Genomic DNA, 57671 nt, shown 5'->3' with positions numbered 1-57671 from the left:
CACCCAGCAGCTGGAGTTCTCGTTCTCCTGCCCGATGCGGTCCCAGTGGAACTGCACCTTGATGCGCCCGTAGGCGTCGGTCCAGATCTGCTCGCCCTGCGGGCCCACCACCATCGCGGTCTGCGGCCCGCGCGTGCGCGGCTTGGGCGTGGTGCGCACAGGGCGCCAGGGGTAGCTGGTGGGTTGCGCGTCGAACGCGAAGCGCTGCACCGAGCCCTCGGTGCCTTGCGCGCCCTCGCTGGCCTGCAGGGTCTCCTGCAGGTGGTAGCTCACGCCCACCAGCAGGTACTGCCGGTTCTGGTCGGCCTTCGGGTGGCCGCTCAGGCGCAGCGTGTGGCCGGGCGCCAGCTCGCGCAGGTTCGCGCGGCCGGTGACGCGGCTGCGCTGGCTCAGCTGCTCTTCGTTGCGGATGCGCGCGTAGGTTTCACCGTCACCGTGCTGCGTGAAACCGCCGGGCCACTCGTACTGCTCGTAGCTGTCGTGGTCGTGCCCCGGCGGCATCTGCCGCAGGTGCGACAGCTCGGCCTTGGGCTTTTCGAAGTCGTAGTCGTCGTTGTAGTGGTGGCCGGGGCGCACTTCTTCCGCGATCTCCCACGCATAGATGCGCTCGCGCTGGCCCATGCCCGATTTTTCCAGCGGGTGGTAGCGCACCTCTTCGCCGCCGGGCAGCGGGCTGTGCGAGCCGGCCATGTCGTCGGCGAACACCAGCACGTGCTGCGCGGCCTCGTGGCGGAAGTAGTAGTAGATGCCTTCGAGCTCGCACAGGCGGGAGACGAAGTGGAAGTCGCTCTCGTGGTACTGCACGCAGTAGTCCCAGCGGCGGTAGTCGGCGCGCGTGAGCTTCTTCTCGACGGGATGGCCGTAGCTGCCGAGCACCTCGGTGAGGATGTCGGGCACGCTCTTGCCCTGGAAGATGCGAAAGTCGCTGCGCCGCGTGGCCAGCCACAGCCAGGGGCGCAGGCGCAGCCGGTAGAACGAGCTGCGCGCGTCTTCCTCCTGCAGGCCGAAGCGCGTGGCGATGCCGCCCAGGTAGCGCACACCGCCCTCGGTTTCGAGCACCACGGTGGCCGCCTTGCCCAGCAGCGCCTTGGGCTCGAGTCCGTTGCTGTTGCCCAGCAGGTCGATGTCGAACGCGTACAGCTGACTGAGCGCTTCGCGGCCCACCAACTGGCGCAGCTGCAACGCCTCGCCCAGCGGGGTCTGGATACTGACGCGGCGGCTCATTGCAACGCCGCGGGCTGTTTATAAGAAAAAATGCCTAATTGGATTTGATCCAATACGAATATTGTTTGCGAATTGAGCTTCACGCTCACCTCCCCTTGCTTGTTTTCACAAATATTTTAAATGTTGATTTACGGTAAGAAGCAATTCCAATAATTGTTAAAGGCACAAATCAGAAAAAAGTTCTACCCGGTTGAGCGACACGTCATGGCGCCTCCTGGCTTTGCCAGGGCTGTCGCCGCCGGTTTGCCACACAGCGATTAACCCCGACATTGCATTCACTTACTTTTTTAATTTTCCGCTTACGATTTAAAAGCCGAGTCGCCAACTTCAATGATTCGGTCAAATCAAAAAAGAGGGAAATTCTGTAATGAAATGGTATTCGTACGCTGCAAGCGCGGCGGTGCTGATCGGGGGATTGAGCGGCTGTGGTGGTGGTGGCGGAGGCGGTGGCGGCGGTGCCGCGTTCCCGCTGCTGCCCGTTCCGGCGGCCACGCTGAGTTTCAGCGTCACGGTGAACGGCAACAGCGCCACCGAGGACGGCAGCGGCCAGTATTCGGTGAAGCCTGGCGATACGGTCACCGTGGTCCCCAACCTGGGCGCCGACTGGACGAGCAATTCGGCGCCGTCAGGCTCGGTGAGCCTGCGCGACCCCGACATTTCGAGCAACAAATGGTCGGCGCAAATCGTCAACTCGACCACCGCCAGCAGCGTGCTCACGGTCAGCGCCAAGGCGACGTCCAACGCGGCGCTGACCAAGGATGCCGTCTTCATAGTCTCTGCAGGCGACGCTCGCAACGGCTCCTACAAGGTATTTGCGGCCAACGGCACCAGGCAGGCCCTGGCGCTCAATTTCGACACGCTGTCGTACGTCATGACGGACGACACCGGCGCCAACGTCTCGGCCGCCTTCAGCACCGACCCTACGGAGGCCGGCACCTATCTGTTCAAGAGCACGCGCAACACGGCCAAGGCCATCAACACCCGGTTCCGGATCACCACGGACACAGTGGTGGGCAGCTTCCCGTTCCAGGTTGCGAAGGTCCCCGGCACCTACGCCGTGCAACCCTTCGTGGCGTCGCGCGCGCTGGTGACGACACCGTCGGCGCTCGACGGCACCTACACGCGCCTGGGCATCAACATGCAAGCCGCCACGCGTGACTCGAACATCCGGCAAGTGCAAGTCACCGGCGCGGGCACCGTGCTCTACATGTGCGACGAAGTGGGCATCACCTCCATTGCAGCTTGTCCTGCACCCTCCTTGTTGACGTACAACGTGACGCCGGGCGCAACCCCCGATGCATGGAACATCGCCAACGTGGCCGATCCGCTGGACGCAGGGGCCTTCTACATCGCCCGTGTGGCAGGCAAGAACGTGTACCTGTCGGCCGGCACCAACCCCAAGGCGCCGAACGACGCGGTGTTTCGCATCGGCCTCGTCGAGTCCGCGTCCTGGCCAGCGAGCAAGACCAGCGGGGGCGACACCAATGGCAGCTGGGGCACACTGGACTTCGATGCAACGACCTATTCGACATTGCTCGCGCGCGGCGATGCGACGGGCTACGGCTTCATTGCAAACCTGAACTCGCCGAGTGCCACGATCGCGAACCTGCGTGGCTTCACGGATCCGAGCAACGAAACCTACTTCGGCACCCAGGACGGCACGTTGTCGGTGGTGGTGGGCGCGCGCACCGGGCCGGTCGCCGGCTACCTGCAGGTCGGCCTGAGCCGCTGACCTGATGGCAAGGCCGGGGCGTGACTGCCGGCCTTGACCCACACAAGCCGCGCTGCGCTGCCCATGGCATGCACAGCGCGGCTGTTCTTTTTTCGGCGCCGCTGCGCAGCAGGAAGCTTCGGACTCGTCAGCCCGGCTTGCGCGCCGTGAGCCACTGCGCGGGCGCCAGCGCCGCGGCCACCACCCGCACCTCGCCGATGTTGCCGAAGAAGCCGTCGGCGCGCGCACCGTTCCAAGAGCCGCCGCCCACCACCCAGGGCGAGGTGGCCGAGAGCGTGGCCAGTCCAGGAATGGCCGCCGCGTTGCGCAGCACCGGGGCGCCTTCGACGTACATCGTGGTGTCGTGCGACGTGGGGTCGTTCACGATGGCGATGTGCACCCAGCGGTCGGCGATCACCTCGCCCGACCAGTTGGTCTTGGGCGCGCGGCTGCCCGACTGGTTCGGCACCACCTCCCACTGCACCTCGCGCAGGCTCGAGATGGCGAACAGCATGGGCGGGGCTTCCGGGTCGTCTCCTGTGTAGCCCGACAGGTCGCCGCGACGGCCGTCGCGCGTCATGATGTTCATCCACGCCTGGTTGCCGCTGGTCCAGCTCTTGTCGATCTTGACGAAGGCCTCGACGGTGTAGCCGTTGTCCAGCGTCTGTGCGTTGATCGGCGCGGCCGCGTCGGTGAGGAAATAGCTCAGCCGCGGCGTGTTCTTGTTGGTGTTGAGAAAGCGCACCGAGCCCGGCGCGGCCGACAGGTGGTGGCGGTCGTCGGTCCACACCACGTCGCCGTCGGCGGCACCGGTGATGCCTCCCTGGTTGAGCGTGTCGCGGTGCAGCGGGTTGTTGCCCGTGAGGTCGGCCACCACGGTGCCCGGCAGCACCGGCTGGTTGACCGTGCCGCCGAAGAATCGCCAGTGCGCCAGCGTGTTCGCCACCTGCGGGTAGTCGTTGGCGTCGGCCGCCGGCCGCTGCTCGAGCGTGGCGGGGTCCTTGTAGTTGGCCAGGATCATGGCGCGCGCCTGGTCGACCAGCGAGCTGTCGACGGTGGCGCTGCCGGTGCCGAAGCCCTTGTTGAAGCCGGCGAAGCGCTGCGCGAAATCCATGTCGATGACGAAAGCCTCGTTGGGCGTGGTGAGCACGGCCTGGTCGAAGCTGTTGAGCGTGCCGGCCGGCTTCTGCGGCACCCACGGCGAGAACGACAGCACCTTGATCTGCCTGTTCGTGAGGTCGAACTCGTACAGGCGCATGAGGCCGTTGCCGCCCTGGTAGGCCATCTGGTAGTCGACCACCATCTCCTCGACCTTGTGGCCGAAGTCGTTGGTCTTGGTGAGGTGCGCGGCGCCGTGGTGGTGGCCGTTGAGCGTCATGAAGATCTGGTCGTTGTCGCGAATCAGCTTCTCCCAGAGCATCTTGCCGTAGTCGGTTTCCAGCGGGCTGGTGCCGTCGGCGTCGATGTTGAGCAGCTGGTGGTTCACCAGGATGACGGGCAGCGTCGGGTTCTTCGCGATCGCCTGGCGGGCCCAGGCGATGCCCGCGGTGGAAATGCGCCACGACAGCGACAGCACCATGAACTTCTGGCCCTGCGCCTCGAACACGTGGTATTCATGAAAGCCGCTCGGGTCGCGCGCGCCGAAGGTGGCCTGCTTCTTCGCGCGCTCGGCGCCGAACCACTGGAGGTACGGCTCGTTCGCCGGTGTGCGTGTGGCGTCGGTGCCGCCCACGGGATCGAGGCTGTAGTCGACGTCGTTCAGCACGTCGTGGTTGCCGGCCAGCACGCTGTAGGGCAGCTTGGCGTCTTCGAGCACCTTCATCGCGGCGTCGGCCACCTTCCACTGGTCGGGCTTGCCCACCTGGTCGACCACGTCGCCGAGGTGGATGGTGAAGGGAATGTTCAGCGCGCGGGCGTTGGCGGCGATCCATTTCGTCTGCGCGGCGAAGGGCGCGCTGCCGAAGCGCTTGTCGTACTGGTCGCTCTCGGCGGCCGTGGCGTAGCGCGCGTAGAACTGGGTGTCGGGCATCACGGCCAGCGCGAAGCTGGAGATCTTCGCGGCTGGCGGCGCGCTGGCGGGCGGTGCCGGGGTGGGCACCGGCGCAGGCGCCGGCAACGGCCCCGACACGGACGAAGCGCCGTCGTTGCCGCCACCGCAGGCAGCCAGCAGGGCGCTGCCGCCGCCCACCGTCAGCAGTGAGGCGCCGAGCTTGAGCATCTGCCGGCGCGCGGGCGCATTCGATGCGGCAGTGTGGGATGCGGCGTTCGACTCGGTGTTCGAAAGGCAAGGCGAGGCGGTGCGCGGCGTGCGCGGGCCGCGCGGGTCGTCGGAAACGGACATGGGAATGAGGGCGAAACGTTGCGAAGCGCGCAGCGTAAAAAGCACCGGTGACGCGGGCGTGTAGGGCCCGTGACACTTTGCCTGGCGCTCAGGCCCGAGCCGCCCGCTCCCTGCGTTCGAGCGTCACCACCCGCCATGCGCACAGGCTGCCCGCCACCGCAAGCACGGCAGCGGCCGCAAACATCGTGCGGTACCCGAAGACCTGCGCCACGGCGCCGCCGAGCAGCACGCCCAGCACGCCGCCGAAGCCGTAGCCGATCACCGTGAACAGCGCCTGCCCCCGCCCGCGCAGGTGGCCGGGAAAGCGGCGCGACACCATCGCGATGCAGGTGGTGTGGTGCGCCGCGAAGCTCAGCGCATGCAGCCACTGCGCGACGACGAGCGCCGCAATCGAGCCGCCCAGACCCGCGGTCAGCCCGAGCCGCGCCACGGCCGCGATGCCGCACACCAGCATCCAGCGCGGCATCGGCATCAGGCCGATGAGCCGGCCCTGCAGAAAGAACCACACGATCTCGGCCACCACCGACAGCGCCCACAGCAGGCCGATGGTGCTCTTGCCGTAGCCGATGGAATCGAGGTAGAGCGAGAAGAACGCGTACACCGAGAAGTGCGACATCACCTGGAAGAACAGCGCGGCGAAGAACCACCGCACCGCCGGGTTGCGCAGCACCGGGCCGATGGGCGGCTTGACACTGCCGTGCGCGGCCACCGGCTCGCGCACGTCGGGCAGCTTCATGGTGGCGATGAGCACGATGGCCAGCGTGCCCGCAGCCCACGCCGGAAAGTGCTTCATGCCGAAGCGCTCGAACCACTCGCCCGCCACGAACACCGTGAGCAGGAAACCGGCCGAACCGCACAGACGGATGCGTCCGTAGCGCCCCCAGTCGCCGGCCACCAGCTGGGCCATGGCCGCTTCGGTGAGCGACATCATCGAGCTGGTGTGGGTGAACATGACCAGCAGCACCAGCGCGAGCCACCAGGCGCCGCCGTGCCACCACAGGCCGAACGAACTGACGAGCGCCACCGCCGCGCTGAAGCGCAGCAGCTTCACGCGGTGCCCGGTGTGGTCGCTGAGCGCCCCCCAGGCATAGGGTGCGAACACCCGTGTGATCGACTGCACCGAGGCCAGCAGGCTGATGGTGAAGATCGGCAGCCCCAGGTCCTTGAGCCACAGCGGCAGGTAGGGGTTGAAGAAACCGATGTGCGCGAAATAGCTGGCCGACAGACCAGCGAACGCCAGCAGGTGGCCGCGCCCGGCAGCCACAGGTGGCGGGGCGGACACTAGAGGAAAGACGCCTGGGGCGACGAGGCTTCGGTCTTTTGTGCGTCGGTCTGCGCGTCGCCGCACTGCGCACGGTTGCGCAGCACGTGCTCCATGACGACCAGCGCCAGCATGGCCTCGGCGATGGGCGTGGCACGGATGCCGACGCACGGATCGTGGCGGCCCTTGGTGACCACCTCGACGGGGTTGTTGTTCACGTCGATGGACTGGCGCGGGCTGATGATCGAACTGGTGGGCTTGATCGCGATGCTCACCTCGAGGTCTTGCCCCGAGCTGATGCCGCCGAGGATGCCCCCGGCGTTGTTGGTGACGAAGCCGGTCGGCGTGATCGAGTCGCCGTGCGTGGTGCCGCGCTGCGTGACGCTGTCCCAGCCGGCGCCGATCTCGACCGCCTTCACAGCGTTGATGCCCATCATCGCGTAGGCGATCTCGGCGTCGAGCTTGTCGAACAGCGGTTCGCCCAGGCCGATGGGCACGTGGGTCGCCGTGACGCGGATGCGCGCGCCGCACGAGTCGCCGGCCTTGCGCAGGCGGTCCATGTAGTCCTCCAGCGCGCTCACGTCGGCGATGGGGGCGAAGAAGGGGTTGTGGGGCACGTGCTCCCAGCTCTCGAAGGGAATCGCGATCTCACCGATCTGCGTCATGCAGCCGCGAAACACCATGCCGTGTTTTTCGGCCAGCCACTTCTTGGCGACCGCGCCGGCCGCCACCATGGGCGCCGTGAGCCGCGCCGAAGAGCGCCCGCCGCCGCGCGGATCGCGAATGCCGTACTTCTTCCAGTAGGTGAAGTCGGCATGGCCGGGGCGAAACTGCTGGGCGATCTGCCCGTAGTCCTTGCTGCGCTGGTCGGTGTTCTGGATCAGCAGGGCAATGGGGGTGCCGGTGGTCTTGCCCTCGTACACGCCGGAGAGGATCTGCACCGCGTCGGGTTCGTTGCGCTGGGTGACGTGGCGGCTGGTGCCGGGGCGGCGGCGGTCGAGATCGCCCTGGATGTCGGCCTCGCTCAGTGCCATGCCGGGCGGGCAGCCGTCGATGACGCAGCCGATGGCCGGGCCGTGCGATTCGCCGAAATTGGTGACCGCGAAGAGTGTTCCGAAAGTGTTGCCGCTCATGGCGGGGATTATCCCTACAAAGCGCCGACCCTCAGTTCGTCGTGCCTTCGGGCGCGCTGTCGAGCCGCTTGGCGAGCGTGCCGAGCTGCAGCTCGATGGAGAACAGCCGCTCGTTCAGCACCGCGGTCTGCAGCCGGATGGCCTCGATGATGGCCCGGGTCTGCGGGTCGGGTGCGTTCTCGCAGAGTTCGGCCAGGTCGTGCAGCTTCTTGCGCAGTTCGTTGCTCATGGAAGGCTCCGGTGAGAGGCAAAGGCGTCGTGGGAAGCCCAGTATGGGGTTTCACCTGCGCCGCGGCAATGCGCCCGCATGGGGGTTTTCAGGGGGACGGTGCTTCGCCTGCGTTCACGCCGCGCAGCCGCACCGCCACCAGCGCCCCCACCGACAGCAGCACCGCGGCGCAGATGCCGCCCGTCAGGCGCAGGCCGTGCATCAGGGCCTCGCGCCCCGCGTCGAGCAGTTGCGCACCCGCACCGCCCGCGAGCTGGCCGGCCAAGGCCACCGCGCCGCCCAGCGTGCTGCGGGCGGCCTCCACCTCCAACGGGCCTGCCAGGCCGGCGGGCACCGCATCGCCCATCGTTGCGCGGTAGATCGCCGCGCCGATGCTCCCCAGGATCGCGATGCCCAGCGCGCCACCGAATTCGGAGCTGGTTTCCGAGATGGCCGACGCCACGCCCGCGCGCTCCGGCGGTGCGCTGCCGACCACCAGGTCGGTCGCCAGCGTGAACACCGGCGCGAGGCCGAGCGAGGAGACGACCGCGCTCGCCACCATCCAGGCCAGCCCGTCCTGCGCGGGCAGCACCGCCAGCATGCCGAACCCCAGCGCCGCCACCGCCAGCCCGCCGCCCATCACGAAGGCCGGCCGCATGTGCCGCGCCAGCACCGGCACCACCATCGAGCCGACGACGAAGGCGCCCGCGCTCGGCATGCTCCACAGGCCCGCATGCAGCGGCGACAGGCCGAGCACCAGTTGCAGGTACTGGGCGTTGTACAGAAACATGCCGAACATCACGAAGCAGGCCAGCATGTAGGCGCCCAGCGAGACGCTGAAGGCCGGCAGCGCAAACAGGCGCAGGTCGATCATCGGGTCGGTCAGCCGCCTCTGGCGGCGCACGAACACCCAGCCGAGCGCTGCGCCCGCGGCGATCGACAACAGGGGCAGCGCATGCACCCCGTGCTCCGCGATCTGCTTCACGCCGTAGATCGCCGCCAGCACCGCGCCCAGCGACAGCGCCGCGCTGGCCAGGTCGAGCCGGGCCGCGTCCGGGTTGCGGTACTCGGGCAGCAGCAGCGGCCCGAGCACCAACAGCAGCACCATCACCGGCACACCGATCAGGAACACCGATCCCCATGCAAAGTACTGCAGCAGCACACCGCCCAGCACAGGGCCGATGACGGCGCCGGCCGAATAGCTGGAGATCCACACGCCGATGGCCACGGTGCGCTGGGCCGGGTCGAGGAACATGTTGCGGATCAGCGAGAGCGTCGACGGCGCCAGCGTGGCGCCCGCCACACCGAGCAGCGCGCGGGTGGCGATGAGCATGGTGGCGCTGGTGGAGAACGCCGCCAGCACCGAGGCCACGCCGAAGGCCGCCGCGCCGATCAGCAGCAGGCGCCGCCGGCCGATGCGGTCGCCCAGCGTGCCCATGGTGACCAGCAGGCCGGCGACGAAGAAGCCGTAGATGTCGACGATCCACAGCAACTGCGAGGCGGTGGGCTTGAGGTCTTCGCTGATCGACGGGATCGCCAGATTCAGCACCGTGAGGTCCATCGAATAGAGCATGCACGGCAGTGCGATGACGCCCAGGCCGGTCCATTCGCGCGCCGTGGCGCGAGCGGTGGAGGCGTCGGGGGCTGCGTTCGGAGGGATGTGCATGTCACGGGCAAGAGAGGACGCGCGGGGTCGTCGAAGCCCTGGATCATGCAGAGTCGGCCGAGACCGGAGTCCCGCGAAGGGCTTCCATCACACGAACCCCGGCCGGGGCGAGCGCCGCCCCCCGGCCGTGACACCCCCCACGAGCGCGTCTCGCCCGTCTTCGGCTACTTGCCCGAGAAGCTCATCGGCACGCTCTTCACCGAACCGTCGGCCTGCGGCACGCTGACCTTGACCTTCAGCTCGCCCTTGAAGTCCGCCGGCGGGTTGCCGCTGAACTTGCCGGTGGCGGGGTCCAGCTTGAGCCACGTCGGCAGCGGCTTGCCGTCGGCGGTGGTGGCCGCGACGGTCTTGCCTGCGGGCAGCTTGTCGGGCATGGGCACGCTGGCCGTGATCTGGCGCGTCGCGGGGCTCGCTGTGCCTTGCGTCACCGTCACGCCCTGGCCGCCGCTCAGCGACGTCTTCTGGCTGGTGTTGCTGGACTCGGTCTCGACGCCGACCGAAGCAACGCCGCTGCCCTTTTTCTGCGCGAGCGGATCCTTGGCTGGCGTGCTGCCTGTGCCTGTGCCTGTGCCTGTGCCTGTGCCTGTGCCTGTGCCGGTGCCTGTGCCGGTGCCTGTGCCTGTGCCGGTGCCTGTGCCTGTGCCTGTGCCTGTGCCGGTGCCGGTGCCGGTGCCGCCCGCCTTCTTCTCCGGCTGCAGGCTAGAGCCCGAAGCCGACACGCCCACATCCACGCCCAGCGAACTCGAGCTGCTCTTCGCCTCGGTCTGCGTCACCTTGCCGCCAGCGCTCACGCCGACCGCGCCGGTAGCCGCCACCTGAGTGCCTTCGAGCGATGTGTTCTTGCCCGACGACAGCGCGATGTTGCCGCCGTTGCTCGTGATGCTCGCGCCCGTCGCGATGTTGCTGTCGGCCTTGCTGTAGCCCACGCCCAGCGAGGCTTCGCCGCTGCGCTCGTCCATCGTCTTGCCGCCCGTGGTCTTGCCGGCCGTGGTGGTGCCGCCGACGTTTTCCTTCTTGCCGCCCGACGCCGCCGCCGACACGTCGACGCTCAGCGATTCGCTGCTCGACACGCTGCGCGCCGCGTTGAACGCGAGGTTGCCGCCCGCCGCCACCGACACATCGCTCTTGCTGGCGAGCGTGGTGCCCGTGAAGGTGGCGTCGCCGCCGCTCTTGATCGTGAGCGGGCCGCTGCCGCTCGTGATGCTGCCGGCCACGTCGTCGTTGCTGCTGGCGCTCGACTTGGCGTAGTTGACCGCCGCGCTGCCGCTGCCGCCCTTGGCGCCGGCCGACACGGCCACGTCAACGCCCACGTCCTGGCTGCTCGACGTGCTGGTGTTCTTGGCCGCCGCAAAGTCGAGCTTGCCGCCCGTCGTCACGCTCGCGCCGCCACCGGCCGCGATGTTGGTGCCCTCCAGGCGCGTGTCGCCCGTGGTGGTCACGCTGAGATTGCCGCCCGACGTGATGCCGCCCACCACCGCCGTGCTGCTGCTGCCGCTGGCGGTGCTGCCGGCGTAGTTGACGCCCACGGCCGCGCTCTTGTTCACGATGTCAACGCTCACGCTGCCGCCCGCGCTGGTGCTGTTGCTGCTGCCGCTGGCCGTGTTTCGCGCGGCCGAGTAGTCCAGCGAACTGGCGCCCAGGGTCACGTCCTTGCCGGCCGCGATGTTGGTGCCTTCCATCGTGGTGGCGCCGCTCGAGGTGCTGCTCACGTTGCCGCCGACCTTGATGTTCGACACCACCGCATTGCTGCTGGCCGACTTGTCGCTGGCGTCGTCGTGCTGGTAGCTGGCGCGAATGCCCGCGCCGGCATCGGTCGACGTGCTGGACGGCTTGCCGGCACCCGGGCCCGCGCTGGCGCTGGCGCCGGCTTCGGCCGAAGCCTCGGCATAGACGCCCAGCTTGGCCGTGTCGGTCGCCTTGCTCGACGCGCTGTACGTCGTGTCGGCCGCCGCCTTGTTGATGATCGTGGCGGCCGACTGCGTGAAGTTGCCGCCCGCCTCGATCTGCGTACCCACGTCGGTGATGTTGTTGGTGGCGGTGCGCGTGATGCTGCCGCCGGCCGAGATACCCGAGGTCCGCGCCGTGGTCGATCCGTCCACCGCGCTGCTGCGCGTGTTCGAGCCGTAGATCCCGACCTCGCCCGACGCCTCGGCCTTGGCCGACACGCCGGCCTGCGCGCCCAGGCCCGCGGACGCACCGCCCTCCACGCCGGCTTCGGCCTTGCCGCTGGCATAGAGCCCGGCGGCGGTCACGCTGCTGCTGGTGCTGACTTCGTGCTTGTCGTCGACGGCCTTGAACGTCATGTCCTTGGCTGCGAGCGTCATGTCGCCGCCCGACGCGAGCTTGGAGCCCTCGACGTTCAGCGTGTCGGTCGCCTTGATGGCGAGGTTGCCGCCCGCGCTGATCGACGAACCCTGGTTCTTCGTGTCGAGCGTGCTGGTGGTGGTGTCGCTCTTCTGGACGAGGTCCAGGTGGTTCTCGCTCGTGGCCGACACGCCGGCCGAGGCCTGCGCATTGGCGTTCGGTATGCCCTTGCCCGCCGCCGCGCTGGCGCCGGCTTGCGCCTCGGCCTTCGCGGTGTTGTCGGTGCTGGCCATGAGGCCCACGCGCGTCGTGCTCACGCTCGTGGTCGAGGTCGACTTGTCCTCGGCCGCGAGCAGGTTCACGTTCTTCGCGTTCACCGTCGCGTTGCCGCCGGCGTTCACCGAAGAGCCTTGCAGCGTCACGTCCTTGCTCGCGTTGACCGTGAGGTCGCCGCCGAAGTTCATGCTGGAGCCGACGTACTTGAGGTCGGTGGTCTGCGTCTTGGTGGTGGTGTCGGAGCTGAACGCCAGCCCCGCCGAGCCCTGCCCGGAAGCCTGCGCGCTGGCTTGCGCCGACGCCGAGGCCGACGCGCCGTTGTGGTCGCTCTTCGACGCGGACGCCGCGCCCGCACCGGCACTGGCCGAGCTGCCGCTCGACGCGCCGACCTGCAGGATGCCGCTCTGCTTGACCGTGGTGTTGGTCTCGTCGTAGTTGCGCCCGGCCAGCACGTTGACGTTGGTGGCGCTGACGGTGCCGTTGCCCTTCACGTCGACGCTGGAGCCCTGCACCGTGATGTCGTTCTTCGCGGTGAGCGAAGCGTTGCCGCCCACCTGCAGCGTGCTGCCCACGTTGCGCACCGAGTTCGAGTCGGTGGTCACCGCGGTGGTGCCGTACACCGAGTTGTTCTGGCCCATGCCGGCCGAATTGCTCTCGGTGTGCGTGGTCTTGCTGTTCTCGCGCGCAATGATGTCGAGGTTGCCGCCGGCCTTGAGGTCGGCGTTGCCCGCGGCCTTGGTGTCGGTGCCGGCCAGCGTGATGTTGTTGCCCGCGTCGATCGACAGGTTGCCGCCGCTCGTGAGGCCCGACTTCACCTGGTTGACCGTGGTCGTGGTGGTGGTGGTCGAGCCGCTGCTGAAGGCGGTGTTGTAGCTGCTGTGCGTGGTGTCGGCGGTCTTGTCCTGGATCGTGTCGAAGGTGACGTTGCCGCCGGCCTTCAGGCTCGCATCGCCGCCGGCCGTCACGTTGGCGCCGGTGTTGGTGATGTTCTTCGCCGCATCCAGCGACAGCGTGCCGGTCGATTCGATCGACGCGGTCTTGCCGATGTCGGTCGCGTAGCGCTGGTCGCCGCCCGAGCCTGTGGCCGTGGTCTGGTTGACGATGCTGCCCTGCGTGGACGTCACTGCCACGTTGCCGCCCTTGATCGTGCCCGAGGTGTTGGTCACGTCGCCCACCGACACCACGTTCAGTGTCTGCGTGCCCGCGATGGTGCCGCCCGTGTTGGTCAGCGAGGCCAGGCTGAGGTTGGAGTTCTGCGCCGTGATGACCGCGCCTTGCGTGAGGCCGGCCTTGGTCTGCGCCGACAGGTACACCACGGGCGCGAGCACCACCTGGCCGTCGATCTCGGTCTGCACCATCCACACGATGTCGTGCGTGAGCTTGGCCTGTTGCTCGGGCGTGAGCGCCTGGCCGTAGACCAGGCCCAGCGCCTTGCTTTCGCCGGCGGCCGAGTCCATCAGGCCCTGCACCTGCGCGGCCGCGTCCTTCACGCCCGCGAGCAGCGAGTTGCCCGTCTGCGCGATGAGCTGCTGCTTGATCAGGTAAGCCTCGTAGCTCGAATCGCCGAGGCGGCGCACCAGCGTGTCGGCGTCGTAGCCCAGGAGCTTGGACAGGTAGTCCGAGCCCACGGTGGACGAGCCGATCTGGTAGCGCGGGTTGCTCTCGACCAGATACCTGGCGCCCGGCTCCCGGGCGATCACGAAGAGGCCGTTGGGGTTGGTCGGTAGCGGGATGTTGATGCCGCCGAAGGACGTGCCCTTCACGCCGTTGGCCGCGTTCACCGCGACGAACGAAATGGCGGGCCGGCCGTTGAGCGTGGTGACGGGCGTCACGCTGCCGGTGGCCGCGCCGGTGGTGCCCGCGGCCGCGCCGCTGACCGTGCCCTTGGTGGCGTTGCCGCCGTTCAGCGCCGCGACCGCGGCGGTCTTGGCGTCGCCCTTCTTCATGTCTTGCGTCTGCGCCGTGGTGGAGCCGTTGTTGGTCAGCGCGAAGTTGCTGCCGCTCAGCAGGCGGGCGTAGATGCCGGCGCCGATGTTGCTGTTTTCGGTGACGGCGTTGGTGGTGTTGTCGTTGATGACACTGCGTTCGTAGTACGTGAGCGGGCCGAGCGCCTTGTACTTGGTTTCTTCGGTCCAGGTGCGCGTGTAAGAGGTGCGCTGCAGCGCGAGGTCGTCGTTGGTGAAAGTGGCACCGCTGCCGGTGCCCGTCAATGTCACCGTGTCGCCCGAAATCACGCCGCCCAGGTTCTTGCCGGTGTTGAAATTCAGGCTGACCGCGCCGGCGCCCGTGATCTGCGGCTTGATGGTCGGCGCACCGCCCACGTAGGACTGGTCCTTGTACCAAGTCTGCTTGTAGTACCAGCTCTCGTAATAGTCGCAGCAGCCATGGCCGTTGTAGCCCTTGCCGTCGTGGCCGGTTTCCACCTGCACGCGGGTCGACTCGGCGCCGTAGGCGCGGGTGTCGCCACCGAGCACCTCGTTGCGCAGTTCGCGCGCGGTGAGCGTGATGGCGCCGTTGCTGTCGATCGTGCTGTTGTTGACCAGCGTGTCGGCGCTCAAGGTGACCGACTTGCCCGCGCTGATCGTGCCCTGGTAGGCCGTGAGCGTGGCCGCGTTGGTCAGCGTGCCCGCGGTGGCCGAGGCCGTGAGCGCATTGCCCGCGTAAAGCGCGCCCTGGTTCATCAGGCCGCCCGTGGTGGCGGTCACGCTCAGGTCGTGCAATGCGGAGATGCCGCCCGTGAGGCCGTTGGTGAGCGATGGCGCGCTCACCGTCAGGTCGTTGCCCGAGAACAGCAGGCCGTTGTTGGTCAGCGCGTTGGTCGTGGTGATGCGCGTCTGCGACGGGTTGCTCTGGTCGGTCGAGCCCAGCACCGCCGCGTTCGCACCGCCGATCGTCAGCGTGCCGAGCGTGAGCGTCATGTCGCGGTCCGAAGACAGCGTGGCGCCGTTGGCCAGGCCGATGGTGCCCAGCGTGCCCGTGAGCTGCCGGCCGACCACCGTGCCGGCGGCGCCGATGTTCAGCGTGCTCGCGCCCGAGCCGTTCACGGCCAGCGTGCCGCCGCGGCTTTGCAGCAGGCCGTTGACGGTGGCGGTGTAGTCGTTGCCGCTGCGGCTTTGCAGCGTGAGGTTGCCTTCGGCGATGGCGGTGCCCGCGCCGGTCAGGCCGCCCGTGCCCACGCCGAGCGTGAGCGCGCCGCTCGACTGGAGCTTGCCGTCGTTCGTCACCGTGTTGGCCGTGACCGTGCCGGCGCCAGACGATGCGGTGGCCAGCGTCAGCACGCCGGCGGCGCGGTTGGTGAGCGTGTTGGCGACCGTGACCGTGCTGTCGCTGCGCGTGCCGCCCTGCACCGTGCCCGCGTTGTCGATGCTCGCCACGTTGAGCACCAGGCCGTCGCCGAGCATCTTGCTGCCGGCGGTGGTGCCCAGCGCAGCGCCGGTGCCCTGCACCGACAGCTGCTTGCCGGCCTGCACGGTGGCTGCCGCGCCGTTGTTGTTCAGGCCCGCCGCCACGTTGGCCGTGAGATTGCCCGCCGCGATGAGCTTGCCGGTGTTGGTGAGCTGGTTGGCGCCGATGGTCGCGTCGCCCGCGCTCTGCAGCGTGCCGCTGTTGGCGAGCGTGCCGGTCACCGAGACGGTGTCGGCGGCCGTGGCCTGCTGCGACAGCAGCCAGGTGCCCTGGTTGTCGAGGCTGCCCACGGCGACCTTGCTGCCGGTGCTGGCCTGCACGCGGCCGGCGGCCATGTTGGTCATGCCCGCGGCCTTCAGCGCGAAGGCCCGGTCGGCCAGCAATGTGCCGCTGTTGACCACGGTCTGCGTGGCCGCTGCGTTGCGGTCGGCGATGTCGATGTCGGTCGTCGCATGCACGGTGCCGCTGTTGGTCAGCGTGCCGTTCACGCGCAGCGTGGCGGCACCCGCGCCGGCTTCGATGGCGCCGGCATTGGTCAGGCCGTTGGCCGCATCGAGGACCACGGTCTGGCCCTTGAGCGAAGCCGTGGCGGCGTTGCCCAGCGCATTGCCGCTCGTGAGCGTGAGCGCGCTGCCGGCCTGCACGGCGCCGTCTGCGTTGTTTTTCAGGTTGCCGGTCGTGGTCGCGTCGATCTTGCCGGCGGCGAGCACGTTGCCGCTGTTGACCAGGCTCGCGGCCGTCACGCCGAGGTCGCCTGCGCCTTGCAGCGTGCCGCTGTTGGCGGCGGCGCCCGACACGGCGACCTGGTCCTTCGCGCCCGCGCTCTGCGAGAGCAGCCACGTGCCCGCGTTGTCCAGCGAACCCAGCGTGGCCGTGCTGCCCGTGGCGGCCTGCATCCAGCCGGTGGAGGTGTTGCCCAGCGACGCGGCTTTCAGCGCGAGCGCCTGCTCGGCCAGCAGCTTGCCGCTGTTGACCACGGCCTGCGTCGCGCCGCCCGTGCGGTCGGCGATGTCGATGTTGCCCTTTGCGTGCAGCTGGCCGCCGTTGGCCAGCGTGCCGTCCACGCGCAGCGTGGCATTGCCGCTGTCGGCCGTGGCGATGCCCGCGTTGGCGAGGCCCTTGGCGGCCGTGAGGTTCAGCGCCGCGGCCTTCAGCACGCCGGTGCCGGTGTTGGAGACGGCGCCGCCGCCGGTCAGGCCGAGCGTGCCGCTGGCTTGCGCGATGCCGCTGTTGGTGATGTCGCCGGTGGTCGTCGCCGTGAGGTCGGTGGCTGCGAGAAGGGTGCCGCTGTTGTTCACGCTGCCCGCGCCCACCGCCACGGCGCCCGCGCCCTGCAGCGTGCCGCTGTTGGCGAACGCGCCGGTCACGCTCAGTTTGTCGCTCGCGCCGGCCGATTGCGACAGCAGCCATGCACCGGCGTTGTCGATGCTGGCCGCGTTGACCGTGCTGCCGTCCTGCGCCTGGATGCGCCCGGTGGCCGTGTTGTTCACGGCGGCGGCCTTCAGCGCCAGCGCCTGTTCGGTCAGCAGCGCGCCGCTGTTCGCGAGGCGGGCCGTGGCGCCGCCCTTGCTGTCGGCGATGTCGAGGTTCTGCGCCGCGTGGATCTGGCCGCTGTTGACGATGGCACCGTCGGCGCGCACCATGACCGAACCCTTGTCGGCCGACATCGCGCCCGCGTTGTCGAGGCCCTTGCCCGCCGTCAGCGCGAGGTTGCCTCCGAGCGATTGCAGTGCGCCGCCCGTGGCCGTGCCGATCGTGCCGCTGGCCGTGAGCGTCATGTTGCCGGCCGACTGCAGCGCGGCCAGGCCGAGCGCGAGGTCGCCGTTGCCGGCGCTGGCGATCAGGGTGCCGCCGCTGCTGTAGAGCTTGGTCGCGCCCGTGGTCACGAGGTTGCCGAAGGTGCCGTTCCACGCGCCGCCCGCGCTCCATTCGGTGGCGCCGAGCGACGCTGCGTTGCCCACGGCCAGCGTCAGCGCGCCGCCCGCATGGCGCAGGTTGTTGTTTGCAATGCCCGAGGCACTGGCCGTGTCGAGCAGGCTGCCCGCGCTCACCGCGAGGTCGGTGCCCGCGACGAGCGCGCTGCCCGAGATCGACGTGCCGCCCGCCGATGCAAGCGCCATCTTGCCGGCCGACGTGAGGCTGGCATCGGCCAGCGCGAGCGCGACGGTGTCGGTGCCCGTGGTGCTCACGTTCACGTCGGTCGTGGCCGAGATGCGGTTCTGCAGTTCGACCTTGCCGGCCGCCGTCAGCGTGAAGTCTCCCGCGCTGGCGGCCGCGTCGCCCAGCATGCGCACGCCCACGCCGGCTTCGGTCGAGGTCAGCCGGATGCGGTTGGCATACATGCCGCCGAGCACCGCGGTGTCGATCGAGTAGGCGGGTGCGCTGCCGGTGGGCGTGGCGGCGCCGGTCACGGCGCGGGTGTCGTAGCTCCACTTGTTGGTGCCGGCGGCAATGCTCACGTCCTGCCCGTTGATGGGCGCTTCGATGCGCACCGAGCGCGTCACCAGGTCGAGCACCTGCTGCGCCGTGGCGTTCAGGCCGGTGCCGGTGATCAGGATGTCGCCCTGCCCCACGCTGAAACCGCCCAGTCCGCCGTTCGAGGCGAGAAACGGGTTGCCGGTGGTGAGCGTCACGCGGTCGGTGTTGATGAAGCCGCAGCCCGAGCAGGTGATGCCGTAGGGGTTGGCGAGCACCACGTCGGCCCTGCCGCCCAGCACTTCGGTGAAGCCGGCCAGCTGGCTGCGATTGTTGGACACCACTTCGTTCAGGATCACGCGCGCGGCGCTGGTCTGGTTGAAGTTGGCCGTGACCTGGCCCGCGAGCTGGGACTGCCAGGCGATCTGCGCCGCGCTGGTCGTGTTGTTGAGGATCAGGCCGATCGCGTTGACGTTGAAGCTGTTGTACTGGTTGTGCGACAGGCCGGCCGCGTTGGCCTGGTTGATGTTCACCACCGTCACGCCATTGGGCGCGACGTAGGCGTTGAGGTTGCTGCCCGGCGCGACGACGACGGACGCGACCTGCGCGAGCGCGAAAGGCGGAATCAGCGCCAGCGCGCCCAGGGCCATGACGTTGCGTCGGCGCGCGGCGGCCTTGCGGCTCTTTCCGTGGCCCCGCGCGGTTTCCGCGACGGCCGTCCAGGTGGCGGACACGGCATTCCAGACGACTCGGTAGATGTGATTCATGGTGCGGTCGATCTCAGAGGGAAGCCGAAAGGCGGAAGCCGTAAAGGGTGCCTTCGCGCGTGAGCGTGCTGGGCACATGCACGGCGCGCGAGGCGAAGATGTCCAGGCTCAGCGTCTTCCACTGGAAGGCGGCGCCCAGCGTGGCGCCCGACAGCGAACCCGAGGGCACGCCGCGGGCGCGGTTGCTCACGCGGCCCACGTCGAAGCCGGTGTAGACGCGGCCCTGCAGCGGGGCGCCGTCGCCCAGCGCCAGCTGCCAGGGCATCGACAGCTCGTTGCGCAGGAAGAAGCCGCTGTCGCCGCTGAGCACGGTGTTGAGAAAACCGCGCACCGACGAGCCCCCGCCGATCAGCATCTGCTGCGTGCCGTAGAGCGTGTCGTAGGCGTGCTGGCCGCTGAACTGGCTGGAGAACGAGAACGCGCGGCTCGCCACCTCGAAGCGGCGCAAGAAGCCCAGGTCGAGCGTTGCCTTGCGGAACTGCGCATGCGGCAAGTCACGGTCGAGGTCGCTGGCGTCGCGCAGCGCACCGAAGGCCCGCAGGCCCTTCACGTAGCCCACGCGGGCATTGAGGATGCCGCCTCCCACCTGCGTGAAGGCGCTCGCGCCCACGTCGAGCGTGCTGAGGTCGCGGCTGGCCACCTGCAGGAATTCGCCGCCCAGCCAGTTGCGGCTGGACTGGGTGCCCACGCGCGCCGACAGGGAGATGCGGCTGGCCTGGTCGCGGTACACCACGCGGTCGGCCGTGAAGCTCTTGCTGAGGGTGGTGCCTTCGGACGCGATGAACTGGCCGCTGGGCAGGCGCAGCACGTTGCGGTAGTTGCTTTCGCTCGCGTCCACGCTGAAGGTGTTGTAGCCGAAGGGCAGCACGGCGCGCAGGCCGGTCGAATCCGACTTGTGGTCCCAGCGCTCGGGCAGCACCGACTGGCGCTTGGTGAGCGAGATCAGCTCGTTCAGGCCGAGCAGGCTGTCGAAGGTGACGGTGGCCGAGGCGTTGTCGGTGCCGGTGGCGCGCGTGCCCGAGTTGTCCAGCGAGGTGTAGAGATGCACGGGGAACCTGGCGGGGTTCTCCACCACCACCACGGTCTGGCCGGGCTGGCTGCCGGGGCGCAGGTCGAGCTTGGCGTTGTTGGCGGCCAGGCTGTTGATCTGGTCGATGCCTTGCTCCAGGTCGCGCAGGTTCAGCAGGTCGCCGGGGCTGGCCGGAAAGGCGCCGCGCACCCACTGGGCGCGCTCGCTGCCGCCGGTGACCTCGAAGCGCTCGATCTTGCCCTCGACCACCGTCACTTCGAGCACGCCGCTGCGCAGGTCCTGCGCGGGCAGGTAGGCACGCGTGGTGATGTAGCCGCGGTCGATGTAGCTCTTGGTGAGGGCGGCCAGCACGGCTTCGAGGTCGCTCACGCCCAGGCAGCGGCCGGCGTTGGCGTCCTGCAGGCTGCGTTTCAGGTCGTCCGGCAGGTGCTGGGTGTCGCCGACGAAGCGGATCTCGCGGATGTCGCGGCACTGCACGCCCAGGTCGGGCACCGACACCTGCGGCTTGACCTCCTGCAGGTTGGTGCCGCCGGGCGGCGGCAGCGCGCGCATGGCGCGGTCCTGCTCCTCGCGCAGCCGGTCCTGCTGCTGGCGCTCGATGATCTGGTTCTGCCGGTCCACCGCCGCCGGGTTGACCTGGCCATGGGCCGACATGCCGAGCAACGCGGTGCCCAGCAGCGCGAGCGGGGGCCTCAGGAAGGAGCGGGTGCCGCGTGCGAAAGAACCGCCGGACGGCAGCCGCGAGGAGAAAAGGCGCATGGGTCGACTTGGTTGCCAAGCCGGCTGCCGTATTCGGAATGAATCGCCGCAGAGTTAACCGTCGCTTGGAAATGCGACCGAACTGTTACACGAGCAAACAAATGCTACATCCCTAAAACTGGGTATTTTTGACTTATTCACGACGGCGGGCAGCCGCCAGCCCTCGCGCTGGACGGCTGCGCCGCTCCAGCCGTGGACAGGGCCCGAAGCCGCGTTCGTCTCAGACGAACCTGGGAATGGGCCCGACCTGCGGCGTGGTGTCGTCGCCCAGGTCCAGCGGCACGCGGTCCACGAAGCACCAGCCCCAGCCTTCGGGCGGGTCGTAGCCTTCGATGATCGGATGCGAGGTCTCGTGGAAGTGGGCCCGCGCATGGCGGTTCGGCGAATCGTCGCAGCAGCCCACATGGCCGCAGGTGCGGCACAGGCGCAGATGGACCCAGGGACTGCCGGTCTTCAGGCACTCCTCGCAGCCCTTGGCGCTGGGCACCACGTGGTGAATGCCGTCGGTGTGGGTGCATTGCTTGGGCTTGCTCATCCGGTGTTCCTCATGAAGTGCAGAAAGGTCGATGGACAAAGGCTACCGCGATGTCGGCTTCAACGGCGGCAGGAACGCTTTATGCGTGCTGCGCCGCAACACCCACCCCCTGCGAAGGAGCGCCCCATGCTGGACCGTACTGCCACCCAGTTCTCCCATGTGAAACCCGGCGACACGGAGTTCGTGCCGGGTGGTCTGCGAGACTTCTTTCTCTACCGCGACCTGGGCATTGCCGAAGCCACCCACGGCAAGGTCATCGCGCATCTGGTCAAGGCCAACATGGCACCGGAAACGGGCACCGGCTGGCATCGCCACGAGGCCGACTTCCAGATCGTGATCATGGTCAAGGGCTGGGCCCGCTTCATGTACGAGGACAAGGAAACGCTGGTCGAGGCCGGCGACGTGGTGCACCAGCGCCCGGGCATCCGGCACTACCTGTTCGACTACTCGCCGGACATGGAGTACCTGGAGATCGTCTCGCCGGCGGATTTCAAGAGCATCGACGTGGAGCCGGTGTGCGAAATTCCGGCGGCCACGCCGTGGGAGTGATCCGGCAGTTCCCGATGGCGCTCACCGCGCCGGCTCGAAGAAACCTGCCTTTCACCTGACTGCGCAGGTAAAGAAGCAAGGCTGTCTCGCAGGCCAGACACCCGTCGGCAAAAACGCCAAATAAGAGTCATTCGCGGCCAGAATTTCCACTTCGCTGGTGCTTTCGTTCGCACCGCACGGCGCAGGCTTCGCAGCACGCGCACTGATCGGAAATCCGCCCATGACCCGCTCCTCCCGCACACCCGTGGCCCTCGCCTTGCTCGGCCTTTGTGCCTCGCTGCCCGCCGCATACGCGCAGCAGGCGCCCGCGCCCGCCTCTGCTCCCGCCACCGCTCCTGCCGCCGGCACCTCCGTGCCCGAGACGCTGCGCGAGGTGCAGGTGCAAGGCGCACAGGACAAGACCGGCTTCGGCGCCAACCCCGCCTCCCTGAGCCGCCTGCCGGCCGACCTGCGCGACGCGCCGCAGTCGATCACCGTGATCAACCAGGCGGTGATGCAGTCGCAAGGCGCAACCTCGCTGGCGAGCGCGCTGCGCAACGTGCCGGGCCTGACCATCGGCGGCGCCGAGGGCGGGCAGATCGGCACCAACATCAACCTCAACGGTTTTTCCGCGCGCACCGACATCTACTTGGACGGCGCCCGCGACCGCGCGCAGTACTACCGCGACACCTTCGCGCTCGATTCGGTAGAGGTGCTGATGGGCCCCTCGTCGATGCTCTTCGGGCGCGGCTCCACCGGCGGCGTGATCAACCAGGTCACGAAAAAGCCGTCGCTCACGCCCGCGGGCGAGGTGTCGGTGTCGGCCAGCACCACGGGCCTCGCGCGCTCGACCATCGACATCAACCGCCCGCTGTCCGACACCGCGGCCTTTCGCATCGCGGCCATGGGCCAGCAGGGCGACGCGAGCACGCGCGACCAGACGAAGCTGAAGGACTTCGGGCTCGACGCCTCGCTCAAGTTCGGCATCAACACGCCCACGCAGGTCACGCTCTCCGCGCTGGTGCAGCACAACCGCGACCAGCCCGACTACGGCGTGCCGCCGCTCAACGGCCATCCGGTGAAGGTCGACCGCGACACGGCCTACGGCTTCAGCGACGACCGCACGATCTCCGACATCCAGGCCTTCAGCGCGGTGGTGCAGCACAAGCTCACGCCCGACACGTCGATCCGCAACCAGACGCAGTACAACGACGTGACCACCGACGCGCGCGAGACCGCGCCGCAGAGCATCGGTACGCTGTCGGCCAAGGGCGTGTTCACGCCGCTTTCCACCGGCACCACGGCCGTGCCCACCGCCGCGTTCTCGTCGTTGCCGCTGAGCAGCCTGTGGGTGCGCCAGCAAAGCCATGACCGCACGATCCACGACAAGTCGCTGTTCAACCTGACCGAGCTGAGCACCAGGTTCCAGACGGGCTCCGTGAAGCACAGCCTGCTCGCGGGCCTGGAACTGGGCCACGACACCTACGACAACCAGGCCTACTACCGCAACGGCACCTGCGCCGGCGTGCCGCTGAACGCCGCGGGCAGCACCAGCGGCTACGCCACCTGCTCGCCGCTGCTCGCGCCCTACCAGGGCAACACCCCGAGCACCGCGCCCACACTGCCCGGTAACCTGGCCACGGCCAGCGCGACGACCGTCGCCGGCTACGTGAACGACACCATCGAGCTCAGCCCTCAGTGGAAGCTGGTGGCCGGCGTGCGGCAGGACCACTACCGCGCGAACATCGCCAACAGCATCGCGAGCGCGACCACGCTCGCCGCCGAAAGCCAGACCGTCGACTTCACCAGCGTGCGCGCCGGTGCCATCTGGCAGCCGACGCCCGCGCAGTCGTACTACGTGTCGTACAGCACGTCGTTCAACCCCTCGCTCGAGCAGCTGGTGGCCACCACCGGCAGCACGCAGCCGCTGCCGCCGCAGAAGAACAAGGCCTACGAGCTTGGCGGCAAGTGGGACATGAACGACGGCAACCTGTCGTTCACGGCAGCGGCGTTCCAGATCACGCAGACCAACGCACGCTCGCAGAACAGCGACGGCACCTACAGCGCAACCGGCACGGTGCGGGTGAACGGCGCGCGCGCCGGCGTGGCGGGCCGCGTGACCGACAAGCTGCAGCTGTTCGGCGCCTACACGCACCTGGACGCGACCATCGTCGACGGCATTGCGCCCGGCACGCTCGGCAGGACGCCGGCCAACACACCGAAGGACGCGGCCAGCCTGTGGGCCACCTACGCCATCACGCCCGAGTGGGAAATCGGCGGCGGCACCACCTACAGCGCGAAGCGTTTCGCGAACAACACCGACCTCGTGCAGGTCGGCGGCTATGCGCGGCTGGACGCGATGGTGGCTTACCATCAGCCGAAGTACGACATCCGCCTGAACCTGTTCAACCTGGCCAACCGCCACTACTACGACGCGCTGATTCCTTCGGACGGCGGCCGTGCGGTGCCGGGCTCGGGCCGCGCCGCCACGCTGTCGCTCACCTACCGCCTCTGAGTTGCCCAGGAGCCCTCTCCCATGCTGGTCTGCATCCCCGGTGTTCTGGACCGCGAGGCGCTCGCGGCGGTTCGCGCGCGCCTCGACGCGGCCGGCGATGCCTGGGTCGACGGGCGCGTCACCGCGGGCCACCAGGGCGCGCCGGTCAAGTTCAACCAGCAGATCGACGAAGGCTCGGCGGTGGCGCACGAGTGCCAGGCCATCGTCGCAAGCGCGCTGGAGCGCCACCCGACCTTCATCAGCGCGGCCCTGCCCAACCTGCTGTACCCGCCCATGTTCAACCGCTACGGCGAAGGCATGCACTTCGGCCTGCACGTGGACGGCGGCGTGCGCATCGACCCGCGCACGGGGCGCAAGCTGCGCACCGACCTGTCGGCAACGCTGTTCCTGTCGGACGCCGACAGCTACGACGGCGGCGAGCTGCAGATGGAAGACACGCACGGCATGCAGACCGTCAAGCTCGCGGCCGGCGACATGGTGCTGTACCCCGCCACCAGCCTGCACCAGGTGACGCCCGTCACGCGCGGCGTGCGCGTGGCGTGTTTCTTCTGGGTGCAGAGCCTGGTGCGCGACGCGGGCGACCGTGCCTTGCTGTTCGACATGGACCACGCGATCCAGCGGTTGAACCAGAGCGGTGCCGACGAAGCGGCACGCCGCACGCTGGTGGGCACGTACCACAACCTCCTTCGGAAGTGGAGCGACACGTAGGTATTTACACTCTTCTCGCTCGCCAGATTCATAACAACCGAGGAGAGAGAACTTGCGTATTCAAACCACCCGCCTGACGGCCGGCCTGCTGCTCGCGTGCGCCGCTTTCGTGGCACACACCGCCCACGCCGCATCCCCGACCGGCACTTCCACTGGTGCTTCCACCACCGCCGCACCGGCCTCCACCGCCCTGTCGCCGGAAGCCGAGCAGGAGGCCGCATTCAAGGCCGCCAAGGCCGTGCAGAAAGCCGGCCCCGCCGACATCGTGCTGCGCGACCAGGCCCACCTGAAACTGCCGGAAGGCTACGTGTGGGTGCCCACGCCCGCTGCCGCGCAGCTGATGCGCGCCATGGGCAACCGCACCGACGACACCTTCCTGGGGGCCATCTTCCCCGCCGACGACGCCGACTGGATGGCGGTGGTGAAGTTCGTGAAAGAGGGCTACATCAAGGACGACGATGCGAAGGAGTGGAACGCCGACGACCTGCTCAAGAGCCTGAAGGAAGGCACCGAGGCCGCCAACGAAGAGCGCGCCAAGCGCGGCATTCCCGCCATCGAGGTGACCGGCTGGGCGCAGAAGCCCGAGTACGAGGCCGGCACGCACCGACTGGTGTGGTCGGCACTGTCCAAGCGAAAGGGCGGCGCCGACGACAACCAGGGCGTGAACTACAACACCTATGCGCTGGGCCGCGACGGCTACCTGAGCCTGAACCTCATCACCAACGCCAAGGACATCGACAAGTACAAGCCCGACGCGGCCAGGCTGCTCACCGCGCTGCAGTACGACGACGGCAAGAAGTACGCCGACTTCAACGCGTCCACCGACAAGGTCGCCGCCTACGGCCTGGCCGCCCTGGTGGCGGGCGTGGCGGTGAAGAAGCTGGGCCTGTTCGCGATCATCCTGGCGTTCGCGGCCAAGTTCGCCAAGCTGGCGATCGTGGCGGTGGGCGCCGCGCTGTGGGGCGTTGCGAAGATCTTCAAGAAGAAGCAACCCGAAGTGGTGGCCGCGCCCGCTGCGGCGGTCGCACCGCCGCCGAGCGACACCACCACCTTCAACGAGCCGCCCAAGCCCCCCGCGACCTGAGGCACGCGCCATGGTGAAGCTGCTGCTGTTGCTGCTGAGCGCGGGCAAGCTCGGCAAGCTGGCGCTCTCGGGCGGCACGATGCTGGTGTCGGTGCTGGCCTATGCCTTCGTGTTCGGCTGGCGCTATGCGGTGGGCTTCGTGGCGCTGATCTTCGTCCACGAGATGGGCCACTTCCTCGCGGCGCGGCAACGCGGCCTCGACGTGGGGCTGCCCACCTTCATTCCCTTCGTGGGCGCGTGGATCGACCTGAAGCAGCAGCCGCACGACGTGGAGACCGAGGCGTGGGTCGGCCTGGGCGGCCCGCTGCTCGGCAGCCTCGCCGCACTGGCCTGCTACTTCGCGGCGCGCGAGACCGACAGCCGGCTGCTGCTGGCGCTCGCGTACGCGGGCTTCTTCATCAACCTGTTCAACCTGATTCCGCTGTCGCCCTTCGACGGCGGCCGCATCACCGCGGTGCTCACGCCGCGCGTGTGGCTGGTGGGCGTGCCGGTGCTGGTGGCGCTGTTCTTCTGGCGCCCGAGCCCGATGCTCGTTCTGGTGGCCGTGCTGGCCGCGCCGCAGGTCATGCGCGCGTGGAAGTACGACCCGAAGGACCCGGCCAACCAGCAGTACTACGCGGTGTCGGGCGAGACGCGGTTGACGTACAGCGTGTACTACATTGGGCTGCTCGCGTTCCTGGCCGTGATGGCGCACGACACGCACGAGATGCTGGGCAGCGCTCGCCTGCTGGGCGCCTGAGCGCTTGCGTGCGACGGGCCGCGCGGCCCATCGCACGCGGAGCGAGCGCGGCACGCACTGTTTTCAGATCGCTACTGCGGCAGCGGCAGCCCCGATCGCGGCTTCACTTCTTCCAGGCAGACGAGTGACTTGACGAAGTTGACGCCGGGCAGCGCCACCAGCCGTTCCGTGAGGAAGACGTTGAGCCCCTCCAGATCGCGCGCGATGACCTTCAGAACGTAGTCGAAGTCGCCGGTGACCGAATGGCACTCGAGCACGTCGGGCATGCGCGCAAGGGTTTGCCGGAACAGCTTGAGATCGCGCATGTGGCCCCGCTCCATTCCGATATGGACGAAAGCCGTGACATGCAGCCCCACCGCGGCGGGGCGAAGGCGCGCCTCGTACCGGTCGATCACCCCGCCCTCGTCCAAGCGATGGTGGCGCCGGCTGCACTGCGCCGGAGAAAGCCCGATCGCCTCGGCCATCTCGAGGTTCGACATTCGACCGTTCTCCTGCAGCAGGCCAAGCATTCGCACGTCGGTGCTGTCGAGTTTAAGCATGTGCAATTTCTTTTCTTTGAAGGATTGAATCGTACAACTTTTCCTCTTTTTTCCGTTTTCGAGCCAAAAAAGTGAAAGCTCATTCCTGGACGAAGAACGAATAATTCTCTTGTCTTTCACAACGAAAGATCGTCGTTCACCGAATAGACGAAATTTCCTTCCCTTCCCAGCTTTCCCCTGCTGGGTCGAACTGAAGATCATGGAGTTCACATGAAACGCATCCCGGAGCCATTCCGCATCAAGACCGTCGAGCGAATCGCAATGACGACGCGAGAGCACCGCGAAAACGCCCTGCACCAGGCAGGACTCAACCCCTTCCTGCTGCGCAGCGACGACGTGTACATCGACCTCCTCACCGACAGCGGAAGCGGCGCCATGAGCGATCGCCAGTGGAGCGCCATGATGGCCGCCGACGAGGCGTATGCCGGCAGCCGAAGTTACTACCGGCTGGCAGCAACCATCGACAAGGTGTTCGGTTACCCGTACCTCGTGCCCGCCCACCAGGGACGGGGCGCGGAGCAACTTCTCTACCCCGAGCTCGTCAAGCGACGCGCCTCCAGGCAGCCGGTGTTCCTGTCGAACTTCCATTTCGACACCACCAAGGTGCATATCGAGCTGGCCGGCGCGCGCGCCCTCAACGCACTCAACAAGGAAGCGCTGGACACCAGGAAATACCACGACTGGAAGGGCAACTTCGATCTCGCCGAGCTCGCGCGACTCATCGAAACAGAAGGTGCGTCGAACGTCGCGGCCGTCGTGGCCACCGTGACCTGCAACACCACCGGCGGCCAGCCGGTCGCGCTGGGCAACCTGCGGGCTGCCTCCGAGATGGCGCGCAAGGCCGGCATTCCGATGGTGATGGACGCGACCCGCTTCGCGGAGAACGCCTGGTTCATCCAACAGCGCGAGCCGGCATACGCGAAGCACAGCATCCCGGAGATCGTGCGCGAGATGATGTCCTGCGCCGACATCGCCGTCATGTCGTCCAAGAAGGACGGACTGGTCAACATCGGCGGGTTCTGTGCATTTCGCGATGACGAAGATCTGTTTCGTGCAGTGCAGGAGCGCTGCGTGGTCAGCGAAGGCTTCATCACCTACGGAGGCCTGGCGGGCCGCGATCTGGAGGCGCTGGCGGTCGGTCTCGAAGAGGCGATGGATCCCGACTACCTGAACTACCGGGTCGGGCAGGTCGCCTATCTTGGCGAACGTCTTCGCGCAGCGGACATCCCGATTCAATACCCCACCGGCGGGCATGCCGTGTTCGTGGATGCCGCGGCCTTGCTGCCGCACATTCCCTCGGCGCAGTTTCCCGCGCATGCGCTGGCATGCGAGCTCTACATCGAGTCCGGCGTGCGGGCCGTCGAAATCGGGTCCCTGCTCCTGGGGCGCGATCCGCTCACCGGCGTGCAAGAGAAAGCGCCGCTGGAGTCGATGCGGCTGACGATCCCGCGAAGGGTCTACACCAACGACCACATGGACTACGTCGCAGACGCAATCGCCGCGGTGGCCCGGCGCGCGCACGCCATACGGGGGCTGGACTTCACGTACGAGCCGAAGCTGTTGCGGAACTTCACGGCACGGTTTTGCTGGGCCTCACGCTGAAGGTCAGTTGCCCTCTGGCGCCGCCACGCCGTCCAGCGCGGCGATGGCATCGGCCGGCAGCTCCAGCGTGCCTGCCGCCAGGTTCTCGCGCAGGTGGCCCACCGACGAGGTGCCCGGAATCAGCAGGATGTTCGGCGAGCGGCGCAACAGCCAGGCCAGCGCCACCTGCATCGGCGTCGCGCCCAGGCTTTCGGCGATGCCGGAGAGCGCGGACGACTGCAGCGGGGTGAAGCCGCCCAAGGGAAAGAACGGCACATAGGGAATGCCGTCGCGCGCCAGTTGGTCGATGAGCGCGTCGTCGTGGCGATGCACCAGGTTGTAGTGGTTCTGCACGCAGGCGATGCGGCAGATGGCGCGCCCTTGCGCGACCTGCGCGGCGGTCACGTTGCTCAGGCCGACGTGCCGCACCAGGCCCTGGCGCTGCAGTTCGGCCAGCGCCGTGAGCGGCGCCTCGATCGAGCCTTCGGCCGGACCATGGGTGTCGAACATGATGCGCAGGTTCACGACCTCCAGCACGTCCAGGCCCAGGTTGCGCAGGTTGTCGTGCACCGCCTGCGCCAGTTCCTGCGCGGAGAACGCGGGCAGCCAGCCGCCCTTGTCGTCGCGCCGTGCGCCGATCTTGGTCACGATGACCAGGTCTTTGGAATACGGGGCGAGCGCCTCGCGAATGAGCTGGTTGGTGATGTGCGGGCCGTAGAAGTCGCTGGTGTCGATGTGGTCGACGCCGCTTTCCACGGCCTCGCGCAGCACGGCCAGCGCCGCGGCGCGGTCCTTGGGCGGGCCGAACACGCCGGGGCCGGCGAGTTGCATGGCGCCGTAGCCGAGGCGATGGACGGCGCGGTCGCCAAGGGCGAACGAGGTGGGGGCTTGCGTGCTGGACATGGTGTTTCTTTCATGAAGCTTGAAGGGACGAGGCCAGTCTAGGCAGCGCACCATTGCTTGATAAGTCGTCACAATCGGCACAGGCTGTACGGAATTCCACACAATGAAAGTCGACCTTGGTGATCTGAACGCCTTCGTGGCGGTGGCGGGAGCCAAGGGCTTTCGCGACGGGGCACGCCTGAGCGGCGTGAGCGCTTCGAGCTTGAGCGAGGCGGTGCGCCGGCTGGAAACGCAGCTCGGCGTGCGGCTGTTTCACCGCACGACGCGCAGCGTGCTGCCCACGGAGGCCGGGCAGCGGCTGCTGGAGCGGCTGCGGCCCGCGCTGAGCGAAGTCGAGGCCGCGCTGGACGTGGTGAACGGCTTTCGCGACCGGCCGGCCGGCACGCTCAAGCTGAACGTGCCGGTCAGCGCGGCGCGGCTGGTGCTGCCCTCCATCGTGCCGCGCTTTCTGGCGGCCTACCCCGACATCGCGCTCGAGGTGATTGCCGAGGACGGCTTCGTCGACGTGCTGGCGGTCGGCTGCGACGCCGGCATCCGCTACGACGAGCGGCTGGAGCAGGACATGATCGCCGTGCCCATCGGCCCGCGCACCCAGCGCTTCGCGGTGGCGGCGTCGCCCGCCTACCTGGCACGCCATGGCCGCCCGGAGCACCCGCGCGACCTGCTCGGCCACGAATGCCTGCGCGGGCGCTTCGCCAGCGGATCGATGCCGCCATGGGAGTTCGAGCGCGACGGCGAAGTGCTTCGCGTGGACGTGACGGGGCAGTTGATCGTGCGGCTCGGTGCTGCGACCGACCTGGCGGTGGATGCGGCGGTGGCCGGGGCCGGCGTGATCTATCTGTTCGAGGACTGGTTGCGCCCCTGCATGGACAGCGGCGCGCTCGAGCCGATCCTCGAGCCGTGGTGGCCGCGCTTTTCCGGGCCGTTCCTGTACTACCCGGGCCGGCGGTTGCTGCCGGCACCACTGCGCGCCTTCGTCGATTTCATCCAGGAGCCGCGCTGAGCACCCTCTCAGCCGTCCTCGCCCGCCCCCAAGCCAGGCCCCTGGTGAAACACCAGGTCTTCCACCACCACCCCGCCGACCAGGTGCTGGGCCACGATGCGGTCCATGTTCTCGGGCGTGACGTTGTAATACCAGGTGCCGTCGGGCTGCACGCACATCACCGGCCCGCCCTTGCAGGCCGCGAAGCAGCCCACGCGGCTGCGCTTGACGCGCAGTTCCCCCTCGTTGAGCCCCGCCGCCTTGAACTTGTCGCCCAGGCTGTCGAACAGGTCCTGCGAGGCGCCGTCGGGGCTGCAGCGCGGGCCGGTGCAGACCAGCAGGTGGCGCTTGTAGACGCCGATCTTCGGTTTGACGACTTCGGTCATCCCTGTGTTTCCTCTGCCGGTTCAAGCGGTGCGCCCGCGGCCGGCTGCGCCTCGACCGGTGCGGCAAGCACGGCCTCGATGTAGTCGGCCGGCAGGCGGTGCTGCGCCGCCAGCGCGGCAATGCTGATGCCGTCGGCGTGGTCGGCGCGCAGGTTGGTCATCCAGCCCAGCAGCCCGGTGGACAGCGAACGGCCGGGCTTCTCGCCGCTGCGCGTGCTGCCGCCGTCGTCCAGGTCGTACTTGTTGGCATAGCCGCGCGGCGTGACCATCAGGCCGTGCTGCAAGAAGGTGTGGCTGTTGCCGATGAGCACGGTCGTCAGCATGCCGATGTCGCACTCGCTCATGTGGGCCAGCGTGGTGAACTCGATGCGCTCGCGCCGGCGGTAGGCCGACTTGACCACCGCCACCGGGGTGTCCGCCCGCCGATGCCGCAGGAACAGTTGCTGCGCCTGCACGATCTGCTGGGTGCGCCGCCCGCTCTTGGGGTTGTAGAGGGCCACCACGAAGTCGGCCGCCGCCACCGCGTCGAGCCGCCGGGCGATCACCGGCCAGGGCGTGAGCAGATCGCTCAGCGAGATCGAGCAGAAGTCGTGCGTGAGCGGCGCGCCCACCAGCGCCGCGCAGGCGTTGATGGCCGACGCGCCCGGCACCACCTCCACGGCGATGTCGGAGTCCGGCGTCCAGCCGGCCTGGAACAGCACCTCGTAGGTCGGGCCGGCCATGCCGTACACGCCGGCATCGCCGCTGGAGATGAGCGCGACCTTCTTGCCCTCGCGGGCGCGCTCGAGCGCGTTGACCGCGCGGTCGAGCTCTTCGGTCATGCCCTTGCGGATCACTTCCTTGCCCTCGAGCAGGTCGGCCACCAGCTTGATGTAGGTGCTGTAGCCGACCACCACGTCGGCCTCGGTGATGGCGGCCAGCGCGCGCTGGGTCATGTGGTCGTGGCTGCCGGGGCCGATGCCGACCAGCGAGATCTTGCCGCTCATGGGGTCGGCACGCGGCGCGTGGGGTGTGCGGAGGCGTTCATTGCGGATTCCGTTCGGGGGTTGATGTGGGTTCAGGACATGCGCGCGATCGAGATCGTCGCGTGGCGCCCGTCGGCGCCGCGGTGTTTGTGCTTCGGCACGACCAGCGCCGTCATCGGCAGGCCGCCGCCGGCCAGCAGCGCGGCCGCCTCGCTGACCGAGGGCGTGCCGGTGTGCCTGCGCACCGTTTCCGACGGATGCGGCACGGGCACCTGCGCCAGTTGCGCGGCGGGGTAGAAGTGCATCGCCCAACTGTGGGCTGCGGCCAGCGCCAGCAGGCCCGGCTCGTCGGCCTTCAGGTCGATGCTGGCCGCCGCGGCCACCTGTGCCAGCTGCGCGCCGATGCCGGCCAGCGCCTCGTCGAGCGCCTGCTGCAGCGTGGCCTGCGGCGTGCCGCGGTCGCATCCCAGGCCGATGGCATAGCGCACCGGGCTCATTGCGGCGGCCGGTACACCACGAGGCGCTCAGCCAGCGCGCTCCAGCGCTCGGCGCTCACCTCGGCCAGCGTGATCCACAGCACGGCCTTGAAGCGCGCGAGGTCGACCTCGTCGAAGCGCGCGAACCGGTGGATGTTGGCCGGCAGGGGCGTCGGGCGGGTCCACCAGTCGGGGCTGCCGGCCTCCTGCACCACCGCGATCGGCTCGCCGTTCACCACGTGGGCCGAAACCCGCGTGATGTTGATCTTGGGCGCCTCCACCTTCCAGCCGAGCTCGCGCCCGAGGATGTCCACGGGAATGGTCTTGCCCACGTCCGACGCGGTGGTCAGCACGGCGGTCGCGCCCAGCAGCGCGGCGACCTGCTCGGCCATGGCGTTGGCGCCGCCCACGTGGCCCGACAGCACCGGAATCACGAACTGCGCGGCGTCGTCCACCACCAGCACGCCCGGGTCCTCGTCCTTGCTCTTGAGATGCGGCGCAATCAGGCGCACCACGGCGCCGAGCGAAACGAAGAACACGACCTGGTCGAAGTCCGCGAACAGCGCGGCAATTTCGTCGCGAAACGCGCCCGCATAGGCGCGCACGGGGTTGGGCAGCCCGGCCATGAGCGGCGCGAACTTGTCAGCCACGCACACGCTGGCCTCGGGCAGCAGGCGCGCCAGGCCGGCGGTCTGTTGCGCGCCATGCTTGGTGATGGCCACGAGCACCACGCGGGGTGCGGCTTCATTCGTCATTCGGGGATTCCTCTTCGATTTCAGTGCTGGTTTTCTTGCGGCAGCCGCGCACCAGCTCGCCGCGTTCGCGGCCGGGGTTCTTCACCAGCAGCAGCGACAGGTAGTTGACCTTGGTGCCCTTCAGGCTGGCCACGTCGTGCACGATGCGCTCCACCGGCGAGCCGGCCTTCTCGATGAAGCGGCTGTGTTCGAGCAGGCCGCGCCGCGCCAGCAGGTCGATCAGGTCGTCGAGCAGCGGCTTGACCTTCATGAGCACCAGCGTGTCGAAGTCGTCGAGCATCTTCTCGACCGCGGCAATGCCGTAGGCCGCGGGCACGATGGCCACGGTGTCGTCCTGCTCGGACAGCGGCAGCTGCAGCCGTGCGCAGGCCGCGTTGAAAGAAGTGACGCCGGGCACCACCTCGATGCGCGCGGCCGGGTCTAGCGCGCGCAGCACGCGCGCCAGGTAGCAGAAGCTCGCGTAGGTGGAGGCGTCGCCCTCGACCAGGAACAGCACGTCCTGACCGGTCGCGAGCATCGCCTGCACGGTCTCGGCGGCCTTGAGCCAGTGGCGCGCAAGCTTCTCTGCGTCGTGCGTCATCGGGAACAGCAGGGCCTGGTGCTGCGCGGGCGTCGACAGGCCGGCGCGCAGCGCGATGTCCAGCGCGTAGCTGTCCTTGCGCAGGCTGCGCACGGGGTAGGTCCAGATGGCGTCGGCGCGCATCAGCAGCGACCACGCGCGGCGCGTGATCAGGTCGGGGTCGCCGGGGCCGAGCGACACGCCGTGGAGCATGCCGGGCGCCGTCATGCCGCGGCTCCCGTCTCGGGGATGGCCACGGCTGCCTGCGCGCAGACCAGCCACACCGGGTTCTCGGCCGCCAGCCGGTGCATGTGCAGGATCGGCTTGCTGCGCGAGGCCTGCAGCTGCAGCACGTCCCAGCGCGCGCCCTGCGCCTTCAGCGCCTCGACCGCGCCCGCGAGGTTCTCGATGGTCACGAAGTTCATCACCAGCCAGCCGCTCGGTCGCAGGCGCCGCAGCACCAGCGCAATGAGCTCGGCCAGCTCGCCGCCGGAGCCGCCGATGAACACCGCGTCCGGGTCAGCCCACGCGGCCAGGCCCTCGGGCGCCTTGCCGTGCACCAGGCTGTGGTTGCTGATGCCCATGGCCTGCCGGTTGCGCGCGACGATGGCGCTGTCGTCCGCGTTCTTCTCGATGGCGTACACATGCCCGCGCCAGCACAGCCGTGCGGCCTCGAGCCCGACCGAGCCGGAGCCCGCGCCGATGTCCCACACCACGCTGTCGGTGCGCAACTGCATGCGCGCGAGCGAGACGGCGCGCACCTCGTTCTTGGTGATCAGGCCCTTCTCGGGATGGCGCTGCTCGAAGCTGGCGTCCGGCAGGCCGAACAGCACCTGCGGCGCGCGCAGCCGGGTGCGCCAGAGCAGCACCACGTTGGGGTCGGCAAAGCGCATCTGCGCCGCGGCCGTGATGCGCATGCCACTGACCACGCGCTCCTCGGGCTGGCACAGGCGCTCGGCCACGGCCATCTCGACTTCGTCGGCCAGGCCTTCGGCCACGAGCATGCGCGCGATGCGGTCGGGCGTGTTGTCGGGGCTGGTGAGCACGGCCAGGCGGTCGTGCTGGCGAATGTCGCGCAGCAGCGCGTACAGGCCGTGCGCGGGCGGCGAACCCGGCAGCCAGTCGCCGGCGTCCCTGGCGTGCACGGAAGCGAACTTCATCTCCTGCCACGGCAGGCCAAGGCGCGCACAGGCCAGCTGCAGCGTCGACACGTTCGGCAGCACCTCGATGGCCTCCAGACACAGGCGCGCCGCCAGGAAGGCCGCAATGCCATGGCACAGCGGATCGCCGGTGGCCAGCACCACCACGCGCCGGCCCTCGGCCTGCGCGGCGCGAGTCCATTCGGGCACCTGCGCCAGGCCGCCGGCCAGGTCGCGCTGCACCGCGTCGGGTGCGATGTGCGCGGCGAACAGGGCCAGGGTGCGCGCGGCGCCGATCACCAGTTGCGCGTGCTGCAGATGCGCCAGCGCGCTGCGGCCGAGGCTCGCATCGCCGTCGTCCAGCACGCCGAGGATGCGGCATTTGTTCGTCATGTTGTCGTCGGTGTTCAGGAGGCCTCCGCGATCTTTCGACCATCAAAGTCGCAGACCAGCACTTTCAGTTCGAACTGGTCGGGGTAGCGCGTGCGCAGCGTCTGGATGACGCGCTGCGCAAGTGCCGTGTGAAAAGCCGTGCCGAGCCCGAGTGCGTCCATGCGCTCGCCGGCGTAGCGCGCGGTCTCGTTGCCGCGGATCGCGTCGCACACGTCGCCCGGCGCGCCGAGCCCTGCCGCCAGGTCGGCCAGAAGGCCGGTGTCGACCTCGGCCCGGCCGGCGTGGGTGATGGTCTCGCCTTGCGCGATCTTGGTGAGCTTGCCGACCATGCCGCCGATCACGACCTTCCTGATTCCGGCCTTCACGGCCGCGCCCATCGCATAGCGCAGGAAGTCGCCCATCTGCACGAAGGCCGGCTCGGGCAGTTCGGGCATCTCGGCCATCACGAACTTCTCGGTGCGCCCGCCGGTCGTGAGCACGACCACGCCGTGGCCCAGCGTGCCGGCCACCTGCACGCCCTGCACCACGCTCGCGCGGTAGGCGGCGGTGGAATAGGGCTTGACGATGCCGGTGGTGCCCAAAATGGAAATGCCGCCGAGGATGCCCAGGCGCGCATTGAGCGTTTTCTTGGCCATCTCCTCGCCCTGCGGCACGGAGATGGCCACCTCGAGGCCGACTTCGTCGAGCAGCGGCGTGCCCACCGCGCGCACGTTCGCCTCGATGTTGCGGCGCGGCACCGGGTTGATGGCCGGCCCGCCGACGGCCAGGCCGAGCCCCGGCATGGTGACCGTGCCCACGCCGACGCCGCCCTTCAGCAGCACCTGCCCCGCCAGTTCGGGCAGCACGCGCACGTCGGCGGTGAGGTGGGCCTTGTCGGTGCAGTCGGGGTCGTCGCCCGCATCCTTGATGACCATCGCATGCGCATGCGCGAGCGCGCCGTCGACGCGGCCGTCCTGCACCGCGAAGCGCACCAGGTCGCCGTTGGGCAGCAGGCACTCGACCTCGTCGGGCACCTGGCCGGTGACCAGGCCGATCACCGCCGCGCGCGCCGCCGCGGCCGAACACGCACCGGTCGTGAAACCGGTGCGGGTGCCGCGGGGCGCGCCCTTGTCCATCATGCGGTGTGCTCGCGCGCCTCCGCCAGGCCCAGCAGCGCGTGGATCGCGGCCACCACCAGCGTGGAGCCGCCCTTGCGGCCGCGAATCACGACCCAGGGCACGCCGGCCTCCAGCGCCATCAGGTCCTTCGACTCGGCCGCCGAGACAAAGCCGACCGGCATGCCGACCACCAGCGCGGGCCGCGCACCTTCTTCATGGACCAGCCGCACGATCTCGATCAGCGCGGTGGGTGCATTGCCGATGCCGACGATCGCGCCGTCGACCAGGCCCAGGCGGTGGGCCTTGCGCATGGCCTGAACGGCGCGCGTGGTGCCTTCGGCCTTGGCCTGCGCGATCACGTCCTCGTCGCTGATGAACTGGTGCGTGCCCATGCCGAAGTGGGCCAGGCGCGGGGCCGAGAGGCCCACGCAGATCATCTCCACGTCGGCCACCACGCGGCTTTCGCGCGAACGGATGGCGGCGATGGCGGCGTCTACCGCGTCGGGGTGGAAGTCGGTCAGGCCGTTGAAGTCGAAGTCGGCGTTCGCATGGATCATGCGGCGCACCACCGGCCACTGGTCGGCGGTGTAGGGGTGCGACGTGACCTCACGGTCGATCACCGCGAAGGAGTCGTGCTCGATGGCGCGGCCGGCCGCCGTGAGCTGCTCGGTGACGACGTTGGCCGCCATGGAAGTCGTCGGATTCATCGCAGTGCCGGCGCCGTGCCGTGCGCGTGGGCGGGGCCGTGCGCGTGGTCATGCGCGTGGTCATGCGCATGGTCGTGATCGTGCGGATGCGGATGCGCGTGCGCAGGCTCGTCGCCATGGCTGTGCGGCACGGCATCGTCATGGTGGTGGCCGCCCAGGCCGTGTTCCACCGCGAAGTCGCGGAACTTGCAGCCGTCGCAGGGCATGAGCGCGATCGGCGCGCCGCGCCGCAGGTCGTTCACGCGCTGCTCCAGCAGCGCGAAGATCTCGGGCTCGAAGCCGAAGTACCGGGTCGAGACGAAGCGGATCGTCGGGTACTGCGCCTTCAGGTTCTCGACCTGGCGCGCGATGCGCTCGACCAGCGTGCCGTTGAACAGGTAGTAGGGCAGCACCACCACCTGCTTCATGCCCTGCAGGCTCTGGCGCTGCACGGCCTTCTCCAGGCGCGGGTAGGTGATGCCCGTGAAGGCAAGGTCCACCAGCTCGTGGTCGGTTTCCTCCAGCAGCCAGCGCGCCATCTTCGCCATGTCGCCGTTGGCCTGCCGGTCCGACGAGCCCCGGCCCAGGATCACCACGCCGGTGGTGGTCGGGTCGGGCATGTCGAGCGCCTGCATCGCGCCTTTCAGGCGGCGCCGCAGGATCGCCAGGATCGGGTCGCAGGCCGTGAGGTGCGGCGCATACAGGAACTGCACCATCGGGAACTTGAGCCGCGCACCGTCGATGGCCTGCGGAATGTCCATCTTCACGTGGCCCGCCGCATTGAGGATGAGCGGCACCACGACCACGCGTTGCGCGCCCTCGGCGGCGCGGCGCAGCCCCTCGCTCATCGTGACTTCGGAGAACTCGATGAAGCAGACCTCGATGCGCCAGCCCGGTTGCCGCTCGCGCCACTGCGCCGCGAAGGCCTCGATCTCGTCGTTGCCGGATTTTTCGCGCGAGCCGTGGCCCACCAGGAGAATGGTTTCGGTGCTCACGGGGTGTCCTGCAGGAGGGTCTGGACGGGAACGCTCGCGCGCCGGAAGCGGTGCGTGAAGCTCGCGTCGTAGAGTTTGGATTTGGCCAGCGTGGTCCATTGCCGCGCGCCCAGCGTGGGGCTCGCGATGATCATCGACTGGCTCACGATGCGGGCCTCGCGGCACAGCGCCTGGATGGTGGCGACCGTGCCGCGCACGATCTTTTCCTCGCCCGGCCAGCTCGCCTTGTGGACCACCACCACGGGTGCGTCGGGCGACCAGCCGGCGGCCGTCAGCGCGGCCGTGACCTTGCCCATGAGCGTGATGCTCAGGAAGATGCACAGCGTGCTGTGGTGCGCGGCCAGCGCCTCCAGCGACTCGCCTTCGGGCATCGGCGTGCGGCCCTCGACGCGCGTGAAGATCACGGTCTGCGTGACTTCGGGCAGCGTGAGGCTCTCCACCGCCGCCGCCGCAGAGGCCATGGCGGAAGACACGCCCGGCACCACGCCGGTCGGCACGCCCGCCGCATCCAGCGGCTGCACCAGCTCGATGAGCGCACCGTACAGGCCCGGGTCGCCGGTCTGCAGGCGCACCACGGTATGGCACCGCGCGGACTGTGCAATGAGCCAGGCGGACATCTGCTCGAGCGTCATGTCCTTGCTGTCGGCAATCGCGCAGTCGGGCGGCGCCCAGCGCGTGGCGGCTTCGCTCACGAGCGAGCCCGCGAACAGGATGGCCCCGGCGCGTTCGACCAGGCCTCGGCCCTTGACGGTGATGAGTTCCGGGTCACCCGGACCCGCGCCGACGAACCAGACGGTTCCCGGCGTGCACGCTCCCTGCGAAGCGCTGCTTGGAGCGATGGCTCGCTCGTTCATGATGTTTCCTCCGCGCCCGCCGCGCGACTGATGGTCGTTACGACCCGGCGGGAGGAGGAGAAATCGGGAGGCGTCAGCGAATGCTGTTCTGGCGGATGACCTGATGCATCGAGCCGGACGCAATGCGTCGCCCGCCGATCCTCGCCCACCGCAAGGTCATGCGCTGGTCGTCAGGCCGGTCTCCGGGCTCGCGAGCGGAGGGCCATCGGCTCTCCTGCAAAGACCGCCTTCCCGTGCCGTTCGTGACACAGTGGCGTGGGACCGGATCCCGGGGTCTTGCTTCTGACTCGCTTACCGTTGCGGGGGCAGCGTCGGCATGGCGCGGTGTTCTCCACCGCCGCGCACCGACTTCCCGTTTCACCCTGGCCGCCCCGCCGTTTCCACGGGGCGCCAGGACACCTGACAACGCGGGCGGAGTGTATCAGCCGCATGCGGCGGCTTGCCCCGCAAGGCCCTGCCCTCGCCGCCCGGCGGCGCGCTCAGATGCCGGTGAGCCCGCCGGTGCACATCAGCGTCTGGCCGCTCACGTAGTCGGACTCCGGCGCGCACAGCAGGTACACCGCGCCGGCCGCTTCCTCGGGCGTGCCGCCGCGTCCCAGCGGAATCGACTGCTCCATCATCGCCAGCAGCCCGGGGTTGATGCCGACCTTGATCTCGCGGCCCTCGATGTTCGCGGTGGAGGCCTCCGCAGTGCTCGCGGTCAGCCGCGTCTGGATGAAGCCGAAGGCCACGCAATTGACCGTGACGTTCATGCGGCCCCACTCCTTGGCCAGCGTCTGCGTGAGCCCGACGATGCCGGCCTTGGCGGTCGAATAGTTGGCCTGCCCCGCGTTGCCGAAGAGGCCAGCCACCGACGAGATGTTGACCACCTTGCGCACCACGCGTTGCCCTGCTTCGGTCTCTGCCCTCGACAGCGCACGGATCACGGGCTGCGCCGCGCGCAGGATGCGAAAGGGCGCCGTGAGATGCACGTCGATCATCGCGTACCACTGCTCGTCGGTCATCTTCTGCACCACGCTGTCCCAGGTGTAGCCGGCGTTGTTGACGACGATGTCCAGGCCCTTGTATTCGCTCACCGCCGTGCCGACGAAGCGCTCGGCGAAGTCCGGCGCGGCCACGCTGCCGACGCAGGCCACGGCCTCGCCGCCGGCCGCGCGAATGGCCTGCACGGTGTCTTCGGCCGGCTCGGCATCGAGGTCGTTGACGACGATGCGCGCGCCTTCGGAGGCGAGCTTCAAGGCAATGGCGCGGCCGATGCCGCGGCCCGATCCGGTGATGAGGGCGACCTTGCCGGCGAGTTTGCGTGTCATGTCTCTTGTCTTTCCTGAAGTGATGTCAGCGCAGCGCCACCAGCGCCTCGCCCGCGATGCGCGCCTGCCCGTACTGGGTGGCGCTGAGCACCTCGATGCGCACGCAGGGCTCGCCGTTGTGCTCGAGCTTCTCGACCACGCGGCCGGTGCAGCGCACCGCATGGCCCAGGTGCGTGATGCCCTGGAAACGCACGTCGAAGCGGCGCAGCTGCGACTGCGGCGCCCATTGCGTGAGCAGGCGGCCGAGCCAAGCCATGCCCAGCATGCCCTGCGCAAACACGTCGGGCATGCCGGCCTTGCGCGCGAAGTCGGTGTCGATGTGAATCGGGTTGTGGTCGCCCGAGGCACCCGCGAACAGCGCGAGTGCGGTGCGGTTCACCGGCGGCAGCTGCAGCGCGGGCAGTTCGTCGCCGACTTGAACGGCGTCGTGGGTCAGGGCCTTCATCGGTGTTCCTTCAGTGGCGGCAGACGATCACCGCGCGCAGCTCGGCGACCAGCTCGTCGCGCTGGTTGGTGGCGCGCGAGGTCTTGACGACGAATTCGAGCGCGCCGTTCTTCTTGTCGTAGATGTCGGTGATGGTGGAGCGCACCGTCACCGTGTCGCCCACGCAGGCCGGCCGGTGGTAGCTGAAGCTCTGCTCGCCGTGCAGCAGCTTCGACAGCGGAATCTGCAGGTCGGCCAGCAGCTGGCTGGACGCACCCGAGTCGAGCTCGGCCGCGAACAGGAAGGTCGGCGGCGCGGGCAGGTCGGGGTAGCCGGCGGCACGCGCAGCGGCGGTGTCGGTGTAGACGGGGTCGGTCTCGCCGATGGCCTTGGCAAAGAACTGCAGCCGGCTGCGCTCGATGGGCAGCACCGAGGGCGGCAGCGTGTGGCCGATCCATTTCCTGTCGATCATGGTGCCGGCCTTCACGCGCGTCCGACGCGTTCGTACAGCGTGACCACGCACGCGCCGCCCAGCCCGAGGTTGTGCTGCAGCGCCATCCGCGCGCCCTCGACCTGGCGCTTGTCCGCCGTGCCGCGCAGCTGCTGGACCAGCTCCGTGCATTGCGCCAACCCGGTGGCGCCCAGCGGGTGCCCCTTCGACAGCAACCCGCCGGACGGGTTGGTGACCACTTGGCCGCCGTAGGTGTTGTCCCCGTCGAGCACGAACTTCTCCGCGCCGCCCACGGGGCACAGGCCCAGTGCCTCGTAGCTGAGCAGTTCGTTGTGCGCGAAGCAGTCGTGCAGCTCGACCACGTCCACGTCCTGCGGGCCGACGCCGGCCGCGTCGTACACCTTCTGCGCGGCCTCCTGCGCCATGCTGAAGCCGACCACCTCGCGCATGTCGCGGCTCTCGAAGGTGATGGGCCGGTCGGTGGTCATGGCCTGCGCCTTGATGCGCACGCTGCGGTCCAGGCCGTGGCGCTCGGCGAAGCGCGGCGAGCACACGATGGCCGCGGCCGCGCCGCAGGTGGGCGGGCAGGCCATGAGCCGCGTCATCACGCCGGGCCACATGACCGGTGCGGCCATGACCTCGTCCTCGGTGATCACCGTGCGAAACAGCGCCACCGGATTGTTCGACGCATGGCGGCTGGCCTTGGCGCGGATCTTCGCGAAGGTGGACATCTGCGTGCCGTACTGCTGCATGTGCGCCAGCCCCGCGCCGCCGAAATAGCGCAGCGCCAGCGGCACCTGCTCGTTGCCGACGAGCTCGTCGGTGATGTGCTCGAACTGGTCGAACGGGCTCGGCCGGTCGTTGAACACCGCGCCCAGCGCGCCCGGGCCCATGTGCTCGAAGCCCAGCGCGAGCACGCAGTCGGCCGCGCCGCTGGCCACGGCCTGGCGCGCGAGGAACAGCGCGGTCGAACCGGTGGAGCAGTTGTTGTTGACGTTGACGACCGGAATGCCGGTCATGCCCACCTCGTACAGCGCGCGCTGGCCGGCGGTGGAGTCGCCGTACACATAGCCCACGTAGGCCTGCTGCACCAGCTCGTAGCCGACGCCGGCGTCCTTCAGCGCGGCGTTCGTGGCGTGGCTGGCCATCTGTGGATAAGGCTGGTTGGCGCCCGGCTTGGTGAAGGGGATCATGCCGACCCCGACCACGTAGACGTCTTGACTCATTGGAATGGCTCCTGGAGGTGTTGGGTTGAAAGAAACGATTGCCGGCCGCGGCTCAGGCCACGCTGCGCTGGCGGTCCTGCCAGAACGGTTCGCGCAGCCTGGTCTTGAGCACCTTGCCCGCGCCCGACAGCGGCAGTGCGTCGGTCACGGCCACGCTGCGCGGGCATTTGTAGTTGGCGATCAGCGTCTTGCAGTGCGCGATCAGTTCCTCGGGCCGGATGCCCTGCCCCGCCTTGAGCACCAGCACCGCGTGCACGGCCTCGCCCCACTCCTCGCTGGGAATGCCGATGACCGCGCAGGCCGCCACCGCCGGGTGCTGGTTGATGGCGTTCTCGACCTCGGCGGAGTACACGTTCTCGCCGCCGCTGATGATCATGTCCTTCAGCCGGTCGACCACGAAAATGAAGCCGTCGGCGTCCATGTAGGCGCCGTCGCCGGTGTGCATCCAGCCGTCGCGCAGCGCGGCCGCCGTCTGCTCGGGCTTGTTCCAGTAGCCCTGCATCACGTTGGGGCCGCGCACCGCCACCTCGCCCACGGTGCCGCGCGGCACCTCGGTGCCGTCGGCATCGACGATGCGCACTTCCATGCACACGCTGGCGCGGCCGGCCGCGCGCAGCTTGCCGGTCTTTCGGCCCTCGACCGTGTGGAAGAACGCCGGGTGCAGCGTGGCGATGGGCGACAGCTCGGTCATGCCGTAGGCCTGCACGAAGTCGACGCCCGGAAAGGCTTCCATGGCGCGGTTGAGCACGGCCTCGGAAATGGGCGACGCGCCGTAGGTGATGCCCTTCAGGCTGCTCAGGTCGCGCGGCTTGCGCATGGCGGGGTGGTCGACCAGCATCTGGATCATGGTGGGCACCAGCAGCAGGCTGGTCACGCGGTCGCGCTCGATGGCGTCGAGCACGCCTTCGGGCGTGAACATGGGCAGGATGGCGTGCGTGTTGCCCGTGAACCAGTGCGGCGTGGCCAGCCCCATGTCGGCCAGGTGGAACATGGGTGCCGCATGCAGGTAGCAGCCGCCGGCCGGGGCCAGGCCCTCGGCTTGCGCGGCCAGCGCCGAGCTGCAGATGTTGGTGTGGCTGAGCATCACGCCCTTGGGAAAGCCGGTGGTGCCGCCCGTGTAGAAGATGCCGGCCAGGTCCTCGCCGCGGCGCACCGCGTCGGGCACCGGCGCCGTGGTGTCGATCAGGGCCTCGTAGCCGTGCATGCCGGCGGGCACGGCGCCGTCGCCGCAGTAGATCACCTCGCGCAGGCTCTTCGACTGGCCGCGCATCTGCTCGACCACCGCGCGGAAGGTCTCGTCGACCAGCATGATGGTGGAGCCCGAGTCTTCCAGCGAGTAGAGAATCTCGGCGGGCGACCAGCGGATGTTGCAGGGGTTGAGCACGCCGCCGCCCCAGGGCACGGCCATCTGGTATTCCAGGTATCGGTCGGAGTTGAGCGACAGCATGGCGACGCGGTCGCCCGTCTGCATGCCGAGCCCCTGCAGCGCGCCGGCCAGGCGCGCCACGCGGTCGGCAAAGTCGCGAAAGCTGCGTGCGCGGCCGGCAAAGCGCACGGCAATGGCATCGGGGCGTTGCTGCACGGCCCGGTGAAGGCCCTGGGTGAGGTACATGGGTTTGTCTCCATCTCGTTCTTGTGTAGGCGCATGGTAGAAATCCGGCCACTGCCCGGCGATTGCACTTCGCTTCGATCGCATGGCAGAAAACGTCAATCGACAGACACATGCTGCAACCGCCAGTGACCATTCCGATTGCCTTCGTGCAGGGCATGCTGTCGGGCGTTCGCGCGCGGGGCGATGCGGCGGCGGTGTGCATCGACACCGCCCTGGAAGACGCGGGCATCGCGCCCGCGCTGCTGGGCGAGGTGGGTGCGCGCGTCACGGCCGAGCAGTACGTGGCGCTGTTCGCGCTGCTGATGCAGCGCATGGACGACGAGGCCCTGGGTTTCCTGTCGCGCCCGCTGCGCTGCGGCAGCTTCGCGCTGATGACGCGCTCCACGCTGGGCGCGCGCACCTTCGGGGTGGCGCTGCGCCGCGTGGCCCACACCTTCGGCCTGCTGCAGGACGACCTGTCGCTGGTGCTGCTGCGCGAAGACCCGCTCGCAGGCTTCGGGCTGCGGCTGAACCACCCGCCGGCCACGCACCAGAACTTTCTGCACGAGCTGATGCTGCGCGTGTACTGGCGGCTGTTCGCCTGGCTGCACGGCGGGCGGCTGGTGGCGCGCCGCTTCGACTTCGGCTTTGCGCTGCCGCCCTATGCCGACGGCTACGCCAAGGTGTTTCCGGGGCCGCTGCAGTTCGGCCAGCCGCTGTCGGCCGTGTGGTTCGACGCCGGCGCGCTCGACACGCCGGTGCACCGCGACGCGCAGGAAATGCAGGCCTTCCTGGCCGCGTCGCCGGCCAACGTGATCCTGCCGCGCATGGCGGAGCAGGCTGTGAGCGCGCGGGTGCGCGCGGTGCTGCAGCAGCACCGGCCGGCATGGACCGACCTGGCGACCGCGGCGAACGTGCTGCACATGTCGGTGAGCACGCTGCAGCGGCACCTGGCGACCGAAGGCACGTCGTTCCAGTCGCTGAAGGACCAGCTGCGGCGCGACCTGGCCATCGTGCGGCTCAACACCAGCACCGTGCCGCTCGCGGTGCTGGCAGAAGAGCTGGGCTTTGCGGACAGCGCGGCGTTCCAGCGGGCCTTCAAGGCGTGGACCGGTGGCGCGCCGGGGTCGTACCGGCGGCGGATGCTGCCTGCGGCCCCATCTGACTGAGCTGGAATGCGTCGGCGCGAGTTTTCAGAAGCTACCGGAACTCCAGCAATCTCGCGCGACAATTCGCGCATGGCCACCGCATCCGAACTCCCTCCCCTCAACCGCCAGTTCGTCGCCCACTTCGGCGAGATGGGCAGCAAGTGGGGCATCAACCGCACCGTCGGGCAGATCTATGCGCTGCTCTTCCTCTCGCAGCGCGCGCTCAATGCCGACGAGATCGCCGAGCTGCTGGAGTTCTCGCGCTCCAACGTCAGTATGGGCCTGAAGGAGCTGCAGGCGTGGCGCCTGGTGCACCTGCGCCACCACGCGGGCGACCGGCGCGAATACTTCGAGGCGCCTTCGGACGTGTGGGAAATCTTTCGCGTGCTGGCCGAGGAACGCCGCCGCCGCGAGATCGAACCCACGCTCTCGATGCTGCGCAACGCGCTGCTCGAGTCGCCGACGAGCGACGCCGAGCGCCACGCGCAGGAGCGCATGCGCGAGATGCACGACCTGATCGACCGGCTGATGACGTGGTTCGACGACGTGCAACGGCTCGCGCCCGAAACCGCCATGAAGCTCATGGGGATGGGCGCGACCGTGACGAAGGTGCTGACGCTCAAGGACCGCATCACCGGCGGCGGAGCGTCGAAAAAGAAACCTTGAGAAGCCCCCCGGGCGAACGCTAGAGCCTCTCCTGCCCTTGCGCGGGCTCGGGCGTGTCGAACTTGGCCTTGCGCACGGCGTCGTCGTCCATCAGTTCGTACCACATGGCGTTGAGTACGGCGAAAGCGGCTGCCAGCGGCAGGCCAAGAATCCAGGCGAAGTACCACATGTCTTTTTCTCCGTTCAGTACGCGTGTCCGCTCTCGTCGCGGATCGCTTGTTCGTCGACTTTGCCCCACAGCACGTGGTAGACCCAGCTGGTGTAGGCCACGATGATGGGAATGAAGAAAGCCGTCACCACCAGCATGATGAACAGCGTGAGGTGGCTCGACGACGAGTCCCACACCGTGAGGCTGGCACGCGGGTCGATCGACGACGGCAGGATGAACGGGAACATCGACGCGCCCACGCTCAGGATGATCCCGGCGATGCCGAGCGCCGCGGTGAGCAACGCCAGCACCGGACGGCGCAGCACGAGTCCGAGCAACGCACCCAGCGCGCCGACGAAGCCGAGCACGGGCGCGGCCAGCGTCCAGGGGTGCGCCGCGTAGTTGGCGGTCCATGCGCCGGCATGCAGCTCGACGGTCTTGAGCATCGGATTGGACGGGCCCACCGAATCGACCACGCTGCTGATGCGGTAGCCGCCGATGCTCGTCGCGAGCAGCACGCCCGCCAGCGCATACAGCGCAACGGTGAGCACTGAGGCGACGATGCCGAAGGTGCGCGCACGCTCGGCGACCGGCCCCGCCGTCTTGAGCAGCAGCCACGAAGCACCGTGCATCACGAGCATGGCCACCGACACCAGCCCGCACAGGATGGCGAACGGGTTCAGCAGGCCGAAGAAGCCGCCGTCGTAGAAGATGTGCATGTCGGGGCTGAAGCGGAACGGCACCCCCTGCAGCACGTTGCCCACGGCCACGCCGCAGATCAGCGCCGGCACGAAGCCGCTGAAGAACAGCACCCAGTCCCAGCGCGCGCGCCATTGCGGCGACTCGCGCTTGCTGCGGAACTTGAAGGCCACGGGCCGCAGGATCAGCGCCGTGAGAATCACGAACATCGCCAGGTAGAAGCCCGAGAACGACACCGCGTACAGCTGCGGCCATGCGGCAAAGATGGCGCCGCCGCCCAGGATCAGCCACACCTGGTTGCCCTCCCACACCGGGCCCACGCTGTTGATGACGACGCGGCGCTCGATGTCGTTGCGCGCCGCAAAGGGCAGCAGCATGCCGCTGCCCAGGTCGAAGCCGTCGGTCACCGCGAAGCCCACCAGCAGCACGCCGATCAGCAGCCACCAGATGAAGCGCAGGGTGTCGTAGTCGAGGAGTGTGTGAAGAGTCATGCGGCGCTCCCGGCGGCAGAAATGGCGGCAGCTGAAGCTGGGCTTGCATGCGCCGGCGGAACGTGCGAGTGCGTGTCGCCTTCATCGGGCGCATGCTCCGCGTCGGGTCCCTTGCGGATGGCCTTGAGCATCAGCTTCAGCTCGATGACGAGCAGCACGGTGTAGATGGCGACGAAGCCCGCGATCGTGAGCAGCAGCGTTTTCACGCCCAGGTTCGACACGGCCACCGCGGTCGGCAGCACGCCTTCGATCACCCAGGGCTGGCGGCCGAACTCCGCCACCAGCCAGCCGGCCTCGATGGCCAGCCACGGCAGCGGAATCGCGAGCACGGCAAGCTGGAGCAACCAGCGGTGGCTGTCGAGCTTGCGGCGCGCGGAGAGCACGAGGAAAGTGCCCGTCAGCAGGATCAGCAGCATGCCGATGCCCACCATCACGCGGAACAGCCAGAACAGCGGCGCCACCTGCGGCACGGTGTCCCATGCGGCCTTGGCGATCTGCGCGTCGGTGGCGGTGCGCGGGTCGTCCACGTAGCGCTTGAGCAGCAGCGCGTAGCCCATGTTGATGCCGTTGTCCTCGAAGTCGCCGCGCACGCCCTGCGTCACCTTGTCCGTTCCGCCGGCCTCGCGGATCTTCTGCAGCGCGTCGTAGGCCTTGAGGCCTTCGCGGATGCGGGCTTCGGCGCGCTTCACGAGCTCGTCGATGCCGGGCATCACGGTGTCGAGCGAGCGCGTGCCGATGAGGCCCATCACGCCCGGAATGTGAATGGCGTAGTGCGTCTCGCGCGCCTCCTGGTCGGGAAAGCCGATGACGGTGAAGGCGGCGGGCGCGGGCTGGGTTTCCCACATGGCCTCGATGGCGGCCAGCTTCATCTTCTGGTGCTCGCCCGAGAGATAGCCGCTTTCGTCGCCGAGCACCGCCACCGACAGCGCGGCGGCCAGGCCGAACGAGGCCGCCACGGTCATCGAGCGCTTGGCCAGCTGGATGTGGCGCCCCTTGAGCAAATACCACGCCGACACGCCGAGCACGAACACGGCCGCGCACACATAGCCGGCCGACACGGTGTGCACGAACTTGGCCTGCGCCACCGGGTTGGTGAGCACCGCGGCGAAGTCGGTCACTTCCATGCGCATGGTCTGCGGGTTGAAGGCCGCGCCCACCGGGTTCTGCATCCAGCCGTTGGCAATGAGGATCCACAGCGCAGAGAAGTTGGAGCCGATGGCCACGGCCCAGGTCGCGGTGAGGTGCCCCACCTTGGAGAGCTTGTCCCAGCCGAAGAAGAACAGCCCCACGAAGGTCGCCTCCATGAAGAAAGCCATGAGCCCTTCGATGGCCAGCGGCGCGCCGAAGATGTCGCCGACGTAGTGGCTGTAGTAGCTCCAGTTCATGCCGAACTGGAACTCCATCACGATGCCGGTGGCCACACCCATCGCGAAGTTGATGCCGAACAGCACGCCCCAGAACTTCGTCATGTCGCGCCAGATCACGCGCCCGGTCATCACGTAGACCGTCTCCATGATGGCGAGGATGACCGAGAGCCCGAGCGTGAGCGGCACGAACAGGAAGTGATACAGCGCCGTCACGGCGAACTGCAGGCGCGAGAGCGCAACGATGTCGAGGTCCATGGGATCTTCCTTTTGTATTTCCTGTTTTCTTGTTCTCTGAAATCAGTCGGGGCGCAGGTTGCGCAACGCGGCGTCGAAGGCCTCGCTGCCGCGCCGCAGGTCGGCCACGATGCGGCCCTGTGCCATGCACACGAGGCGCTCGGCCAACGCGGCCTCGCGGCGCAGGTGCGTGGCGATGAGCAAGGTGCGCGCGCCGGCGTGCTGCGCCAGGCGCTGCAGCACGTCGTGCGCGGTGGCGGCGTCGAGCGCTTCGGTGGGTTCGTCGAGCAGCCACAGCGGCACCGGGCGCAACAACAGGCGGGCCAGTGCGAGGCGGCGCGACTGGCCGCCAGACAGGCCGAGGCCGCCTTCGCCCAGGCGCGTGGCCAGGCCCGCCTTCATGGCGCGCACGTCGGCGTCGAGGCCGGCAGCGCGCAGTGCGGCGTAGAGCTGCTCGTCGGTGGCTTCGGGGTCGGCAAGGCGCAGGTTGTCGCGCAGGCTGTCCTGGAAGAGTTCGGTGCGCTGGGTCAGCAGGCAGGCGAGTTCCGCGCGCGCATGGCCGGCGTGCGGCGTGATTTCACCGGCAACGACGGCCAGGAGCGTCGACTTGCCGGCGCCGCTCGCACCGATCAGGGCCACGCGCTCGCCGGGGGCCAGGCTCAGCGACACGTCGCCGAGCACCGGGCCGCGGCTGCCGGCGTGCGCGAAGCTCACGCCCTGCAGGCGCAGCGCGAAAGCGCTTTCGTCCTGGCGCACGGGCTCGTCGTCATGCGGGTCGTCCTGCGCGTCGTTCTCGCCGGTCATGCGCGGCGCAAGGCGGCGAACCGCCAGCCATGTGCGGCCCGCATCGAGCGCGCCACGGCGCAAGGCCGCAAAGGGTTCGGTGGCCGTGAGTGCGACCAGCAGCGCGAGCGCGGCAGCCGGTGCGCCGATGACACCTTCGCCGGCCAGCGCGCCCACTGCGAGCAGCACGCCGACCAGCGTCAGGGTGCCTGCGCTGCCGTATGCGAAGCCGGCCGCGGCTTCCAGCTTGTTCAGCGCCAGGTCGGCCTTGGCGAGGTGCATGTCGGCGTTCATCAACGCGTCGCGCTGGGCGTCGATGCGGCCTGCCATCACCAGGTCGGTCTGGCCCGCCACGAGGTCGACGGCGCGTGCGCGCAACGCCTCGATGGCATGCGCACGCCGCACGGCGGGGCGGCGCGCGCTTCGTGCCACGACAAAGGCGATGCCCCAGCCGACGGCCACCAGCCAGCCCCCGAGCGCCAGGCCCACGCCGAGGTGCATGAAGCCCAGCACCGCGCCGGCGAGCAATGCCGCGCCCAGTGCGGCAGCGGCCGGCACGAACAGGCGCAGGTAGAGCGACTCGAGCGCGTCGATGTCCGAGGTCAGGCGAAACAGCAGGCGGGCCGGCCGCATCAGCAGCTCGCGCGCCGCGCCGGCCTTCGCCCAGCCCCGGAACAGGCGCACGCGCAGCGCGGCAAGCACCGCAAAGCTCGCGTCGTGCGTCACCAGGCGCTCCCCGTAACGCGACGCCGTGCGGCCCAGCGCGAGCAGGCGAATGCCGGCGGACGGCATGAACACATCGAAGGTGAAGGCCGTGGCGGCGTGCAGCCCGGCCATTGCGGTCGCGGTGATGAACCAGCCCGAGAGCCCGAGCAACGCCATGCCGGCGAGCACCGTGAGGGCCGCGAGCAGGCATCCCAGCAGCAAGGGGCGCGGCTGCGCGGCGAGGAAGGGGCGCAGCACCCGGCGCAGGTCGCGCCAGTTGGAAGCGGCTGGGGCGGTCTTCATGCGGCCTGCTCCATCGTTTCAGCGACCAGGCTCACCGTGCGGTGCATGCGCGCGGCAAGCACCGGGTCGTGTGTGGCGACGATCAATGTCTTGCCGCGCGCCAAGGCCACCAACGCGTCGGCCACGCGCCCGGCGGTCTCGGTGTCGAGGTGGGCCGTGGGCTCGTCCACCAGCAGCAGGTCGGCGTGGCGGTGCACGGCGATGCGTGCCAGCGCGAGGCGCACGGCTTCGCCGCCCGACAAGCTCTGGCCGCCTTCGCCCAGCGCGACGCCGGGGTGCGCCTGCACCACATCTTCGAGCGCGGCGAAGCGCATCGCGGCGGCCACCTGCGGGGTGTCGACGCCCACGCGCCCCAACGCCACGTTGGCCGCGACCGAGCCGGCGAAGACGTGCGGCGCCTGCCCCAGCCACGCCATGCGCTGGCGCAAGGCAGCCACGGTGCGGTCGCCGAGTGCCACGCCGCCGATCGAAATTTCGCCGCGCCGTGCCGGGACCAGGCCCGCGATCAGCGACAGCAAGGCCGTCTTGCCGGAGCCGCTCGGGCCCATCAGCGCGACATGCTCGCCGGCGGCAATGCGCAGTTCGAACCCGTCGACCACCTCTTGCGGCTCGCCCGGCCAGGCAAAGTGCAGGTCGCGAATGACGAGCGCCGGTGGCGTCGTCTTCGGGCCTGCGGCGATGCGGGTCAGCGCGGCGCCGGTGCCGGCGCCAGGCAAGGGCAGCCGCTCGTGCTGCAGCTGTTCGAGCGATTGCAACGCCGCCTCGCCCGCCGCCCGGTCGTGCCAGACAGCCGACAGTTCGCGCAGCGGCTCGAAGAAGGCAGGCGCCAGCAGCAGCACGAACAGCCCTTCGCCCAGGCTCAGTTGCCGCCCCCACGCACCGAACCCGAGTGTGCCCAGCAGGTGAAAGCCCACATACACCGCCACCATCGCGACGCCGAGCGCCGAGAAAAGCTCCAGCACCGCGGACGACAGGAACGCGATGCGCAGCACCGCCATGGTCCGGCGGCGCAGCGACTGCGCGGCGTCGCCCAGGCGCAGCGCCGTGGCGTCCACCGCGCCGAGCGCGCGCAGGGTGGCCAAGCCCCGGAGCCGGTCGAGCAGGAACGCGTTCATGCCGCCCATCTCCACCATCTGCGCCTCGCTCGCGGCCTTGGCGCGCCAGCCGACGATGGCCATGAAAAGCGGAATGAGCGGCGCCGCGAACAGCAGCACCAGCGCGGCCACCCACGAGAAGGCGGCTACCCCGCACAGGATGAACAGCGGCACCACGGTCGCGCGCCAGCGCGCCGGCTGGTAGCGCACGAGGTACGGCACCAGCGCCTCGGCCTGCTCGGCGACCACGCTGGCCGCCAGGCCCGAGGGCGCACGGTCGCAGTCGAGCGGCGACGCGCCCGCCAGCGCCGCCGCCGTCTGCGCGCGCAGCGCGGTGAGCTGCGCCCTGGCGCGGCCGAAGGTCCGGCGCGAGCCCCAAGCCTCGCAGCCCGCACGCAGCAAGCCGAGCAGCAATATCGCGCCGGCCGGCCACAGCACGGCTGAAAAGCCTTCGCCAGACGCCAGCCCCTGAACCGCCATCGCAAGGAACGCGGCCTGCGGCAGCCAGAACAGTGCGGCCGCGCCTTGCACCACGCCGCCCACGTCGGGTGACGCGAAAGCCCGCAACGGCGAACGGGAGGGCGAGTGCTTGGTCATTCCTTGGTTTCGTGTATTTTCAGTAATTACTGAAATCTCCACGATCATACCGAAGAGACGGAACCACTTTAAGAGCCAGGGGACTGCGCGTTGCGGGGCCCTGAAGCGCCCCGTTGAGAAAAATCAAGTCACGGCGCCGCAGCGGGCGCCGGGCCGTTCAGAGCGAGACGGCGAGACCGCTGACGAGCAGCGCGGCAAACAGCATGAACACCGCACGCCACGACGCTGGCCGCACTTCCACCCAGCGGTACAGCAGCGCCGCGGCCACCACAGACAACCCGAAGGTCGCCACCAGCCCCGCCGCGTCGAACCACGCACCGTGCGGCCCCGCGTTGGCAACCGCCGCGTTCATGGCGAGTAGCACCGGAAAGTGAATGAGGAACAGCGAATACGACATGCGCCCCAGACGCTGCAGCGGCACGGCCAGCGCAGGCCAGTGCGGCGGCGAAAGCCAGTGCCGGCGCTGCGCAACCGCCAGCAGCAGCGCCGTGACCAGCGCGGTGGCGATGCGGCTGCGCCAGTCGATGGCCAGCGCGCCCGCACCCACCAGCCCCAGCAGCGCGATGGCGCTCTGCCAGGTGCTGAAGCGCGTGGCGCGCCCGATCCAGAACACCAGCATGCCGAGGCCGTAGGTGCCGAAGAAATAGAACGCGGTGTCGTCCAGTCCCGCATTGCGGTTGAAGAGCGCCAGCGAGGCCACCGCCAGGCCGACCACCAGCGCCACCGGCAACCAGCGCGCCCGCAGGCCCGGCGGCGCGGCGCCGCTCGAGCGTTGCAGCAAGGTCGGCAGGCCGACCAGCGCCAGCGCCAGCGCGAACAGCTGGAAGTCGATGGCCACGTACCAGACGCCCGTCGACAGCGACTCGTAGCCCAGCAGGTCCTGCAGCAGCAGGCCGTGCGCCACCAGCTGCCCGAAGGTCGGCGACGCGGGCACGATGTCTTCGTCGAGCCATGGCCGCACCACCGCGGCCACCAGCACGCACACCGTGAGCGCGGCCAGGTAGGGCATGACGAGCCGACCGTAGCGCTGCAGGATGCGCGCCACCGGCCGCTCGCCGCGCAGCATGCCGTCGGGCGCGAGGCTGGCCGCCGCGAGGAAGCCGGCGATCACGAGAAACACCTGCACCGCCAGCCGGCCCTGGTCTGCCAGCCAGGCAAAGAGGTCGGGCGCGAGCGCGTACGCGCCGGCCGGCATGGGGCCGTAGCGCGAAAGATGGTGTCCGACGATCACCGCGCAGGCGATGCCCTTGGCCGCGTCGAGCAGCGGCATGCGCCCCAGCGAAGACGACGGCGCGACGGCAGCCGCCGCGCCGCTCGCAACGGCGCTCAAAGCGCCAACCGTTGCCTTGCTTCCTGGTATTCGCGCTTGAGCTTCTCGATGAAGGCCGCGGCGCTGGCCACTTCGGTGACGGCGCCGATGCCCTGGCCCGAGCCCCAGATGTCTTTCCAGGCCTTGGCCTTGCTGCCTTCGCCGCTGGCGAAGTTCATGGTCTTGAGGTCGCCTTCGGGCAGGTTCGCGGGGTCCATGCCGGCGGCCACGATGCTGGGCGCCAGGTAGTTGCCGTGCACACCGGTGAACAGGTTGGAGTAGACGATGTCGTCCGAGTTGCCGTCGACGATGGCCTGCTTGTAGTCGTCGCTCGCACGCGCTTCCTCGGTCGCGATGAACGCGGTGCCGATGTAGGCGAAGTCCGCACCCATGGCCTGCGCCGCGAGCACCGCGCCGCCGGTGGCAATGGAACCCGACAGCGCGATGGGGCCGTCGAACCACTGGCGGATTTCCTGCACCAGCGCGAACGGGCTCTTCACGCCCGCATGGCCGCCGGCACCGGCCGCCACGGCGATGATGCCGTCGGCGCCCTTCTCGATGGCCTTCTGCGCGAACTTGTTGTTGATGATGTCGTGCAGCGTCACGCCGCCGTAGCTGTGCACGGCGTCGTTCACGTCGGTGCGCGCGCCCAGCGAGGTGATGACGATCGGCACCTTGTACTTCACGACCATTTCCATGTCGTGCTCCAGGCGGTCGTTGCTCTTGTGCACGATCTGGTTGATGGCGAAGGGCGCGGCGGGCTTGTCCGGGTTGGCCTTGTTGTAGGCCGCGAGTTCTTCGGTGATCTCGATCAGCCACTCTTCGAGCTGCGCCGCGGGGCGTGCGTTGAGCGCGGGCATCGAGCCGACCACGCCGGCCTTGCATTGCGCGATCACGAGCTTGGGGTTGCTGATGATGAACAGCGGCGAGCCAATGATGGGCAGCGGCAGGTTCGCGAGGACAGGAGGGAGCTTGGACATGTTGTCTCCGGATGTAGGTCGGGTTTTATAAGAGCAGGAGGCCGCTGGCGCCCGTCAGATGGGCGACAGCGGCGGCTGTGTCAGAACGCGTCGAGCGCCAGCGCCGTGACGCTCTCGGCGCCGTCGACGATGCTGTCGCGAATGCCCGGCACCTTGTTCAGGATGTGCTCGGCGTAGAAGCGCGCGGTGGCGATCTTGGCCAGCATGAAGTCGGTATCGAAGCTGCGCGAGGCGAGGTCCTGCGCAATGATCAGCGAGCGCGCGAGCTGCCAGCCGGCCACCAGGTTGCCCGCGAGCATCAGGTAGGGCACGCTGCCCGAGAACACCGCGTTGGGCGAGGCCTTGGTCTGGCCGGCGACGAAATCGACCACGTCGATGAAGGCCAGGCGCGCGGCAGTCAGGCGCTTGAGCACCGCAGCGGCCGCCGGGTGGTCGTTCTTGGCCAGCTCGGCCTCGGTCTTCTCGATCTGCGCGGCGATGGCCTTCGCGGTCTGGCCGCCGTCGCGCGCGGTCTTGCGGCCCACGAGGTCGTTGGCCTGGATGGCGGTGGTGCCTTCGTAGATCGTCAGGATCTTCGCGTCGCGGTAGTACTGCGCCGCGCCGGTTTCCTCGATGAAGCCCATGCCGCCGTGCACCTGCACCCCGAGCGAGGCCACTTCCAGGCTAATCTCGGTGCTGAAGCCCTTGACCAGCGGCACCATGAATTCGTAGAAGGCCTGGTTCTGCTTGCGCGCATCGGCGTCGGCGCTGTGGTGCGCGGCGTCGTAGGCGGCGGCGGCCACGCTGGCCATCGCGCGGCAGCCTTCGGTGTAGGCGCGCATCGTCATCAGCATGCGCTTGACATCGGGGTGATGGATGATGGGCGCGCTGGCGTTGATGGAGCCGTCGACCGGGCGGCTCTGCACGCGGTCTTTCGCATAGGCCACGGCATGCTGGTAGGCCCGCTCGGCAATCGCGATGCCCTGCATTCCCACGGCGTAGCGGGCCGAGTTCATCATGATGAACATGTACTCGAGGCCGCGGTTTTCCTGGCCCACGAGGTAACCCACGGCACCACCGTGGTCGCCGTACTGCAGCACGGCGGTCGGCGAGGCCTTGATGCCCATCTTGTGCTCGATGCTCACGCAGTGCACGTCGTTGCGCTCGCCCAGCGCGCCGTCTTTGCCGACCATGAACTTGGGAACCACGAACAGGCTGATGCCCTTCACACCCTCGCGCGCGCCGCTCACGCGGGCGAGCACCAGGTGCACGATGTTCTCGGCCATGTCGTGCTCACCGTAGGTGATGAAGATCTTGGTGCCGAACACCTTGTAGGTGCCGTCGGGCTGCGGCTCGGCACGGCTGCGCACCATGGCGAGGTCGCTGCCGGCCTGCGGCTCGGTGAGGTTCATCGTGCCGGTCCACTGGCCGCTCACCAGCTTCTCAAGGTACACCGCCTTGAGTTCGTCGGAACCGGCCGTGAGCAGCGCCTCGATGGCGCCGTCGCTCAGCAGCGGGCACAGCGCGAAGCTCATGTTGGCCGAGTTGAGCATCTCGCCGCAGGCCGCGCCGATGGTCTTGGGAAGGCCCTGGCCGCCGAACTCCGCCGGATGCTGCAGGCCCTGCCAGCCGCCGGAGACGTACTGCGCGAAGGCTTCCTTGAAGCCCGGCGTGGTGGTGACCACGCCATCCTTGAACGACGAGGGATTGCGGTCGCCCGCCACGTTCAGCGGCGCGACCACGTCCTGGTTGAAGCGCGCGCATTCCTCGAGCACGGCCTGTGCGGTTTCGAGGCCGGCGTCTTCGAATCCCGGCAGCTTGGCGATCTCGCCGATGTTGGCCAGGTGCTCGATGTCGAACAGCATGTCCTTGATGGGGGCGGTGTAGCTCATGTCTTGTCTCCAGATACAGCGGATACGAAAAGGGCATCGCGAACGATGCCCTCTGGCTCATTGCAGCGACGCGGTCAGAGCGCCTTGACCAGCTCGGGCACGGCCACGAACAGGTCGGCGACGAGGCCGTAGTCGGCCACGCTGAAGATCGGCGCTTCTTCGTCCTTGTTGATCGCGACGATGACCTTGGAGTCCTTCATGCCGGCCAAGTGCTGGATGGCGCCCGAGATGCCCGCTGCGATGTACAGCTGCGGCGCGACGATCTTGCCGGTCTGGCCCACTTGCCAGTCGTTCGGGGCGTAGCCTGCGTCGACGGCTGCGCGGCTGGCGCCCAGGCCTGCGTTGAGCTTGTCGGCGAGAGGCGCCATCACTTCGGTGAACTTCTCGGCGCTGCCCAGGGCACGGCCACCGGAGACGATGATCTTGGCGGCAGTCAGTTCGGGGCGTTCGCTCTTCGTGACTTCACGGCCGACGAAGCTGCTCTTGCCGCTGTCTGCAACGCCTTCGGCCGTTTCGACGGTTGCGCTGCCACCGGTAGCAGCAGCTGCGTCGAAGCCGGTCGTGCGCACGGTGATCACCTTGGTGGCATCGCTGCTCTGCACGGTGGCAATGGCGTTGCCGGCGTAGATCGGACGCTCGAAGGTGTCGGGGCTGTCGACCTTGGTGATGTCGCTGATCTGCGCCACGTCCAGCTTGGCAGCGACGCGCGGCGCCACGTTCTTGCCGTTGGCGGTCGAGGGGAACAGGATGTGGCTGTAGTTGCTGGCAATCGCCAGAACTTGCGCTGCAACGTTCTCTGCGAGGTTCTCGGCGAGGCTGGGGCTGTCGGCGGCGATGACCTTGGTCACGCCTGCGATCTGGGCGGCTGCCTTGGCAGCTTCAGCAGCGTTCGCGCCAGCCACCAGCACATGCACTTCACCGCCGCAAGCGATGGCAGCAGTCACGGTGTTGAGAGTCGCCGGCTTGATGCTGGCGTGGTCGTGTTCGGAAATAACAAGTGCGGTCATGTTCAGATCACCTTCGCTTCGTTCTTCAGTTTGTCCACCAGCGCTGCAACGTCGGGCACCTTGATGCCGGCGCCGCGCTTGGGCGGCTCCGAGACCTTCAGGGTCTTCAGGCGGGGCTTCACGTCCACGCCCAGGTCTTCGGGCTTGAAGGTATCGAGCTGCTTCTTCTTGGCCTTCATGATGTTCGGCAGCGTCACGTAGCGCGGCTCGTTCAGGCGCAGGTCGGTCGTGATGACGGCCGGCAGCGTGAGGGTCAGCGTTTCCATGCCGCCGTCGACTTCGCGCGACACGGTGACCTTGTCGGCGGCCAGGTCGACCTTCGAGGCGAAGGTGGCTTGCGGCAGGTCC

At 68.8% G+C, this 57671-nt stretch carries 46 protein-coding genes and 1 riboswitch (1 of these 47 running past the window's edge); of the genes, 10 read left to right on the top strand and 36 right to left on the bottom strand.

Annotation, left to right across the window (positions count from 1 at the left end; all coding sequences use genetic code 11):
• Positions 1 to 1224, bottom strand: partial view of a type VI secretion system Vgr family protein gene (locus AC1DJH_RS31395; RefSeq protein ID WP_478188384.1) — the beginning only. The gene continues 1818 nt to the left of window position 1, outside the view; the window shows 1224 of its 3042 coding nt (coding positions 1-1224); it begins with the start codon at positions 1222 to 1224; its stop codon lies off the left edge, out of view.
• Positions 1225 to 1591: 367 nt separating this feature from the next.
• Here AC1DJH_RS31395 and AC1DJH_RS31390 point away from each other — a divergent pair, with 367 nt between their 5' ends.
• A complete protein-coding gene (locus AC1DJH_RS31390) occupies positions 1592 to 2956 on the top strand; it encodes a hypothetical protein (protein ID WP_478188383.1) in 1365 nt (454 codons plus the stop codon).
• Positions 2957 to 3083: 127 nt separating this feature from the next.
• On the opposite strand, the gene AC1DJH_RS31385 is transcribed toward AC1DJH_RS31390, so the two are convergent.
• The 8 genes from AC1DJH_RS31385 to AC1DJH_RS31350 all read right to left on the bottom strand — a co-directional run bounded on the left by AC1DJH_RS31385 (position 3084) and on the right by AC1DJH_RS31350 (position 21035).
• On the bottom strand, positions 3084 to 5276 hold the full coding sequence (locus tag AC1DJH_RS31385; protein WP_478188382.1) for a LamG-like jellyroll fold domain-containing protein: 2193 nt from the start codon (positions 5274 to 5276) through the stop codon (positions 3084 to 3086).
• Positions 5277 to 5364: 88 nt separating this feature from the next.
• Positions 5365 to 6558: an MFS transporter gene (locus tag AC1DJH_RS31380; RefSeq protein ID WP_478188381.1), complete on the bottom strand. Its 1194-nt coding sequence runs from the start codon at positions 6556 to 6558 to the stop codon at positions 5365 to 5367.
• On the bottom strand, positions 6558 to 7670 hold the full coding sequence (gene aroC, locus AC1DJH_RS31375) for a chorismate synthase (protein WP_472118036.1): 1113 nt from the start codon (positions 7668 to 7670) through the stop codon (positions 6558 to 6560). Before aroC ends, AC1DJH_RS31380 begins: the two co-directional genes overlap by 1 nt.
• 31 nt (positions 7671 to 7701) lie before the next feature.
• Positions 7702 to 7899: a hypothetical protein gene (locus AC1DJH_RS31370; RefSeq protein ID WP_472118039.1), complete on the bottom strand. Its 198-nt coding sequence runs from the start codon at positions 7897 to 7899 to the stop codon at positions 7702 to 7704.
• An 88-nt stretch (positions 7900 to 7987) separates the two neighbouring features.
• Positions 7988 to 9544, bottom strand: a complete 1557-nt coding sequence (locus tag AC1DJH_RS31365) for an MFS transporter (RefSeq protein ID WP_478188380.1) — start codon at positions 9542 to 9544, stop codon at positions 7988 to 7990.
• 164 nt (positions 9545 to 9708) lie between these two features.
• A complete protein-coding gene (locus AC1DJH_RS31360) occupies positions 9709 to 18711 on the bottom strand; it encodes a hemagglutinin repeat-containing protein (protein WP_478188379.1) in 9003 nt (3000 codons plus the stop codon).
• A gap of 13 nt (positions 18712 to 18724) precedes the next feature.
• Positions 18725 to 20500: a ShlB/FhaC/HecB family hemolysin secretion/activation protein gene (locus AC1DJH_RS31355; protein WP_478188378.1), complete on the bottom strand. Its 1776-nt coding sequence runs from the start codon at positions 20498 to 20500 to the stop codon at positions 18725 to 18727.
• A gap of 220 nt (positions 20501 to 20720) precedes the next feature.
• Positions 20721 to 21035: a UBP-type zinc finger domain-containing protein gene (locus AC1DJH_RS31350; protein ID WP_472118049.1), complete on the bottom strand. Its 315-nt coding sequence runs from the start codon at positions 21033 to 21035 to the stop codon at positions 20721 to 20723.
• 126 nt (positions 21036 to 21161) lie between these two features.
• Here AC1DJH_RS31350 and AC1DJH_RS31345 point away from each other — a divergent pair, with 126 nt between their 5' ends.
• The 5 genes from AC1DJH_RS31345 to AC1DJH_RS31325 all read left to right on the top strand — a co-directional run bounded on the left by AC1DJH_RS31345 (position 21162) and on the right by AC1DJH_RS31325 (position 26609).
• On the top strand, positions 21162 to 21584 hold the full coding sequence (locus AC1DJH_RS31345) for a cupin domain-containing protein (protein ID WP_435440048.1): 423 nt from the start codon (positions 21162 to 21164) through the stop codon (positions 21582 to 21584).
• A 220-nt stretch (positions 21585 to 21804) separates the two neighbouring features.
• Entirely contained in the window at positions 21805 to 24078 is a 2274-nt protein-coding gene (locus tag AC1DJH_RS31340) for a TonB-dependent receptor (RefSeq protein ID WP_478188377.1), read from the top strand.
• Between the two features lie 21 nt (positions 24079 to 24099).
• Complete coding sequence (locus tag AC1DJH_RS31335; protein ID WP_472118053.1) at positions 24100 to 24786, top strand: Fe2+-dependent dioxygenase; 687 nt, start codon at positions 24100 to 24102, stop codon at positions 24784 to 24786.
• Positions 24787 to 24838: 52 nt separating this feature from the next.
• Complete coding sequence (locus AC1DJH_RS31330; RefSeq protein ID WP_478188376.1) at positions 24839 to 25870, top strand: DUF2167 domain-containing protein; 1032 nt, start codon at positions 24839 to 24841, stop codon at positions 25868 to 25870.
• A gap of 10 nt (positions 25871 to 25880) precedes the next feature.
• Entirely contained in the window at positions 25881 to 26609 is a 729-nt protein-coding gene (locus AC1DJH_RS31325) for a site-2 protease family protein (protein WP_478188375.1), read from the top strand.
• Between the two features lie 71 nt (positions 26610 to 26680).
• Here the strand turns inward: AC1DJH_RS31325 and AC1DJH_RS31320 are convergent, their stop codons facing one another.
• Positions 26681 to 27154 carry an Lrp/AsnC family transcriptional regulator gene (locus tag AC1DJH_RS31320; protein ID WP_472118561.1) on the bottom strand — a complete coding sequence of 158 codons (474 nt, stop codon included), beginning with the start codon at positions 27152 to 27154 and terminating at the stop codon, positions 26681 to 26683.
• Between the two features lie 204 nt (positions 27155 to 27358).
• Between AC1DJH_RS31320 and AC1DJH_RS31315 the strand changes: the two genes are divergently transcribed.
• On the top strand, positions 27359 to 28750 hold the full coding sequence (locus AC1DJH_RS31315) for a tryptophanase (RefSeq protein WP_478188374.1): 1392 nt from the start codon (positions 27359 to 27361) through the stop codon (positions 28748 to 28750).
• 3 nt (positions 28751 to 28753) lie between these two features.
• Here the strand turns inward: AC1DJH_RS31315 and AC1DJH_RS31310 are convergent, their stop codons facing one another.
• Positions 28754 to 29632, bottom strand: coding sequence for an aldo/keto reductase family oxidoreductase (locus AC1DJH_RS31310; protein ID WP_478188373.1), 879 nt, complete (start codon positions 29630 to 29632; stop codon positions 28754 to 28756).
• Positions 29633 to 29735: 103 nt separating this feature from the next.
• Between AC1DJH_RS31310 and AC1DJH_RS31305 the strand changes: the two genes are divergently transcribed.
• Positions 29736 to 30635 carry a LysR family transcriptional regulator gene (locus AC1DJH_RS31305; protein WP_478188372.1) on the top strand — a complete coding sequence of 300 codons (900 nt, stop codon included), beginning with the start codon at positions 29736 to 29738 and terminating at the stop codon, positions 30633 to 30635.
• 8 nt (positions 30636 to 30643) lie between these two features.
• On the opposite strand, the gene AC1DJH_RS31300 is transcribed toward AC1DJH_RS31305, so the two are convergent.
• The 15 genes from AC1DJH_RS31300 to AC1DJH_RS31230 form a co-directional block, all read right to left on the bottom strand.
• Positions 30644 to 31000, bottom strand: coding sequence for a (2Fe-2S) ferredoxin domain-containing protein (locus AC1DJH_RS31300; protein ID WP_435440061.1), 357 nt, complete (start codon positions 30998 to 31000; stop codon positions 30644 to 30646).
• Positions 30997 to 31986 (bottom strand): precorrin-3B C(17)-methyltransferase, encoded by a 990-nt coding sequence (gene cobJ, locus AC1DJH_RS31295; protein WP_478188371.1) that lies wholly within the window; start codon positions 31984 to 31986, stop codon positions 30997 to 30999. The genes AC1DJH_RS31300 and cobJ overlap by 4 nt, the downstream gene beginning before the upstream one ends.
• Positions 31987 to 32057: 71 nt before the next feature.
• On the bottom strand, positions 32058 to 32462 hold the full coding sequence (locus AC1DJH_RS31290) for a cobalamin biosynthesis protein (RefSeq protein WP_472118073.1): 405 nt from the start codon (positions 32460 to 32462) through the stop codon (positions 32058 to 32060).
• A complete protein-coding gene (locus AC1DJH_RS31285; protein ID WP_478188370.1) occupies positions 32459 to 33196 on the bottom strand; it encodes a cobalamin biosynthesis central domain-containing protein in 738 nt (245 codons plus the stop codon). The genes AC1DJH_RS31290 and AC1DJH_RS31285 overlap by 4 nt, the downstream gene beginning before the upstream one ends.
• On the bottom strand, positions 33186 to 33983 hold the full coding sequence (cobI, locus tag AC1DJH_RS31280; RefSeq protein ID WP_478188369.1) for a precorrin-2 C(20)-methyltransferase: 798 nt from the start codon (positions 33981 to 33983) through the stop codon (positions 33186 to 33188). The genes AC1DJH_RS31285 and cobI overlap by 11 nt, the downstream gene beginning before the upstream one ends.
• Positions 33980 to 35287 (bottom strand): precorrin-6y C5,15-methyltransferase (decarboxylating) subunit CbiE, encoded by a 1308-nt coding sequence (gene cbiE, locus AC1DJH_RS31275; protein ID WP_478188368.1) that lies wholly within the window; start codon positions 35285 to 35287, stop codon positions 33980 to 33982. Before cbiE ends, cobI begins: the two co-directional genes overlap by 4 nt.
• Before the next feature lie 14 nt (positions 35288 to 35301).
• Positions 35302 to 36405, bottom strand: coding sequence for a cobalt-precorrin-5B (C(1))-methyltransferase (locus AC1DJH_RS31270; protein WP_478188367.1), 1104 nt, complete (start codon positions 36403 to 36405; stop codon positions 35302 to 35304).
• Positions 36402 to 37091, bottom strand: coding sequence for a precorrin-8X methylmutase (locus tag AC1DJH_RS31265; RefSeq protein WP_435495166.1), 690 nt, complete (start codon positions 37089 to 37091; stop codon positions 36402 to 36404). Before AC1DJH_RS31265 ends, AC1DJH_RS31270 begins: the two co-directional genes overlap by 4 nt.
• Entirely contained in the window at positions 37088 to 38065 is a 978-nt protein-coding gene (locus AC1DJH_RS31260; RefSeq protein ID WP_478188366.1) for a sirohydrochlorin chelatase, read from the bottom strand. The genes AC1DJH_RS31265 and AC1DJH_RS31260 overlap by 4 nt, the downstream gene beginning before the upstream one ends.
• Entirely contained in the window at positions 38062 to 38919 is an 858-nt protein-coding gene (cobM, locus tag AC1DJH_RS31255; RefSeq protein ID WP_478188365.1) for a precorrin-4 C(11)-methyltransferase, read from the bottom strand. Before cobM ends, AC1DJH_RS31260 begins: the two co-directional genes overlap by 4 nt.
• A 156-nt stretch (positions 38920 to 39075) precedes the next feature.
• A riboswitch (cobalamin riboswitch) is annotated at positions 39076 to 39337 on the bottom strand.
• Positions 39338 to 39398: 61 nt separating this feature from the next.
• Positions 39399 to 40229, bottom strand: coding sequence for an SDR family NAD(P)-dependent oxidoreductase (locus AC1DJH_RS31250; protein WP_478188364.1), 831 nt, complete (start codon positions 40227 to 40229; stop codon positions 39399 to 39401).
• A 25-nt stretch (positions 40230 to 40254) separates the two neighbouring features.
• Positions 40255 to 40674 carry a MaoC family dehydratase gene (locus AC1DJH_RS31245; protein WP_478188363.1) on the bottom strand — a complete coding sequence of 140 codons (420 nt, stop codon included), beginning with the start codon at positions 40672 to 40674 and terminating at the stop codon, positions 40255 to 40257.
• Between the two features lie 10 nt (positions 40675 to 40684).
• The gene (locus tag AC1DJH_RS31240) at positions 40685 to 41125 is read right to left on the bottom strand and encodes a MaoC family dehydratase N-terminal domain-containing protein (protein WP_478188362.1); all 441 of its coding nucleotides are present in this window, start codon (positions 41123 to 41125) and stop codon (positions 40685 to 40687) included.
• An 11-nt stretch (positions 41126 to 41136) separates the two neighbouring features.
• On the bottom strand, positions 41137 to 42330 hold the full coding sequence (locus AC1DJH_RS31235; protein WP_478188361.1) for a lipid-transfer protein: 1194 nt from the start codon (positions 42328 to 42330) through the stop codon (positions 41137 to 41139).
• Positions 42331 to 42382: 52 nt separating this feature from the next.
• A complete protein-coding gene (locus AC1DJH_RS31230) occupies positions 42383 to 43942 on the bottom strand; it encodes a long-chain-fatty-acid--CoA ligase (RefSeq protein WP_478188360.1) in 1560 nt (519 codons plus the stop codon).
• 110 nt (positions 43943 to 44052) lie between these two features.
• Between AC1DJH_RS31230 and AC1DJH_RS31225 the strand changes: the two genes are divergently transcribed.
• Both AC1DJH_RS31225 and AC1DJH_RS31220 read left to right on the top strand, forming a co-directional pair.
• Entirely contained in the window at positions 44053 to 45090 is a 1038-nt protein-coding gene (locus tag AC1DJH_RS31225; RefSeq protein ID WP_478188359.1) for an AraC family transcriptional regulator, read from the top strand.
• A 69-nt stretch (positions 45091 to 45159) separates the two neighbouring features.
• Positions 45160 to 45735, top strand: coding sequence for a GbsR/MarR family transcriptional regulator (locus AC1DJH_RS31220; protein WP_472118116.1), 576 nt, complete (start codon positions 45160 to 45162; stop codon positions 45733 to 45735).
• A gap of 19 nt (positions 45736 to 45754) precedes the next feature.
• On the opposite strand, the gene cydX is transcribed toward AC1DJH_RS31220, so the two are convergent.
• The 10 genes from cydX to AC1DJH_RS31170 form a co-directional block, all read right to left on the bottom strand.
• Positions 45755 to 45904 (bottom strand): cytochrome bd-I oxidase subunit CydX, encoded by a 150-nt coding sequence (gene cydX / locus AC1DJH_RS31215; RefSeq protein ID WP_435442607.1) that lies wholly within the window; start codon positions 45902 to 45904, stop codon positions 45755 to 45757.
• A 14-nt stretch (positions 45905 to 45918) separates the two neighbouring features.
• Complete coding sequence (cydB, locus tag AC1DJH_RS31210) at positions 45919 to 47073, bottom strand: cytochrome d ubiquinol oxidase subunit II (protein ID WP_472118119.1); 1155 nt, start codon at positions 47071 to 47073, stop codon at positions 45919 to 45921.
• Positions 47070 to 48695, bottom strand: coding sequence for a cytochrome ubiquinol oxidase subunit I (locus tag AC1DJH_RS31205; protein WP_478188358.1), 1626 nt, complete (start codon positions 48693 to 48695; stop codon positions 47070 to 47072). Before AC1DJH_RS31205 ends, cydB begins: the two co-directional genes overlap by 4 nt.
• A 42-nt stretch (positions 48696 to 48737) precedes the next feature.
• Entirely contained in the window at positions 48738 to 50465 is a 1728-nt protein-coding gene (cydC, locus tag AC1DJH_RS31200) for a thiol reductant ABC exporter subunit CydC (RefSeq protein ID WP_478188357.1), read from the bottom strand.
• Positions 50462 to 52156 (bottom strand): thiol reductant ABC exporter subunit CydD, encoded by a 1695-nt coding sequence (gene cydD / locus AC1DJH_RS31195; RefSeq protein ID WP_478188356.1) that lies wholly within the window; start codon positions 52154 to 52156, stop codon positions 50462 to 50464. Before cydD ends, cydC begins: the two co-directional genes overlap by 4 nt.
• A 157-nt stretch (positions 52157 to 52313) precedes the next feature.
• The gene (locus AC1DJH_RS31190; protein WP_472118563.1) at positions 52314 to 53426 is read right to left on the bottom strand and encodes an acyltransferase family protein; all 1113 of its coding nucleotides are present in this window, start codon (positions 53424 to 53426) and stop codon (positions 52314 to 52316) included.
• Positions 53427 to 53482: 56 nt separating this feature from the next.
• Positions 53483 to 54445: an NAD(P)H-dependent flavin oxidoreductase gene (locus AC1DJH_RS31185; RefSeq protein ID WP_435440084.1), complete on the bottom strand. Its 963-nt coding sequence runs from the start codon at positions 54443 to 54445 to the stop codon at positions 53483 to 53485.
• Positions 54446 to 54525: 80 nt separating this feature from the next.
• On the bottom strand, positions 54526 to 56316 hold the full coding sequence (locus AC1DJH_RS31180; RefSeq protein WP_478188355.1) for an acyl-CoA dehydrogenase: 1791 nt from the start codon (positions 56314 to 56316) through the stop codon (positions 54526 to 54528).
• A 74-nt stretch (positions 56317 to 56390) separates the two neighbouring features.
• Positions 56391 to 57323 (bottom strand): electron transfer flavoprotein subunit alpha/FixB family protein, encoded by a 933-nt coding sequence (locus AC1DJH_RS31175; RefSeq protein ID WP_478188354.1) that lies wholly within the window; start codon positions 57321 to 57323, stop codon positions 56391 to 56393.
• A gap of 2 nt (positions 57324 to 57325) precedes the next feature.
• The coding region (locus tag AC1DJH_RS31170; RefSeq protein ID WP_478187776.1) for an electron transfer flavoprotein subunit beta/FixA family protein at positions 57326 to 57671 on the bottom strand (346 nt) is incomplete at its 5' end.

The sequence above is a fragment of the Variovorax sp. 10N412 genome, assembly GCF_056394985.1.
This window is presented reverse-complemented; position numbering and strand designations above follow the sequence as displayed.

Bases quoted from the DNA above. Each gene is read 5' to 3' on its own strand.
- AC1DJH_RS31390 (WP_478188383.1), top strand. From the start codon at position 1,592: ATGAAATGGTATTCGTACGCTGCAAGCGCGGCGGTGCTGATCGGGGGA.
- AC1DJH_RS31385 (WP_478188382.1), bottom strand. From the start codon at position 5,276: ATGTCCGTTTCCGACGACCCGCGCGGCCCGCGCACGCCGCGCACCGCC.
- aroC (WP_472118036.1), bottom strand. From the start codon at position 7,670: ATGAGCGGCAACACTTTCGGAACACTCTTCGCGGTCACCAATTTCGGC.
- AC1DJH_RS31370 (WP_472118039.1), bottom strand. From the start codon at position 7,899: ATGAGCAACGAACTGCGCAAGAAGCTGCACGACCTGGCCGAACTCTGC.
- AC1DJH_RS31365 (WP_478188380.1), bottom strand. From the start codon at position 9,544: ATGCACATCCCTCCGAACGCAGCCCCCGACGCCTCCACCGCTCGCGCC.
- AC1DJH_RS31360 (WP_478188379.1), bottom strand. From the start codon at position 18,711: ATGAATCACATCTACCGAGTCGTCTGGAATGCCGTGTCCGCCACCTGG.
- AC1DJH_RS31355 (WP_478188378.1), bottom strand. From the start codon at position 20,500: ATGCGCCTTTTCTCCTCGCGGCTGCCGTCCGGCGGTTCTTTCGCACGC.
- AC1DJH_RS31350 (WP_472118049.1), bottom strand. From the start codon at position 21,035: ATGAGCAAGCCCAAGCAATGCACCCACACCGACGGCATTCACCACGTG.
- AC1DJH_RS31345 (WP_435440048.1), top strand. From the start codon at position 21,162: ATGCTGGACCGTACTGCCACCCAGTTCTCCCATGTGAAACCCGGCGAC.
- AC1DJH_RS31340 (WP_478188377.1), top strand. From the start codon at position 21,805: ATGACCCGCTCCTCCCGCACACCCGTGGCCCTCGCCTTGCTCGGCCTT.
- AC1DJH_RS31335 (WP_472118053.1), top strand. From the start codon at position 24,100: ATGCTGGTCTGCATCCCCGGTGTTCTGGACCGCGAGGCGCTCGCGGCG.
- AC1DJH_RS31325 (WP_478188375.1), top strand. From the start codon at position 25,881: ATGGTGAAGCTGCTGCTGTTGCTGCTGAGCGCGGGCAAGCTCGGCAAG.
- AC1DJH_RS31315 (WP_478188374.1), top strand. From the start codon at position 27,359: ATGAAACGCATCCCGGAGCCATTCCGCATCAAGACCGTCGAGCGAATC.
- AC1DJH_RS31310 (WP_478188373.1), bottom strand. From the start codon at position 29,632: ATGTCCAGCACGCAAGCCCCCACCTCGTTCGCCCTTGGCGACCGCGCC.
- AC1DJH_RS31305 (WP_478188372.1), top strand. From the start codon at position 29,736: ATGAAAGTCGACCTTGGTGATCTGAACGCCTTCGTGGCGGTGGCGGGA.
- AC1DJH_RS31300 (WP_435440061.1), bottom strand. From the start codon at position 31,000: ATGACCGAAGTCGTCAAACCGAAGATCGGCGTCTACAAGCGCCACCTG.
- cobJ (WP_478188371.1), bottom strand. From the start codon at position 31,986: ATGAGCGGCAAGATCTCGCTGGTCGGCATCGGCCCCGGCAGCCACGAC.
- AC1DJH_RS31290 (WP_472118073.1), bottom strand. From the start codon at position 32,462: ATGAGCCCGGTGCGCTATGCCATCGGCCTGGGATGCGACCGCGGCACG.
- AC1DJH_RS31285 (WP_478188370.1), bottom strand. From the start codon at position 33,196: ATGACGAATGAAGCCGCACCCCGCGTGGTGCTCGTGGCCATCACCAAG.
- cobI (WP_478188369.1), bottom strand. From the start codon at position 33,983: ATGACGGCGCCCGGCATGCTCCACGGCGTGTCGCTCGGCCCCGGCGAC.
- cbiE (WP_478188368.1), bottom strand. From the start codon at position 35,287: ATGACGAACAAATGCCGCATCCTCGGCGTGCTGGACGACGGCGATGCG.
- AC1DJH_RS31270 (WP_478188367.1), bottom strand. From the start codon at position 36,405: ATGATGGACAAGGGCGCGCCCCGCGGCACCCGCACCGGTTTCACGACC.
- AC1DJH_RS31265 (WP_435495166.1), bottom strand. From the start codon at position 37,091: ATGAATCCGACGACTTCCATGGCGGCCAACGTCGTCACCGAGCAGCTC.
- cobM (WP_478188365.1), bottom strand. From the start codon at position 38,919: ATGAACGAGCGAGCCATCGCTCCAAGCAGCGCTTCGCAGGGAGCGTGC.
- AC1DJH_RS31250 (WP_478188364.1), bottom strand. From the start codon at position 40,229: ATGACACGCAAACTCGCCGGCAAGGTCGCCCTCATCACCGGATCGGGC.
- AC1DJH_RS31245 (WP_478188363.1), bottom strand. From the start codon at position 40,674: ATGAAGGCCCTGACCCACGACGCCGTTCAAGTCGGCGACGAACTGCCC.
- AC1DJH_RS31240 (WP_478188362.1), bottom strand. From the start codon at position 41,125: ATGATCGACAGGAAATGGATCGGCCACACGCTGCCGCCCTCGGTGCTG.
- AC1DJH_RS31235 (WP_478188361.1), bottom strand. From the start codon at position 42,330: ATGAGTCAAGACGTCTACGTGGTCGGGGTCGGCATGATCCCCTTCACC.
- AC1DJH_RS31230 (WP_478188360.1), bottom strand. From the start codon at position 43,942: ATGTACCTCACCCAGGGCCTTCACCGGGCCGTGCAGCAACGCCCCGAT.
- AC1DJH_RS31225 (WP_478188359.1), top strand. From the start codon at position 44,053: ATGCTGCAACCGCCAGTGACCATTCCGATTGCCTTCGTGCAGGGCATG.
- AC1DJH_RS31220 (WP_472118116.1), top strand. From the start codon at position 45,160: ATGGCCACCGCATCCGAACTCCCTCCCCTCAACCGCCAGTTCGTCGCC.
- cydX (WP_435442607.1), bottom strand. From the start codon at position 45,904: ATGTGGTACTTCGCCTGGATTCTTGGCCTGCCGCTGGCAGCCGCTTTC.
- cydB (WP_472118119.1), bottom strand. From the start codon at position 47,073: ATGACTCTTCACACACTCCTCGACTACGACACCCTGCGCTTCATCTGG.
- AC1DJH_RS31205 (WP_478188358.1), bottom strand. From the start codon at position 48,695: ATGGACCTCGACATCGTTGCGCTCTCGCGCCTGCAGTTCGCCGTGACG.
- cydC (WP_478188357.1), bottom strand. From the start codon at position 50,465: ATGAAGACCGCCCCAGCCGCTTCCAACTGGCGCGACCTGCGCCGGGTG.
- cydD (WP_478188356.1), bottom strand. From the start codon at position 52,156: ATGACCAAGCACTCGCCCTCCCGTTCGCCGTTGCGGGCTTTCGCGTCA.
- AC1DJH_RS31190 (WP_472118563.1), bottom strand. From the start codon at position 53,426: ATGCCGCTGCTCGACGCGGCCAAGGGCATCGCCTGCGCGGTGATCGTC.
- AC1DJH_RS31185 (WP_435440084.1), bottom strand. From the start codon at position 54,445: ATGTCCAAGCTCCCTCCTGTCCTCGCGAACCTGCCGCTGCCCATCATT.
- AC1DJH_RS31180 (WP_478188355.1), bottom strand. From the start codon at position 56,316: ATGAGCTACACCGCCCCCATCAAGGACATGCTGTTCGACATCGAGCAC.
- AC1DJH_RS31175 (WP_478188354.1), bottom strand. From the start codon at position 57,323: ATGACCGCACTTGTTATTTCCGAACACGACCACGCCAGCATCAAGCCG.